The organism is Bradyrhizobium sp. SZCCHNS3052 (genome assembly GCF_032484495.1).
Classification (GTDB): Bacteria; Pseudomonadota; Alphaproteobacteria; order Rhizobiales; family Xanthobacteraceae; genus Bradyrhizobium.
The window spans coordinates 341,148-398,818 of record NZ_JAUETB010000004.1 but is presented as its reverse complement, the minus strand read 5'-3'; the positions used below and the strand labels follow the sequence as shown (position 1 = coordinate 398,818).

At 63.4% G+C, this 57,671-nt stretch carries 44 protein-coding genes and 2 pseudogenes (2 of these 46 cut by a window edge); 15 read left to right on the top strand and 31 right to left on the bottom strand.

Features of this window, described 5'->3' with window-relative positions; genetic code table 11:
* Both QX073_RS16740 and QX073_RS16735 read right to left on the bottom strand, forming a co-directional pair.
* Nucleotides 1-57 carry the 5' portion of a tyrosine-type recombinase/integrase gene (locus QX073_RS16740; RefSeq protein ID WP_315825593.1) on the bottom strand. The gene continues 1,302 nt to the left of window position 1, outside the view, so only the first 57 of its 1,359 coding nucleotides appear in the window; its start codon is at nucleotides 55-57; the stop codon falls past the left edge of the window.
* A 632-nt stretch (nucleotides 58-689) separates the two neighbouring features.
* Nucleotides 690-1,889, bottom strand: coding sequence for an IS256 family transposase (locus QX073_RS16735; protein WP_316173597.1), 1,200 nt, complete (start codon nucleotides 1,887-1,889; stop codon nucleotides 690-692).
* Between the two features lie 814 nt (nucleotides 1,890-2,703).
* Here QX073_RS16735 and QX073_RS16730 point away from each other — a divergent pair.
* From QX073_RS16730 to QX073_RS16715, 3 genes are read left to right on the top strand one after another with little or no spacing between them, the layout of a single operon-like run.
* Nucleotides 2,704-4,251 (top strand): ShlB/FhaC/HecB family hemolysin secretion/activation protein, encoded by a 1,548-nt coding sequence (locus tag QX073_RS16730; protein WP_315715086.1) that lies wholly within the window; start codon nucleotides 2,704-2,706, stop codon nucleotides 4,249-4,251.
* Nucleotides 4,251-9,542: a filamentous hemagglutinin N-terminal domain-containing protein gene (locus tag QX073_RS16720; RefSeq protein ID WP_410052371.1), complete on the top strand. Its 5,292-nt coding sequence runs from the start codon at nucleotides 4,251-4,253 to the stop codon at nucleotides 9,540-9,542. Before QX073_RS16730 ends, QX073_RS16720 begins: the two co-directional genes overlap by 1 nt.
* Nucleotides 9,542-11,101 (top strand): diguanylate cyclase, encoded by a 1,560-nt coding sequence (locus QX073_RS16715; RefSeq protein WP_315825597.1) that lies wholly within the window; start codon nucleotides 9,542-9,544, stop codon nucleotides 11,099-11,101. The genes QX073_RS16720 and QX073_RS16715 overlap by 1 nt, the downstream gene beginning before the upstream one ends.
* 780 nt (nucleotides 11,102-11,881) lie before the next feature.
* Here the strand turns inward: QX073_RS16715 and QX073_RS16710 are convergent.
* The 21 genes and pseudogenes from QX073_RS16710 to QX073_RS16610 all read right to left on the bottom strand — a co-directional run bounded on the left by QX073_RS16710 (nucleotide 11,882) and on the right by QX073_RS16610 (nucleotide 37,571).
* Nucleotides 11,882-12,283: a hypothetical protein gene (locus tag QX073_RS16710; RefSeq protein ID WP_316202466.1), complete on the bottom strand. Its 402-nt coding sequence runs from the start codon at nucleotides 12,281-12,283 to the stop codon at nucleotides 11,882-11,884.
* Nucleotides 12,276-12,374 (bottom strand): annotated as a pseudogene (locus tag QX073_RS16705) (conjugal transfer protein TraD); the annotation flags it as partial. The gene QX073_RS16710 and the pseudogene QX073_RS16705, both read right to left, overlap by 8 nt.
* Nucleotides 12,375-12,441: 67 nt before the next feature.
* Nucleotides 12,442-12,633 (bottom strand): annotated as a pseudogene (locus tag QX073_RS16700) (conjugal transfer protein TraA); the annotation flags it as partial.
* 302 nt (nucleotides 12,634-12,935) lie between these two features.
* Nucleotides 12,936-13,715 (bottom strand): GntR family transcriptional regulator, encoded by a 780-nt coding sequence (locus tag QX073_RS16695; protein WP_315715082.1) that lies wholly within the window; start codon nucleotides 13,713-13,715, stop codon nucleotides 12,936-12,938.
* Nucleotides 13,716-13,727: 12 nt separating this feature from the next.
* A complete protein-coding gene (locus QX073_RS16690; RefSeq protein WP_316166460.1) occupies nucleotides 13,728-15,005 on the bottom strand; it encodes an MFS transporter in 1,278 nt (425 codons plus the stop codon).
* Nucleotides 15,006-15,288: 283 nt separating this feature from the next.
* Nucleotides 15,289-16,647, bottom strand: a complete 1,359-nt coding sequence (locus QX073_RS16685) for a sigma-54 dependent transcriptional regulator (protein WP_315715081.1) — start codon at nucleotides 16,645-16,647, stop codon at nucleotides 15,289-15,291.
* 18 nt (nucleotides 16,648-16,665) lie between these two features.
* On the bottom strand, nucleotides 16,666-18,507 hold the full coding sequence (locus QX073_RS16680) for an ATP-binding protein (RefSeq protein ID WP_315825599.1): 1,842 nt from the start codon (nucleotides 18,505-18,507) through the stop codon (nucleotides 16,666-16,668).
* A 173-nt stretch (nucleotides 18,508-18,680) separates the two neighbouring features.
* A complete protein-coding gene (locus QX073_RS16675) occupies nucleotides 18,681-19,394 on the bottom strand; it encodes a GntR family transcriptional regulator (protein WP_315825600.1) in 714 nt (237 codons plus the stop codon).
* Nucleotides 19,395-19,653: 259 nt separating this feature from the next.
* The gene (locus QX073_RS16670) at nucleotides 19,654-22,560 is read right to left on the bottom strand and encodes a helix-turn-helix transcriptional regulator (protein WP_315825601.1); all 2,907 of its coding nucleotides are present in this window, start codon (nucleotides 22,558-22,560) and stop codon (nucleotides 19,654-19,656) included.
* Between the two features lie 702 nt (nucleotides 22,561-23,262).
* Nucleotides 23,263-28,902, bottom strand: coding sequence for a LysM peptidoglycan-binding domain-containing protein (locus tag QX073_RS16665; RefSeq protein WP_316226047.1), 5,640 nt, complete (start codon nucleotides 28,900-28,902; stop codon nucleotides 23,263-23,265).
* Nucleotides 28,903-29,174: 272 nt separating this feature from the next.
* Nucleotides 29,175-30,224 carry an EscU/YscU/HrcU family type III secretion system export apparatus switch protein gene (locus QX073_RS16660; RefSeq protein WP_316202441.1) on the bottom strand — a complete coding sequence of 350 codons (1,050 nt, stop codon included), beginning with the start codon at nucleotides 30,222-30,224 and terminating at the stop codon, nucleotides 29,175-29,177.
* Complete coding sequence (gene sctT, locus QX073_RS16655; protein WP_315751851.1) at nucleotides 30,221-31,039, bottom strand: type III secretion system export apparatus subunit SctT; 819 nt, start codon at nucleotides 31,037-31,039, stop codon at nucleotides 30,221-30,223. Before sctT ends, QX073_RS16660 begins: the two co-directional genes overlap by 4 nt.
* 51 nt (nucleotides 31,040-31,090) lie before the next feature.
* Nucleotides 31,091-31,360, bottom strand: coding sequence for a type III secretion system export apparatus subunit SctS (gene sctS / locus QX073_RS16650; protein ID WP_315715074.1), 270 nt, complete (start codon nucleotides 31,358-31,360; stop codon nucleotides 31,091-31,093).
* A 24-nt stretch (nucleotides 31,361-31,384) separates the two neighbouring features.
* Nucleotides 31,385-32,032 (bottom strand): type III secretion system export apparatus subunit SctR, encoded by a 648-nt coding sequence (gene sctR, locus QX073_RS16645; protein ID WP_315715073.1) that lies wholly within the window; start codon nucleotides 32,030-32,032, stop codon nucleotides 31,385-31,387.
* A gap of 9 nt (nucleotides 32,033-32,041) precedes the next feature.
* A complete protein-coding gene (sctQ, locus tag QX073_RS16640) occupies nucleotides 32,042-33,109 on the bottom strand; it encodes a type III secretion system cytoplasmic ring protein SctQ (RefSeq protein ID WP_316226046.1) in 1,068 nt (355 codons plus the stop codon).
* The gene (locus QX073_RS16635; protein WP_315825606.1) at nucleotides 33,106-33,558 is read right to left on the bottom strand and encodes a hypothetical protein; all 453 of its coding nucleotides are present in this window, start codon (nucleotides 33,556-33,558) and stop codon (nucleotides 33,106-33,108) included. Before QX073_RS16635 ends, sctQ begins: the two co-directional genes overlap by 4 nt.
* A gap of 32 nt (nucleotides 33,559-33,590) precedes the next feature.
* Entirely contained in the window at nucleotides 33,591-34,934 is a 1,344-nt protein-coding gene (locus tag QX073_RS16630; RefSeq protein WP_410052373.1) for a FliI/YscN family ATPase, read from the bottom strand.
* A complete protein-coding gene (gene sctL / locus QX073_RS16625) occupies nucleotides 34,934-35,551 on the bottom strand; it encodes a type III secretion system stator protein SctL (RefSeq protein WP_315825608.1) in 618 nt (205 codons plus the stop codon). Before sctL ends, QX073_RS16630 begins: the two co-directional genes overlap by 1 nt.
* The gene (locus QX073_RS16620; protein WP_315825609.1) at nucleotides 35,548-36,210 is read right to left on the bottom strand and encodes a SctK family type III secretion system sorting platform protein; all 663 of its coding nucleotides are present in this window, start codon (nucleotides 36,208-36,210) and stop codon (nucleotides 35,548-35,550) included. The genes sctL and QX073_RS16620 overlap by 4 nt, the downstream gene beginning before the upstream one ends.
* A 63-nt stretch (nucleotides 36,211-36,273) precedes the next feature.
* Nucleotides 36,274-37,131 carry a type III secretion system inner membrane ring lipoprotein SctJ gene (gene sctJ / locus QX073_RS16615; protein ID WP_316226044.1) on the bottom strand — a complete coding sequence of 286 codons (858 nt, stop codon included), beginning with the start codon at nucleotides 37,129-37,131 and terminating at the stop codon, nucleotides 36,274-36,276.
* Nucleotides 37,132-37,133: 2 nt separating this feature from the next.
* Nucleotides 37,134-37,571: a hypothetical protein gene (locus tag QX073_RS16610; protein WP_315751845.1), complete on the bottom strand. Its 438-nt coding sequence runs from the start codon at nucleotides 37,569-37,571 to the stop codon at nucleotides 37,134-37,136.
* 342 nt (nucleotides 37,572-37,913) lie between these two features.
* Here QX073_RS16610 and QX073_RS16605 point away from each other — a divergent pair, with 342 nt between their 5' ends.
* From QX073_RS16605 to QX073_RS16565, 9 genes are all read left to right on the top strand, one after another.
* On the top strand, nucleotides 37,914-38,510 hold the full coding sequence (locus tag QX073_RS16605) for a nodulation protein NolW (protein WP_315751844.1): 597 nt from the start codon (nucleotides 37,914-37,916) through the stop codon (nucleotides 38,508-38,510).
* Nucleotides 38,511-38,571: 61 nt separating this feature from the next.
* Complete coding sequence (locus QX073_RS16600; protein ID WP_315751843.1) at nucleotides 38,572-38,784, top strand: hypothetical protein; 213 nt, start codon at nucleotides 38,572-38,574, stop codon at nucleotides 38,782-38,784.
* Between the two features lie 263 nt (nucleotides 38,785-39,047).
* Complete coding sequence (locus QX073_RS16595; RefSeq protein ID WP_315825612.1) at nucleotides 39,048-39,563, top strand: hypothetical protein; 516 nt, start codon at nucleotides 39,048-39,050, stop codon at nucleotides 39,561-39,563.
* 514 nt (nucleotides 39,564-40,077) lie between these two features.
* Complete coding sequence (locus QX073_RS16590) at nucleotides 40,078-41,067, top strand: FHA domain-containing protein (protein WP_316226043.1); 990 nt, start codon at nucleotides 40,078-40,080, stop codon at nucleotides 41,065-41,067.
* 54 nt (nucleotides 41,068-41,121) lie between these two features.
* Nucleotides 41,122-43,137, top strand: a complete 2,016-nt coding sequence (locus QX073_RS16585) for a flagellar biosynthesis protein FlhA (RefSeq protein WP_316226042.1) — start codon at nucleotides 41,122-41,124, stop codon at nucleotides 43,135-43,137.
* A 148-nt stretch (nucleotides 43,138-43,285) separates the two neighbouring features.
* Nucleotides 43,286-43,906 (top strand): tetratricopeptide repeat protein, encoded by a 621-nt coding sequence (locus tag QX073_RS16580; protein ID WP_316226041.1) that lies wholly within the window; start codon nucleotides 43,286-43,288, stop codon nucleotides 43,904-43,906.
* Nucleotides 43,907-43,908: 2 nt separating this feature from the next.
* Nucleotides 43,909-45,255, top strand: coding sequence for a type II and III secretion system protein family protein (locus tag QX073_RS16575; protein ID WP_315784314.1), 1,347 nt, complete (start codon nucleotides 43,909-43,911; stop codon nucleotides 45,253-45,255).
* A complete protein-coding gene (locus tag QX073_RS16570; RefSeq protein WP_315751837.1) occupies nucleotides 45,252-45,899 on the top strand; it encodes a hypothetical protein in 648 nt (215 codons plus the stop codon). The genes QX073_RS16575 and QX073_RS16570 overlap by 4 nt, the downstream gene beginning before the upstream one ends.
* 427 nt (nucleotides 45,900-46,326) lie before the next feature.
* Complete coding sequence (locus tag QX073_RS16565; protein ID WP_315825616.1) at nucleotides 46,327-46,794, top strand: hypothetical protein; 468 nt, start codon at nucleotides 46,327-46,329, stop codon at nucleotides 46,792-46,794.
* A gap of 52 nt (nucleotides 46,795-46,846) precedes the next feature.
* On the opposite strand, the gene QX073_RS16560 is transcribed toward QX073_RS16565, so the two are convergent.
* The 4 genes from QX073_RS16560 to QX073_RS16545 form a co-directional block, all read right to left on the bottom strand.
* Nucleotides 46,847-48,043 (bottom strand): acyl-CoA dehydrogenase family protein, encoded by a 1,197-nt coding sequence (locus QX073_RS16560; RefSeq protein WP_316226040.1) that lies wholly within the window; start codon nucleotides 48,041-48,043, stop codon nucleotides 46,847-46,849.
* Between the two features lie 105 nt (nucleotides 48,044-48,148).
* Nucleotides 48,149-49,162 carry a formamidase gene (locus QX073_RS16555; protein WP_316166319.1) on the bottom strand — a complete coding sequence of 338 codons (1,014 nt, stop codon included), beginning with the start codon at nucleotides 49,160-49,162 and terminating at the stop codon, nucleotides 48,149-48,151.
* A gap of 133 nt (nucleotides 49,163-49,295) precedes the next feature.
* On the bottom strand, nucleotides 49,296-49,859 hold the full coding sequence (locus QX073_RS16550; protein ID WP_316166320.1) for a TetR/AcrR family transcriptional regulator: 564 nt from the start codon (nucleotides 49,857-49,859) through the stop codon (nucleotides 49,296-49,298).
* Nucleotides 49,860-49,872: 13 nt separating this feature from the next.
* Entirely contained in the window at nucleotides 49,873-50,334 is a 462-nt protein-coding gene (locus QX073_RS16545; protein WP_316226039.1) for a nuclear transport factor 2 family protein, read from the bottom strand.
* 279 nt (nucleotides 50,335-50,613) lie between these two features.
* On the opposite strand from QX073_RS16545, the gene QX073_RS16540 reads away from it, so the two are divergent.
* Together QX073_RS16540 and QX073_RS16535 are read left to right on the top strand one after the other, a co-directional pair.
* Nucleotides 50,614-52,203: an ATP-binding protein gene (locus QX073_RS16540; RefSeq protein ID WP_315751832.1), complete on the top strand. Its 1,590-nt coding sequence runs from the start codon at nucleotides 50,614-50,616 to the stop codon at nucleotides 52,201-52,203.
* Nucleotides 52,204-52,293: 90 nt separating this feature from the next.
* Entirely contained in the window at nucleotides 52,294-52,854 is a 561-nt protein-coding gene (locus QX073_RS16535; protein WP_315751831.1) for a hypothetical protein, read from the top strand.
* A gap of 27 nt (nucleotides 52,855-52,881) precedes the next feature.
* On the opposite strand, the gene QX073_RS16530 is transcribed toward QX073_RS16535, so the two are convergent.
* Both QX073_RS16530 and QX073_RS16525 read right to left on the bottom strand, forming a co-directional pair.
* Nucleotides 52,882-54,243, bottom strand: coding sequence for a UDP-N-acetylglucosamine-peptide N-acetylglucosaminyltransferase (locus tag QX073_RS16530; protein ID WP_316226038.1), 1,362 nt, complete (start codon nucleotides 54,241-54,243; stop codon nucleotides 52,882-52,884).
* 152 nt (nucleotides 54,244-54,395) lie between these two features.
* Nucleotides 54,396-54,665 carry a hypothetical protein gene (locus QX073_RS16525; RefSeq protein WP_315715049.1) on the bottom strand — a complete coding sequence of 90 codons (270 nt, stop codon included), beginning with the start codon at nucleotides 54,663-54,665 and terminating at the stop codon, nucleotides 54,396-54,398.
* Nucleotides 54,666-54,996: 331 nt separating this feature from the next.
* Here QX073_RS16525 and QX073_RS16520 point away from each other — a divergent pair, with 331 nt between their 5' ends.
* Complete coding sequence (locus QX073_RS16520) at nucleotides 54,997-55,818, top strand: porin family protein (protein ID WP_316226037.1); 822 nt, start codon at nucleotides 54,997-54,999, stop codon at nucleotides 55,816-55,818.
* A gap of 81 nt (nucleotides 55,819-55,899) precedes the next feature.
* On the opposite strand, the gene QX073_RS16515 is transcribed toward QX073_RS16520, so the two are convergent.
* Nucleotides 55,900-57,024, bottom strand: a complete 1,125-nt coding sequence (locus tag QX073_RS16515; protein WP_315715047.1) for an ABC transporter permease — start codon at nucleotides 57,022-57,024, stop codon at nucleotides 55,900-55,902.
* A gap of 3 nt (nucleotides 57,025-57,027) precedes the next feature.
* Nucleotides 57,028-57,671: the 3' portion of a ribosome-associated ATPase/putative transporter RbbA gene (rbbA, locus tag QX073_RS16510; RefSeq protein ID WP_316226116.1), read on the bottom strand. The gene runs 2,104 nt beyond the window's last position; the window shows 644 of its 2,748 coding nt (coding positions 2,105-2,748); the start codon falls outside the window, past its right edge; it ends in the stop codon at nucleotides 57,028-57,030.

Genomic DNA, 57,671 nt, shown 5'->3' with positions numbered 1-57,671 from the left:
GTAGTCTTTGCCCTGGGCTTCAGCGCTGTCGACAACGCGTTTGGTGAGCTTGGTCACAGGATTTCTCCGGTCCGAAGCCCTTCTCCCGCGTAAGCACCACGTAAGCAGTTGGAAGAAAATCGGGGCGTATCCCAGGATACGGGTCGCCAGGCCGAATTCCAGATTTGCGGAGCGATTTCAGTGCGATATCGAAACATCGGATGCCCTGGCGTTTTTTGGCGTAGGGCAAGTTAAAAAGCTCCGAAGGCAAAGGTCACACGTTCGAATCGTGTCGGGTGCGCCAGTCCTGGCTTGGTCCCGTGACGCGGTTGGACAGCCTGCTGGCTTTTGCCTCGCCTGCGCATCGGTCCGCAGCGCATTCTCTCCCGGCCCTGCTCAATATCCCCGGCGAGCATTCTGATCGTCGCGTGCCACCGTCGCAGCAGCCCTAGCTAGCTGGTCCAATCGGGTTGCTGGTATGAGGACGACCTCGCCGAAGCGGTGCGTTCCTATTTTCCGGTTACGCACAACGTTGCCGATGGCGCGGGTGGCGCTCCGCTTGCCGGGCTTTTGCAAGAGCGCGCCCGCTTGGCCGGAAAGAAGGTCGGGGTGATTTTGTCGGGCGGCAATATCGATGCGTCGGGATCGTGTCCCATTGCGTGGTGTAGCTAGCGGTGGGGCAGCGCGTTCGCCGGGGAGAGCTGGGCAGGTCAGCTGGCGATCGCCGGAAGGCTGACGGTGGGATCATCGCTCAACGGCGCGATTGTTTCCAGTGTCATGTAGCGGGCGTGCTGGACGGCCCATTCATCGTTTTGCTCAAGCAGGATCGCGCTGATGAGGCGGACGATGGCGTCTTCATTGGGGAAGATGCCGACAACCTCGGTCCGGCGCTTCATCTCGCCGTTGAGGCGCTCGATCGGATTGGTCGAGTGCAGCTTGGTCCGGTGCTGCGGTGGGAACGTCATATAGGCCAGCACATCGGTCTCGACCTCGTCGAGGAAGCCAGCAAGCTTAGGCAGTTTGGGGCGGAGTTGATCGGCGACCTTCCGCCACTGCGCTTGTGCAGCCTCGGCATCGTCCTGGGCAAAGGCGGTGGCGATGAAGGCGGAGACCACGCGCCGGCCGCTCTTGCCGGCATGCGCCAGCGCGTTGCGCATGAAGTGCACGCAGCACCGCTGCCAGCTGGCGTTGAGCACCTTGGCGACGGTGGCCTTGATACCTTCATGGGCGTCGGACACGACCAGCTTGACACCGCGCAGGCCGCGGCGGGCGAGCTTGCGCAGGAAAGCGGTCCAGAACGTCTCGGCTTCAAAGGGACCGATGTCCATCCCGAGCACCTCGCGTCGGCCATCGCTATTGACGCCGACCGCAACAATCACCGCGACCGACACGATGCGCCCGTTCTGACGCACCTTCACGTAGGTGGCGTCGATCCACAGATACGGCCAGTCGCCTTCGATCGGACGGGCGAGGAACGCCTTCACCTTGTCGTCGATCTCCGCGCAGAGCCGGCTCACTTGGCTCTTCGAAATACCGGTCATGCCCATGGCCTGCACCAGATCGTCCACCGAACGGGTCGAGACGCCCTGCACATAGGCTTCCTGAACCACGGCGGTGAGCGCCTTCTCGGCCATCCGGCGCGGCTCCAGGAAGCCGGGGAAGTAGGAGCCCTTGCGCAGCTTGGGGATGCGAAGCTCGACCGTGCCGGCACGAGTCTCCCAGGTCCGGTCGCGATAGCCGTTGCGCTGGGCCAGGCGCTCGGGGGTCTTCTCGCCGTAGGCCGCCCCGGTCTGGCCTTCGACTTCCATCTTCATCAGCCGCTGAGCAGCAAAGCCGATCATCTCGCGCAACAGATCGGCATCAGGGGTCTTCTCCACGAGCGTGCGCAGGTTCATCATTTCGTCGGTCATCGGTGGTTCCTCGGTTGCGTTGGCGTGTCGCAACCCGATCCTACCGGAGAACTGCCGGTGACCACCGCAAAGCCGCCCGCCCGCTACGGCGCTATCGGAGGCGCGCGTCCGAGCGGCTTTGCTCTACCGAGCTACACCACCACCGGGGACACGACCACGCGCCCCAGCCCATCGCTCAATCGCCGGGTGGTCAAATATGGCATAATGGTCAATCAAACTGCACTTTAGTGAGGCTTACATCTGCGGATTGTTCGCGGCGCCTAACGCCGGTCTCGGCCAGGGCGCCGGCGTCCTGCGAGACGCTCAGCACCCTGCCGTAGACAAGGCCGTAATGGGTGAAGTTGAAGGTGTCGATCTTTATCTCGGCCGCCTCGCCGAAATTGACGAAGCCGAAGTCCCAATGAGATCATGGCTGCGGAATAGCCGTGCGTCTCATGGAGCGTGTACCTGTCGGCGAGGAGGACGGCTTGGCGCTGGCTGGCTCACGATCGCTCCGTGGAATTACTGGCTGACCCCGCAGAGAGCTCCACTTCAACGTCCCATTAAGCATGAAGCGCTTAGGTCGTTGGGCTGAAAGAAGTGCGCGCGCCTCGGACAACACCGTTGGCTCGCGGAGTGACATGAGTCGAAGCGGCATATGGCGAAGCCTGTCAGCTCCCTTCTATGTGCCGCAGCCAGTATCGGGGCGCTGATGTACTCCTCGTCCGCGCTATCCCAGATCGCAGCTCCCAGTCAGGTGACTCCGCCGAGCCTGCGACCTCAATTCCCGGCGGGCGAGCAGCCGTTGCGACTACCGGGGCCGCTGGAAACGGCCGTGCCGCCCGGCAACGCAGCCATGGCCGTCGTGGTCGGCGAGGCGCAGCTCGATGGCGCGTTTCCCGAGCTTCGCACGCTCACCGACCCCCTGATCGCTCGCGTCAAGGGCCAACGTGTCAGCGTTGCCCAGATCTATGCGCTCGCGACCAACCTCGAAGGCCTCTATTCGCGCGCCGGCTATCCGCTGGTGCGGGTCAGCGTGCCGCCGCAACAGCTGGTCGACGGCGGGACACTTCGCCTTGTTGTCATCGACGGCTTCATCGAAGCGATCGACGTCAATACGCTTCCTGAGCGCGTGCGAAACGTGGTCGCCGGCCGGACCAACTTGCTGCTGGGGCGGCCGCATCTCACGACCGAACAAATCGAGCGTGCGCTGCTGATCGCGGGCGACGTTCCCGGCTTGAGGCTGCGCAGCACCCTGGTGCGCGGCACGCGCGAAGGCGGGGTACGGCTCGTGCTCGAGGGCGAGCATCGGCTGATCTCGGGCTCGGCCGGAGCCGACGATCGCCTGTCGCGTTCGCTCGGCACTTGGCAGCTGCGCGGCACGCTGGCGCTCAACAGCGCGCTCGGCGCTGGCGAGCAGATCTACGGCACGGCCGGACTCAGCACGGATTTGCGTGCGGCCTCGGCAGGCGACGCGCCGTTCTCGCTCTACGGCGGCGGGGCCGTCGTGCCGATCGGAGCGGACGGCATCACGGTCAATCCGGAATACACGCATTCGCGGACGGTCACGAAGCAGACGCCCGGCGCCCCCGCTTCGCTCGGCAGCTTCGACCGGTTCGCGCTACGCCTGCGCGGGCCGATCGGGCTGTCGCGAAAGGCGTCGCTCTACGCCAACCTCGCCGTCGAGGATGTCGAGCAGCAGATCTCGGCGCCGGATTTCGGGGTGGCGCTCAGCCACGATCATTACCGCGTGCTTCGCGGCGGCATCGACTACGCCACGACGTTGCCGTCGCAGGCAGGGCTGCAGCTCGGAGCGCAGCTCTCGAAGGGGCTCGGCGGACGCAATGCCGAGGACGCGATCACCTCGCGCGTGCCGTTGTCGCGGATCGGCGCGACGCCCGACTTCGTCAAGCTTGCGGCCACCGCGCGCCTGTCGCAACCTTTGCCCGCCGGCTTCCGCTTCGATGTCATCGGCACCAGCCAGATCACCGGCGGCAAGGCCATGCTGCGCTCCGAGCAGCTGTCGCTCGACGGAAGCGACGCGCTGTCTGCCTTCGCGTCCGGCACGTTGAATGCCGATGAGGGCTTCACCTTGCGCGGAGAGCTGGCCTACCCGTTCGTGTTCAATGCGTTCGGCACGGGGGCCGCCGCATCGCCCTATCTGTTTGCAGCCGGCGGCCGGGGCTGGATCGCGAGTCCCTCGGCCGTCGAACAAGCCGCCCTCAACGCGGGAGCCGTGGGGACCGGCGTCCGCAGCAGCGTCAGCATTCCCGGCAGCTCCGCCGATGCGAGCCTTGCAGTCGAGATCGCGCGCGGCTTCACCGACGTCAGCGGCGTGCGGCAGGGCTGGCGGGCCAATGTCCTGGGCACGGTGAGCTTCTGATGCGCGCGTTCGACCACGCACGAAACGCGCGAGCGGCGAGCGGATGGCGCAGACGCGCTGCCCTCTTGCTCGGCTGCACCTCTCTGCTCGCCATATCATCGCGCGCGCTGGCGCAAGCCGGTCTGCCGCAGGGCGGCAGCGTCGTGTCAGGTCAGGCCACGATCGGCGCGCCGGCGGGCAATACCCTCACGATCAACCAGACATCCTCCAGGGCGATCGTCGACTGGAACAGCTTCTCTGTCAGTGCCGGAAACAGCGTCAACTTCGTCCAGCCGAACTCGAGCGCAGCCATCCTCAACCGGGTCACGGGGACGACGACCTCGACCATTGCCGGCCAGGTCAGCGCAAACGGGCAGGTGTTCCTGGTCAATCCCAACGGCATCGCGATCACGCCAACTGGGTCGGTGCAGGTTGGCGGCGGCTTCGTGGCCTCGACGCTCGACATCGGCAATGCCGATTTCAACGCCGGCCGCCTGATCTTCACCGGCAAGGGCGCTTCGGCCGCCGTCAGCAATGCCGGCGCGATTTCCGGCGCGAGCGGTGCATTTGTCGGGCTGATCGGCGGGACCGTGTCCAACAGCGGCACGATCACCGTGCCGCTCGGCCGCGTCGGGCTCGGCGCCGGAGAGGCGATCACGCTCAATCCGACAGGCGACGGCTTCCTGCAGGTCGCGCTTCCCACCAAGTCCACCACCGCCGATGGCAAGGCGATCATCGACATCGCCGGCAGGATCAAGGCGGCGGGCGGCGCGATCGAGATCAAGGCGGCGGCGGCCCAGCAGGCCGTGCGCGACGTGGTCAACGTGTCCGGCGTGCTCAGCGCCCGCTCGCTGTCGGGCCGCTCCGGCCGCATCGTGCTCGGCGGCGGAAGCGGCGCGGTGACCATATCAGGACGGCTTGCGGCCAATGGCGGCCGCAGCAATGCCGGCGGCACCATCGTGGTGACCGGGAAGAAGGTTGCGCTGACCGCGACAGCGAAGGTGAGCGCCGACGGCAAGAGCGGCGGCAAGGTGCTGATCGGCGGCGATATGCGCGGCGGCCGGGATCCGTCCGCGAAGCTGGTCGCCGATGACGTGCCGACGGCCGAGACCACTTCGGTCGCGCAGGGCGCGACCATCTCGGCGAAAGGCAGTGCCGGCGATGGCGGCAAGGTCGTGCTGTGGTCGGAGCAGACGACCGACTTCCGCGGCAGCGTCGTTGCGACCGGCGCTGATGGCGGCAATGGCGGCGGCGCCGAGGTCTCGAGCCACGGCCTGCTGGACTTCCGCGGCAGTGTCGACCTGACCGCCACGGGCGGCAAGACCGGCACGCTGCTGCTCGACCCCTATGACGTGACCATCTCGACCGCGGCCGATAGCAACATGTCGAGCAGCGGCAACACCTACTCGCCGACCGGCAACAGCTCGGTGCTGTCGGTCGCCACGCTGCAAGGCGCGCTGGCGACGGCAAATGTCACCGTCGACACCGGAAGCGGCGGGTCACAGAGCGGCGACATCACCGTGGCGAACGCAGTGACCTGGGCCAGCGGCCACTCGCTGACGTTGAACGCCGCGCGTGACGTCAACGTCAATGCGGGCATCAGCACCAGCGGCGGCGGGACATTCTCGGTGTCGGCCGGCCGCGACGTGAATGTCAGCAGCAGCATCACGGCCACCGGCGGAGCCCTCAACGTCAATCTGGCTGCGTCCGGAAGCTCGGGCTCGCTCGTTATCAACGGCGCAACCATCGACACGAATGGCGGCGCGCTGACCGGGTCCGCAGTTCAGGCGGGGAGCAACGCGGCTGTCTGGCTGGCCAATAGCACCCTCAACGTCGGCGCTCTGACGCTCACGGGCACCTCGGCCTCCGGCAACGGGGTCGTATTCGCCGGATCGAACGCCATCACCAACACCAGCGGCGGCACGTTGAGCATCAGCGGAAGCAGCCCCACGTTGCCGGCATTCGTGCTGCAGGCCGGTGCGAGTCTGGATACCGCCGGCGCAGTCAGCATCACCGGAACGTCGAACAGCAGTGTCGGCGTCTATCTGCTGGGCAACAACACCATCACCGATCATTCCGGCGGTCTGACCCTGAGCGGGACGACGTCATCCAACGTCGGATTCTGGATCAACAGTGGCAACAACACCTTCACCAACTCTGGTGGCGGCACGCTCGCGCTGAACGGCACGGTCACGACCTCATCCGGATCCCAGGGCATCGCATTTAACTCAGGCGTGGGCCTGACCACGTCGGGCACGGTCACGCTCACCGGCACATCGATCACCTCCAACGGTGTCGAATTCCAAGGCTCGAACCTCGTCACCGACACTGCCGGAAACCTTACCGTCAGCGGAGCCAGTACCACCGGCATCGGCGTCTTCTTTACCGCCACACCAACAACGCTGACCAATTCCGGGACGGGAGCTCTTTCGATCTCAGGCAGTTCGGTTGCGGGCGCGGGAGGGGGATTTGGCGCGGCCATCAATTCCGACCTGACGACGTCGGGCAACATCTCGATCTCCGGCACCGACACCGGCACCTCCTACGGCCTGTACCTGAACGGCTCCGCGATCACCAGCAACTCGGGCAATCTCACGCTGAGCGGCTCCTCGACGGGTTCGAATGGCGTCTGGGATCAGGGCAACGGCACCTTGGCGCTGACCAACGCGGGGGCCGGCACATTCCAGCTGATCGGCAGCACACCCAGCGCCAGTCGTGGCATCCGCTTCAATACCGGCAGCAATCTGACCACCCTGGGCTCCGTCTCACTGAACGGGTCGTCGGGAAGCGGTGAAGGCCTGTCGTTCAAAGGCAGCAACATCGTCACGATTCTGAACGGCACGCCGAGCTTTGCAGGCAGCTCGACCTCCGGCAGCGGCGTCTTCTTCCAGGGCGCCACGACCATCGATAACCAGGGGACCGGCACGGCGACGTTCTCGGGCACGTCAAACAGCGGCTTTGGCGTGAACTTCACCGGGACGAACACTGTGTCCGGCAACGTATCGTTCGCGGGCATCTCGACGGCGAGCGACGGCGTCAGCTTTGGATCAGCCTCGAGCCTCGCCGTAACGGGCGGGAACGTCGCCGTCAGCGGCATCTCCACCGCCACGAGCGGGTCGGGCTCGACGGTCGGCACTTACTTCTCCGGTACGACGGTCAGTAACTCGGGCAGCGGATCGCTGACCATCACTGGAACCTCCAACGACACGGGGCCGACGAACAGCGGGAGCGCCGGCGTGCTCTTTGCCGGCACCGACGCCATCAGCAATTCCGGCGCTGGCACGCTGGCCATTTCGGGATTCAATCCGTCCGGCTACGGACTCCAGTTCCGGAATTTCTCTGCTGTAACTACATCTGGCACCATGTCGCTGGCTGGAACGTCGAGCACGGGTTATGGCGTGTTGGCATCGCTCGCCAGCTTCACCGCAACGGGAAGTGTGACGCTGACCGGCACCTCGAACAGCAATGTCGGCATGGTCGCCAACGGAGGCAACACGCTGACCGCGACGAGCGGCGCTTTGATCCTGCAAGGCACTTCGGTGTCCGCTGATGGCCTGCAACTGCGCGGGACGCTCGCCACCAGCGGCTCGGGGCTTGTGTCGATCAGCGGAACGAGTAGCGGCGGAAGCGGCATCGCGGTCAACGCCAATGTGACCTCCTCCGGCACCACGTCGATCTCAGGCAGCTCGACCAGCGGCAACGGCATCTATTTGCGGGGCAGCACCACGATCGACAATCTGAGCGGAACCGCCGTGACGTTCGCCGGCACGAGCACCAGCGGGGCCGGAGTGACGATCGATCAAGGCAGCACGCTCACGACCTCAGGCGACCTGCAGCTGAGGGGGACGAGCAGCACCGGATCCGGCCTCGTCGCCAGCGGTAGCAACGCCATTACGGCCAACTCGGGCGCGGTCACCCTTGCAGGCAGCACCTCGTCCGCCTCGGCTGTCGGAATCGACACGTCTGCAGCCGGGGTTGCGATCACCAACAACGGCACCGGCACCCTCATCCTCGACGGTCGCGGCGGCGACCGGCTCGGCGCCACGATCACCTCAGGCGCGGCGCCGGTGGTGATCAGTGACACTGGTGCGGTGAGCCAGATCGGCGGCGCCATCGCTGCTACGGCGCTGCGGCTGTCGGGCGGAACGAGCTACGTGCTTGGCGCCGACAACACTGTCGGCACGCTTGCCGCCAGCGGCATCGGCGCGCTCACCTTCAACAACGCACAGAGTTTGACCATCGGTGCGGTACAGGGGATCAGCGGAATCAGCGCCAGCGCCAACGCGACGATCCTCTCGGCCGGCGACCTGACGATCGCAAGCGGCAGCGCGGTGGTCGCCGCAAGCCCGGTCCTATCGGCAGCTCGTGCCTTCATCAACAATGCCGGCAGCGGCGCGGTGAGCGCGACATCCGGCCGCTGGCTGATCTATTCGGCCGCACCCGGCGCCGACAGTTTCGGCGGATTGGACAGCGGCAATCCTGCGATCTGGAACGCGACCTACCAGTCGGGGCCGACGGGGAGCGTGAGTGCGCCGGGCAATCGTTACCTGTTTGCGGCTGCCGCGCCCGGAACGGCCGGCAATGGCTCATCGTCCGCGAACACGGATCTCATTCCGGCCCCATCGACGCCCGCTCTGATTCCCCCCTCGCCGTCCTCCACGCCCGATTCCGGCGTCTTGAACGGCTTTGGAGCCGCAGCTGAGTCAGTGAACAATGGAAGGACCAGCGGCGGTGCTGGGCGTGGCCATGGCGGCTTGGGCGGTGCGGCCTCTGCCTCGAGCGCTTCCCAGGGTTCGGCAGGCCAAGGCCCTGCAGCCGGCCCGGCAAAGTCCGCAGCCGAGCATGCCGCTGCGGCTCCGCCGGCCGCCGCACCCGTGCCGCCGCCGAGCCAACCCGCCCAAGCTGCCCCCGAGCCACCGATCTTATCCGCGCCGCCCACCACGATCGCGCCTGCGCCAGCCCGAAGCATGGTCGATCTTGCGCTGTCGCGCCTCAATCGCGAAGCGCTCGCGACCACCATTGCCGAGGAAATTTCGCGTGTGGCCCGCTCCGCCGCGAGGTCATTGAGGGCCGCCGAATTCACCATTGCGGCCGCAAGCTCGGTCCTGACCGTCGGCTTCATCGCTTGGCTGCTGCGCGGCGGGACGCTGCTCGCCGCGTTCCTGGCCTCGGTCCCGCTGTGGCGCGGCTTCGATCCTTTGATGGTGGTGCTGCGGCCGCGGAGGACGGAAAGGACCCGCGCCACGTCCGAGGTTGATGCGATGTTCGAGGGCGGCCAGGGAGCCAGTCGATCGCTCGCGGACGTCACGTGATGAAGCGATGGCTGTCCCCCAAACTCCAGCTCAGCCTCGGTCTGGTATCCTTGACCGTCAGCCTAATTCTCGTCGCCGCCTCGCTTGGCTTGCTGCCAAACGAGGAGAGAGCCGAGCTGGAGCAGCGCGGCGTCACCGCAACCGCGATGGCGGTGCAACTCGCCGTCCTCGCCAGCCGCAATGACACGGCCGCGATCAAGGACACGATCGACGTCGTGGTCAGCCGCAGCCCAGCCATCCTCTCCATTGCCATCCGCGACGCGCATGGCAATATCCTCGCCGGATCCGATCGCCACCTGACCCACTGGCGCGAGCTGCCTGACGGCAAGTCGACCGCGACGCATATCCAGGTGCCGCTGTTCAATGATGACACGCCTGCCGGTCGGATCGAGATCGCCTTCAGGCCGCTCACCAGCGGAGCGAACCCGCTCGATCTGGGGCCGGCCCTGTTCGCGTTCGTGGGATTCATGGCGGTTACGGGCTTTGCCGGCTTCTACCTGGTGCTTGGCCGCGCCCTGCGCGAGCTCGATCCGAGTCGCACGATTCCGAAGCGGATCGAGGCGGCGTTCGATACCCTCGCTGAGGGCGTGCTGATCATTGACGACGACGAGCGCGTGCTGCTCGCAAACCGGGCCTTCAAACACAACGTTCTGACCGGTGGCGAACTTGAGCTCGGCTCTCCGGCCAGCGGATTGCCGTGGCTTTCGTCGGTGGCGGCTCCGGTTGCGCCAAGCGATCTGCCGTGGCGTGTCGCCCTGGAGCATGAGCATCCGGTGCTCGGCGCGGAGCTGAGCATTCGCGATGCCGGCGGCGGCATGCACCGGCTCGTCGTCAACGCGACGCGCATCCTCGACGGCAGCGGGACGGCACGCGGCGCCATCGTCACGTTCACCGACGTGACGGCCTTGCATGAAACCAATATGCGGCTGAGCGCCTCGGTCGAGGAGCTGCGCAAGGCACAGCGGCATATCTCCGATCAGAATCTCGAGTTGCAATATCTTGCCTCGCGCGACCCACTGACCGGCTGTCTCAACCGTCGCACCTTTTTCGAACAGGCGGAAGCACTGCTGACCGAAGCAATCCGCACTCGGCGTCCGTTTGTCTTCATGATGGTCGACGCCGACCACTTCAAGCGGATCAACGATCGGTTCGGCCATGCCTTCGGCGACAAGGTGCTGGTCGGGCTCTCCGACCAGTTGCAGACATTCTGCGGCGCGCCGCATCTGGTCGGCCGTTACGGCGGTGAAGAGTTTTGCGTCGCGCTGATCGGCCTGAGCAAGACCTCGGCCGAACACGTGGCCGAGCAGGTGAGACGGTCGGTGTCGAACGTCGGGACTTGGCTGCCGGGCAGCGAACGCGTGACCGTCAGCATCGGGCTCGCGCCTCTCGACGATCCGCGCGACAAGCTCCTCGATCTGGTCAACCGCGCAGACAAGGCGCTTTACGCAGCCAAGACGGCGGGCCGAAATCGCGTGGTCGTGGAACGCACTAAGGATGCGGCGCCCACGTCGACCGTTGCGAGAGCGGCTTCCCGGGCCGGTTGGCGCTGTGATCCCTAACGAACGCCGCAGGCGGTCGGCCTTAGATGCCCTACCGTATCGGGGCGGACGCCGTCGCAGCGCTCGGCCAGCGGGCTCGCCGGACGACGGAATGCCAGCAATGGCTGATACGCAAGCCCTCGCGATCGCCGGTTTGTAGGTCGTGGGCCATGCTGCGCTCATCGGTACCCTTGATGGTGGTGACGCTCGGCGAAACGCCGACGCAGCGGGTCGGCATGGTCGACACCTCAACGACCCGATTTGCGAAATCAAGGTCGTCTTGGATGTTGCACGACGAGCAGTGACCGATGATCGTTCAGATCAAAGCGCTGGTTCTCAAAGAGCCGGGCCCGTCATGGATTAGGACGTTCCGGGATAACGTTCCCGTCCCGATACTACTTTCACATCCCGAGCGCACCAAGCAGGCGCGGCGGGGTCGCCGAAGAATATGCGAGCATGAGCGAGAACTACAGCGCAAGCTTCGTCGTAAGGCGGACTGAGGTTGCCTCGACTGAAGGACCCTTGCGCCGGAGAGCTCCGTGCAAGCCTACGCCGCGCTTGCCACAACGACTCTCGGTCGAAGGAGTCGACGTAGTTAGTTCGGGTGGAGTTCTTGTAAGATGGCGTTACAGGGTCGTTGGTCAACATTGAACGGCACCAAGTTACGGTGGCCAGGACAGATTCTAGAAACACCGTCCCAACGGCGTTGGGGCGGCCCTGGAGCGCCTGGACCATCCCGAGATCGGCGGACGGCTCCTGAGCATCGTCTGCGCGAGGCGGCGCGCAGACGACTTGCCGATCTCAGCTCAGCCCGATCATCCGTGCGAAGCGGGTTGCTGTCCTCACCTCCGGCTGCTGTTCAATCTCCGGCTGTTCCGACCGGTTCAGCTCCGCCAGGGAGATCAGGACGATCTGGGCGACATATTCGATCACCATCGAGAACAGCTCACCGTCCGGGCTGTGATAGTCGATCCGCGTTGCCTGGCCATCCTGCACGGTCTTGACGACCGTCCAGCCCAGCGGATTGCTGGTATGTCGGATCAGTTCGCCGATGGTGTGAATCTGAAAACGTGATGGGTCCTGCCGCAGGATCTCGCGCGCCTTTGCGTTCATCGTCAGGATGCGCGCGCTCTCGACCCTGTTCTGACCATCCATGACCGGCACGGCCGCGATGATCCCGAGCGGCGATCGGTCCGCGATCATCGCCGGTCAAGTCCACGACACGAGCCTTGACGACGAGGCCGCCGAGTTCAATGAGATGCCGCGTGCGCTTGCGGCGCACGACCTGCCGCATATCATGCCGCACCCTTGCTGCCTGTTGACGATTGCGCGCCGCCCGGTTGCGCCCGAGAGCCGCCAGCGAAGCGGTCGGCGCGGCGGCCCGAATCGATGCGCAGTTCGGTCTCGAGCTGGAGCGCGCGGCTGGCGCGGTTGACCCGGCTGCCAGCCGCTTCGCGGGCAAGCTCAGCGTTCTTGTAGGCGGCTTCGGCATCGAGCGAGCCATAAGGCCGCACCTCCTCGAATACCCGGCGGATCTTTTGTAGTTCATCAATACCGGCTTAGCTCCACTTCCTCATAGCGCTCCAGGGCCTGGATGCCCGGGATGCTGAGGTAGCCCTCAAAGCGCGGCCGCTGCTCGTCGACCGTGAACGGTTCGAGCGCAACTATCAGGAGCGGCTCCTTGCGGTCGGCCGCACACGTCCGCAAACGTCGAGTAAGGTCGGCACGAGACTGCAGCTAAAGACCAGTTTGCCAGTCCACACGAACGCAAACGACCCACCAGCTCGATCGATGGCAACGATCGACCGTCGAACTTCGCGGGCGCCGTGAGTGCGAGACCACCAGGTGGGATGGTTCAGCCTGCAGCGGCGGCAATGGCCCAGCGCGATCTGGCCTCCCGTATCAATTCTGGCAAATTTGCGATCGTTCGGTGCATGTGGGCTTCCAGGCGCGCGCACGCGCGCGCGGCGTTCTGGCTGCGGACGCCGTCCGCGATATCAAGACAGTCACGGAGCTCGGAGTCCGGATCGGCGTCTTGGGAGATGACGAGGCATCGAATATACCGGCTGCGGTCGTTGAAGTTTTTTATCATTCGCAGCATCTCCTCGTTCCTCGATATCTGCGCGATCTGCTCGAACACACCCTCGATGGCGGCAGCATAATGCTTGGCGCGATTCCTTGCCGAATTCGCGGGCGGAAGCGCCGCCACTCTCATCGCGCTTCGGCCAAAGCGTACGGCCGACGACGACTCCAAAGCCTTCCTGAGATTATACGCGAGTACCAGCCGAGCAAACTCATAGAGGTCCTGCAGCTCCGCTGCGTCCGGGACCCTCGAGAAGAAGCCTCGCTTCGGAACGATATCAATCAGCCCCTCGCCATGAAGACGCTCGAGAGCTTGTCTCACCGGTGTCGCGCTCGCCCTGACGTAGTCAGCAAGCTCGTCGATGCGCAGGTGCTCGCCTGGCAAAATGATCTTCGACTCCGACGTCAACTCGTAATGTGTGACCAATTCCTTGATTCGGGCGTAGGCAACATCGACTCGATTGAATTCGCTGTCCATATCGATACCTGCTGCGCGAGGATTGCTGATCCGGCGGGCTTGAGCCGAAGGCTGCGCGGCGCGTCGCGCGCTCATGCGACGCGCCGCTCATCTCGCTTTCTGCTCACGATCGATCGCCGAGTGCCGCCGGGTGTCGCGCATGGCGAGATAGACGACAAGAGAGGTCGCAATGCAGCCGGTGAGGTAGAAATAGAACCAGCTTTCGTGACCGATCGACTTGAACCAAAGCGCGATCGACTCTGCCGTGCCGCCGAAGATCGAAACGGTCAACGCATATGGCAGTGCTACGCCCGTTGCTCGAATTGCAGTTGGGAAAAGCTCGGCTTTGACCACCGCATTGATCGAGGTATAGCCGGATACGATCAGCCACGCCGCCGCGATCAGGAGGAATGCGGTGAACGGATCGTGGACTCCCTGCAGCGTGTTCAGAAGCGGAATCGTGAACAGGGTTCCGCCCAGTCCGAACCCGATCAACAGCCATTTGCGTCCGATGCGATCGGAAAGGGCGCCATAGAGCGGCTGCAGCGCCATCGCGAAGATAAGGCTACAGGCGGTGACCATGGTCGTTTGATCATCGGTCAGCTTGACGGAGAGCTTCAGGTATTTCTGCATGTAGGTGGTATAGGTGTAGAAGGCCGCAGTCCCGCCCATGGTTAGTCCAACAACGAGCAGGACTTCACGTCGGAAGTGACCCAGCGCACGCAGCGAACTCCCCTGTCTTGCCGACTTCGCGCGGGTGAATACATCCGTTTCGTGCAGATTGCGGCGCATGACGGCGGCCACGACGGCCAGCAGCGCGCCGATCACGAACGGAATACGCCAGCCCCATCCCCGAAGCTGCTCCTCCGTCAGAAGCACCTTCTGCAAGACCAGGAGAACGACGATCGCGCAGAGCTGGCCGCCAATCAAAGTCACATACTGGAAGCTGGAATAGAATCCGCGGTTCTTTTCGTCCGCGACCTCGCTCAGGTAAGTTGCGCTGGCGCCATATTCACCGCCAAGGCTGATTCCCTGCACGATTCGCGCGAAACCGAGCAGGACCGGCGCCGCAAAGCCGATCGACGCATAGGTGGGCGTCACGGCGATGATCAGAGAGCCGAAGCACATCATCAAGACCGACAAGGTCAGGGCATTGCGGCGGCCATGATGATCGGCAAAATGGCCGAATAGCCAGCCTCCGAGCGGGCGGACAAGAAAGCCGGCGGCAAACAGCAGCGCGGCGTTCAACTGCTGCACGACCTCGTCGCCCTCAGGAAAGAACGATTTGGCGAAATACAACGCAAACGCAGCATAGGCGTAGAAGTCATACCATTCCACCAGATTTCCGATCGAGCCCACGAAGATCGCGCGCAAGCGGCTACCCATCCTAAGGCCGTCACGGCGTGCTTCATCGGCGGCCGCAACGAAGGTGGGGTTGATAGCTCGCTCAAAATTCATGGCGTCCTCCGAGTGCACGTTTTCTTAGGCTCTAAGGCCAATCGTGCTCATGCCTGAGCAACCCGCGTGCCAGCCGGCCGCGGCCGCCGACCGCGCCGGCAAACAAAGCCATTTCAGATGGTTGCATTGCGCCCCGCGTGAAACGGGCTCGCGGCGCTCAGCGGAATTCCGCCGATCCGCGTCGGCGTGTGAGCGGGAATCCGCCTCGTGCCTAGCAGGAGGTTCGGCTGGGTCGCAGCAAGCCGTACCTTGCCATTTTTTCGTTGAGCGTCCGCCGTGGCACGCCGAGACTTTCCATAACCGCCACAACCGACCAGTTGTGCTCCAGCAAAGACGCCTCGATCAGCATGCGCTCATAAGCTGCGACACGCTCGGAGAGCGAGCGTCTTGCGCCCGCTCCCTCGGCCCGCCGCAGAATTTCCGCGACGCGGCGACCCGTTGCGGCCAGGCCGAGCGCGTAGCGTTCAGCCACGTTCTTCAATTCCCGAACGTTGCCTGGCCAGTCATGGGTCAGCAGCGCATCGAAATCCTCGGCTCCGAGTGGGGTCAAGTCACGGCCGCTGCGCCGGGCGGCTTCCGCGGCGAAATGCTGGAATAGCAGCAGCACGTCGTTGCCCCGTTCGCGCAGCGGCGGCAGACGGATCTCCGCCGCGGCCAGGCGGAAGTAGAGATCGGCACGAAAGCGGCCGCTGCGGCTGTCGGCCGCGAGATCGGCCTTCGCGGCGGCGATCACACGGACGTCGATCGGGATCAGCCGGTTCGATCCCACCCGCTCGACCACGCGCTCCTGGAGAACGCGCAGGATCTTGACCTGAAACGCGTGTGGCATGCTTTCAATTTCATCGAGCAGGAGGGTTCCGCCGCTGGCATGTTCGAACTTCCCGATGCGAGCCCCGCGTGCGCCGGTGAACGCTCCCGCCTCGTGACCCAGCAACTCGCTCTCGAACAGCTCGGCGGGGACGGCCGCGCAATTCACCGCAACGAAAGGAGCTCGTGCCCGCGGACCAAGGTCGTGCAGTGCGCGAGCGACGACCTCCTTTCCCGTGCCGCTCTCGCCGAAGAGGATCACATCCCTGTCGTGCTCGGCGAGCTCGCCAACGGACTTTCGCAGCGTGGCCATCGCGGGCGATGTCCCGAGGAGACGTCGCTCCAGCTCACCTTCGGCGCCGAGCCGGCTCGTGAGTTGCCTGAGTTGACGCTTCAATCCTGACTGTTCTGCCGCCCGCGCCAGCACGGCAGACATATGATCCGGGTTGGCAGGCTTCTGCAAAAAGTCGTAGACGCCCTCGCGCATGGCCGCAACCGCGAGTGCAACGTCGCCGTGCGCAGTCAGCAGTATGACCGGAATGTCGGGATCGATGCGCTGCACGTCGCGCATCAGTTCGATGCCGGATCGATGCGGCATCCGGAAGTCGGTCAGTACCACGTCGGGCAGCTCGGCCTGAAGCATCGACAGCGCCTCGTCCGCATTTCGGGCGGTGCGCACGTCGAAGCCGCCCAGCTCCAGCCATTGTCTGATCGAGCTGCGAACGATCTCCTCGTCGTCGACGACAAGAATCGATTTGCTCATCCACATACCCCGATAGGTCTAGGTCGGCGCGGGCGGCGCCGGCAGGGTCACCCGAAACCGGCTTCCGATTTGCAGTTCACTCTCAACCGAAATCGTGCCTCCGAGCTCCCTCACGATTCCATAGCTGATTGAAAGACCGAGGCCGAGCCCTTCACCGATTTCCTTGGTGGTGAAGAACGGATCGAACAGCGACTTCATGTGATCCGCCGAGATTCCGCTGCCGGTGTCTGCGACCTCGATCGTAACCGTGCTCTCCGCACGCCGGATGCAAACGCTGAGAACTCGGCGCGGGCGGTCGCGCATCGACTGGACCGCGTTGGAGAGCAGGTTGACGAAGACCTGCTCGAGACGGATCGGGTTCGCTTCGACGTGAGCCGGCTCCGCGGGCAAGTCCAGGACAACCTCGATACCTTCATTTCTGATCCGGTACTGCAGAAGCCGCATCGCATTGCCAAGTGTCACACCGACATCGACTCTGCTGGTTGCCCCGGTCTCCTTGCGCGCGAACATGCGCAAGTGACCGATCAATGCCATCATTCGCTCGGCTATGGATGACATCAAGTCGAGGTTCAAGGCCGTTCGTTCGATCTCGTTGCGTTGCAACAAGACTCGGCTGCTTGCGATGTAAGTGGTGAGTGCCGCGAGTGGCTGGTTGATTTCATGCGCCACCCCCGCCAGCGCCTGTCCAAGACTGGCAAGCTTCGCACTCTGCACCAGGCTCTCGTGGGTTTGTCGCAGCTCCTGTTCGGTGCGCGTCCGTTCCAGGACTTCACTCGTCAGCTGACGATTGGCTTCGCGCAGCTCCATCGTGCGCTCCGCAACACTTCGTTCCAGCAGCTCGTTCGCTTCGCCCTTGGCTTTCATCGATTGCCGCCATTGATAGGCTACAAGTCCAAGCAGCTGTATTGTGAGAACGGCAAAACCGGCTGTGGCGGCGACCGTCATTGCATGCCGTCGCGCGTCTCCGATATCCGAGAAGATCAGGAGCTGCCACCCATGCGCCGGCAGATGCCGCGCACGCAGCGCATATTCGTGAACGTCATTGTCGTCGCCCAGTCCGACCGATACGTTGCCTGATGCCGCCGAGGAATGCAGGATCGGGGCATTCTCGATCGTGTCGCCGAACTGCCGGGACTTGTTGAGACGCGCGACCGCGCTCGAGGGCAGCGTTCGCAGCGGGTGATATTTCCACCGCGCGCGGCTGGCCAGGATCACCACACCTCCTTCATCTTCCATGGCCACCAGATCACCGGCCCTGACCCAATCGGCTTCCAGCGGCGTCAAATCGATCTTCACGACGGCGACCCCGATCGTAAGCTCGCCTTCCGTGATCCGTTGCGACAAGAAGTAACCAGGCAGGCCGGTCGTCACCCCGACGGCATAGAGCTGCCCTTCCCCGTCACGGATTGCGCTCTGGAAATAGGGGCGAAAGTCGTACGCATGCCCGACGAAGCTCTTTGCTCCATCATAATTGCTTGCTGCCAGCGCCACCCCTGCCGTGTCCAGCACGTAGAGCTCGGCCGATCCCGCGGCCTGATTTAGCGACTTGAGATAGCGGTTGGCTGCTTCGACGACTGCCTCGTCGCCCGGTGTCCGGAACAGCCGGCGCACCGGGTCGGCGAGTGAAAGAACCGTGGGCAGATATCGGAAGCGGGCAACGGTTGCATCGAACGTGCTGCCGATCAACGTGAGCCGATCATCGGAATCGCGGCTCATCTGCGCGAGCCCAGCGCTCAGGGCCAATCGGTAGGACAGCAGCGCGACTCCCACGATTGCCAGGATGGCAATGGCCGCGATAACCGGCCAAGCCCTTGAGAGCTCACGCGGCAGTTCCAGTCGGCTCGAAAACCACGCCGACATTGATACACTCCCGCTCACGCCAGGGCTCGAATGATGGACCTGACCTACGCTTCGGTCACCTCGCGAATTCTCCCCGCGCATGCCGGATCCAGAGCTTCACCCGCAACCGGAGTCTTGGACCCTCTTACAGGTCGAAGGTCGATGTGCCCCAGGCATTACGGTCAAAATGAGATCTATATGGCCGCGGCCATCGTCCAGCGTGACCTGGCCTCCCTGATGAGCTCAGGCAGATCGACGATCATCCGGCACATGTGCGTTTCCAATTTGGCACACGCACCTTTCGGATCTTGATCGCGGAGCAATTCAATCAACTCGAGACATTCGCGTACCTGGGCGCCTTGATCCGGGCTTTGCAGGATCGAGAGGCATCGGACATACCGGCTGCGATCATTGAAGTTCCGCATCATTCTTAGCATCTGCTCGTTTCGCGACAGCTGCGTGATCTGCTCGAAAACGCTTTCGATGGTCATCGCATGATGTTTGACGCACTTCGTTGCCGAGTGGCCCACTGCAACGGCTTCCACTTTCATCAAACCCCGGCCGAGACGCGCGACCGAGGACGGATCGAGTGGCCTCGTGATATTGTGCTCAAGAACCAGCCGGGCAAATTCATACAGGTCCTGCAGCTCGGACGCGTTCGGAACCTTGGAAAAGAAGCCTCGCTTCGCGATGCTGTCGATCAGTCCCTCGCCTTGCAGGCGCTCCAGCGCTTGGCGCACAGGCGTTGCGCTCGCATTGACGCGATCCGCCAGATCGTCAATGTGCAGATGCTCTCCCGGAAGCACCCGGACCTTGCTGTCAGGGACCAGATCATAGTGGATGACGAGGTCCTTGAGCTTAGTGTAAGCGGTGTCTACCTTGCTGATATCCCCGTCTGTATCACGCATGCCACGTCCCCTTGAACCACCCTAGGCGGACGCAACTTGCCGGCCGCGGACGTAGCACCGGAGAGGCGTATGCCTTGTTCCCGGATTGCTCCGACCGCGCCGACGAGCACGCATGAACGGGTTCGGCGACGCCCGACGTCGAACCCTTGCCCTGCTACTCGTTGTCCGCCCATGACTGTCATTTTTTTACACACTGTAAGCTTACGCACTCATTGCAGCCGTCACCATCATAAAAACTATGCAATCGATGTGTACTGGTTCACTGGAGCATGCTGAGACGGTGTCTCATCGCGTAAGCGGTTGCAGCGGCGCGTGAGCTCACGCCGATCTTCATATATATGTTCGCAATGTGTCTGTTGACGGTCGGCACACTAAGGCGTAGTTCCGCGGCAATGGCCTTGGAGCGGCTGCCGGCAGCGAGCTTGCTGAGGATCTCCATTTCTCGCGGCGAAAGATCATCAGGGCCTCGCGCGTATAAGTTGCGCGGCCCGACCTCGACTCCCTCTATCCGTGCTCGATCGACACGCTCCTGCCAGCTTCGCATGCCGAGTGCTACGAACTGCTCGCGTCCCCGCTGCAGCAGCGCATGCGAGGACGGCTTGTCGCCTGAGGTTCCCGTCACGATCGCCTCGTCAAGATCGACGAGCGCTCGGAGGCAGACCTGGCCTGCCCGCTCAAGGTCGCCGCGGGCCTTTGCGAAGTGTGTGCATGCCGCAACCGTGTGACCCTGAAGGGCGGCCAGACGTCCGAGGATGAATTCACGGCATTCACCGGCTGCACCGATCGTGCTTCCGTGTTTTGGAGCGCGGACCAACGCTTCGAACCGGCGCGCGCGCTTGACGTCCTCACGCTGCCAGGCGGCGCAGACCCCGAGCCCAAGTGCATCATCCGACAGTTGTCTGTCGCAATTTGTGTTCTCCAAGGATCGGAGCAGCGCCTCGATGCGAACGTCATATTCGTTTTCGCCAGGCAAGAACGCTTCAGTCAGAGCGGCGAAGCCGAGCACGATCTGTCCAAGGCGCACCGGATGATCCTTGACGATCTGCAGCGCACGCGAAGCGATTCTGCCGATTGCCGTCCAGTCGCCACCATACAAATAGGCCCGCCATGCGACCGCGGAAAGCTCCAGGGCGAGATGCAACCGGTGCCACGGTCCCAGTCGGACAGCCAGCGCACGCGCGTCGCGCAGCGCCGCGTCGGAGCTTGTCAAATGGCCCAGGCTCGCCTCGGCAATCGCGAGAGAGGTTAAGGCCTCGATCTGGCCAGGAAGCGACCCGAAACACTTGGCATCCCGCAACAGGTCGTGCGCAGTTTCGACCCCCATGGCGAGTTGTCCATGGCGATAGATCCAATCATGGGTGACGACCTCTCGAGCCCGGATGATGGCCGCCGGACTCTGCCATTCGGCGGCCCAACGTTGCACCTGCTCTGTCTGTTCGATTGATCGAGGAGCATACAGGTCGAGCGCCGAGGCACGGTCCTCTTCGTCTCCAAGCTGATGAACGAGATCGAGCGCACGCGGATCCGGCGCGTGGTAGATCGTCTCAAACGTCCCGTCATTCCATCGGCATCGCCAGTGCTGTCGGAGCACCTCCAATCGGGCCCAGTGCAAATCTCGGCGAGCACCGCAGGCCTCCAGTCCGCGCTCCACCAGAGGCTGCCACATCTCGGTGGGAGCGCCGGCGTCGCGCAGCCTGCGGGCAATCGTCACCAAGAAACTCATGATCCATGATGGCTGCCGCTCCCAGCATCGGCCGAACAGAAGGCGCGACGTCGCGTCGGCGGCTTCGACGTCGAGTGATGCGGCCTGGGCAAGCGCGAGATCACGAAGCATCTCGTCCGAGACAGCATCGCCTGCGAGATCGCAAGCGATCCGAAGGAATGCAGCTTCGTGCTCGCTGATATAGTTCGCTCGCGCGCGCTCGGCTGCCTTCAGTGCGAAGACCCGGCCGATCTCGGCACCCGCGATGCGCTGTGAAGCGTGATACTGATGTGCAATCTCTCCGGGATCGGCATCGAGCTCGGCGAGACGCGTCGCCGCGCGCCGATGCAAGATCGCTCGCCGGTCGGGGTTCAGTTCGTCGTACATGGCACGCCGCAGCAACGCATGCGCAAAGACGTAGCCATCACCTCGCACGACGAGGACCCCGGCCCTCATCGCCTCGTCGATATGGTCGAGAATCGTCTCTTCGGAATCCGATATCAGAAGCTGCAATCGGCCGAGATCGAAGCCTTCCGGAAATATCGCAGCGATCCGTAGCATCCCCAGGGTCGGCCCCGAGAGCCGCGCGAACCGTCGCGACAGCAGCGGACGCAATCCGGCCGGGATGCCGACACCGTTGGTCACGAGATCGGCGGGCCATTGGCCCTGGCGCCCCGGAAATCTTCCCTCCTCGACGAGGTGGTTGAAGAGCTCGCGCACATAGAACGGATTGCCGCCAGTCTCACGATGAATTGCCGTCGCAAGCGATGCGGGAAGCCGCTCGCCAGCCAACGACTCAAGCATGCGCATCGTGTCCGCAGGCTCGAGCGGCCGAACCGCGATCCGGTGAAGTTCGCTCTCACGCGCCATCGCACTGAGTTCCAGCGGCTCGCCACCGGTCTCGTCGGGACGGAGGGTCATGACGGTTAGCAAGGGGAGAGATCGCGTCGAGCGTAAGCAATGCAGCAACATCGACCAGGATTCGCGATCGGCCCAGTGCAAGTCCTCCAGCACGAGCAACAGTGGAGATTCGACTGCAACCGCATGAAGCAGATGAACGGCGGATTCGAACAGCCGAAACCGCTCGTCCGGTCCGGAGAGTCCTTTGAGAGCAGGAAGATCCGCAGCGGCCGCGAACGCCGGCACCAGGCGAGACAGCGGCCGAATCATATCATTGCGAGCATGGTTGAGGAGTGTCGGCTGCTCGCGAGCCCATTGGGAGAACGTGTCGGCGAACAATCCATAGGGCAGAGGTTCGGCCATCTCGTAGGCGGCCCCCCTCGCGACACAGAAACCGCGCTGCTTCGCAGTTAGGGCCAGTGCCTCGACCAGACGGCTCTTGCCGATACCAGCCTCTCCTATCAGGACCGCGCCGACAGCGCGTCCATTCGTGCTCGGGAGAAGCTCGCGAAGCCGGTTCGACTCCTGGTCCCTTCCTATAAGCGGAACACCGCTATCCTTCATGCGCTAACCAATGGCCAACCTACACGATACTCTTTCATGGCTGCGGCACGACGCACTGCCGCCCGTGCGATTCAACCGTCTCCGACAACTTAAGATTGCTTTGAGAAAATATCAGCTCGGCACGATAATACCAAGCGTCAAATCAATGTTGCGCTGCGCATATGGGACTCATCTCGCGAAGACTGTCGCGCAATCGCGACCGGCGAGACCCGAAGGACTCAGATCGATCACGATCTCCATGGCCAGTTCAGCCAATGATTGCTTGCCCTAAAAGACACACAACCATCATGAGGTGCAACTACAAAACTCAACCGAAGCATGAAACATCATTGAGTCGTTTTCTTGACGAAATTCCCCTGGCCCAACGAGCTGGCGATCGAGGAATCGCGGCGACGCCGTTCTCGACTACTCGGCGTCGGAGGCGACGCACACATGGGCCAAGCATCTGCTGCAACGCCGGAGAGAACCATGCGTTCGCATACAGGCTCAGGAGATAGCGATGGCCTCAGGAGATCGCGGGTCCTTCATATCGTCCAACAACGCACCTTCAGCGTTCGGCGGCTTGGTGCCGAACCCCGACGCGCGAATCATTTCGGAGCGTCGGATTGCGCGCATCGGAGCCGCGGCAAACCAGTGACGAGTGCTGCTTGGCACATGACATCCGGCACGCAGATCTACTGAACCGAATGTCAGAACCGTTCCTTAGGGCCGGAACGATTCGATGTACTTGATCAAACCCTTGGCGCCGAAAGAAAGTCCGGAGGTCCACGCGTCGCGGGGACGGGCCCTCGCCCATTTCTTTGCTGCACCACTCTTCGCAACGGACCCGACCGCTGAACGCGTTGCAGCAAGGCCGACCCCGACAGCGACACCGACATCGGGACCAATGAGCGCCCAGTTCCCCGCGTGAGCGTGTACATCAGCCGCTACCAGATTGCCCGGAACGAGCCCAATCGCGCCGACAAATTGAAGGCCTTTTCCGGATTTGGTTGATGTTTCCCAACTTGACTTGGTGGGAATATTTACAGTTGGAGGAGCCAAGTCCTTCTTGTTTGCAGAGATGGCCTTATTGTAGCTCATCAATTCTTTCGTCGTGCGCCCCGTTCTCCGCGCCACCTGCACCCATGTCAGCCTGCCCTTCGACGGATCTTGGACGTCACGATTATCGTAGACGCGGTCGACCGAGAGCTTGTCACCGACCCAAGCCCCGGCCCGCGGAAGCTCGTAAGTCTGGGGGATCCAAGTCCGGTTCTCGGACACGATCTTTCTGACTGTTGTGCCATGCTCCTTTGCGAGATCCCTCAGAGATTGTCCCGGCTGGAGATCGACGGCTTGCTTTTGCCCGGGAACGTGCAGATTCTGGCCGCTCATCGACAACAGACGTCGGAGAGGCACACCGGTTTTTTTGGCGATCTGTTCCCATGTCACGGCTGTTGGGTTGCTGGCCGACGAGGCTTGGCCCGGAACGTCAATCCGCAAAGGTGCACGACTGTCCTTGTTTGCCGTGATCAGCTTCTTGATCCCGACACCATGCCTGCGAGCGAAACTCTCCAGTGACTCGCCTGGTTGCAAGCGATCGGTCGTTGCCCCGCGAAGCACGCGGCCACCGCTCGCTGCATCATAAACCCGTCGTGGTGGGATGGACAAACCACGGTGCCCGTTCGCCTCCAACAGCCGCTTCAGGCTGAGTCCCTGATCGGTTGCAAATTCCCCGTAGGTCACGCCATTCGTGACCTGACGAAGCCGCTGAGGAACCAGGATCTCGGCGGGCGCTACATTCTTGGCGTTGGCCTTGGCGATCGATCGCAGCGAGGTGCTGTGGCTGTCGAGAAACTCCTGCGGGCTTTGACCGGCTTGCACGCGTGCGTCATCGACTGCCGGAACGGATGCGCCTGCGGAATCCTTCCGAGCGGGGATCGACCATCCATGCCGATCCAGGTTCAGCGCCACGAGCGTCTTGACATCGACCCCCTCGCGCTTCGCAATCTCGGCCCATGTCGCACCAGAACTGTTGAGAGCGGTAACTGTCGGATTGATGTCTTGAACGCTAGGATTGCTTCGCGTGAGGTCGCGCGGTATGAGGCCAAGCCTTTGGGCAATGCTGACCATCGTATCGCCTGGCAGAACGTCGACTTTCGTCCCGCGCGAGCGCATCAGCGCTTGGGAGCTCACACCATTGCGCAAGGCGAAAGCTGCCTGCCCAAGACCGAGCAAACCGTCCGATATGGCGGCGGCCCTGTCTGTATGCCATCCACTCGCAGCCTTCATGAAATTGATCGAGGCGTTGGTCCCGAAACTCGAGGCGACGACGGCGCGAGCCGCCGCTTCACGAGACGACCCGAGCCACGTCCTAACCCGCGCATGCGCCAGGGGACTGTTGAAAAACGCGCGACCTACTGGATTAAGATCAGCGATGGCCTCGCCCAATGCCGGCGCACCATGCGTGGCCAACACCAGTTCGCCGGCAACGGCTGCCGATGCTGCGGCGGGCGGAGCGGCAGCGACCCATTCTCTCAATCGATTCGCGATGCGCTTGGCGCCGCCTCCCGCCTGAGGTGTCGTCGAGGCGGCCAGAGCCCAATCGGCCGCGTGATCTTGGCTGATTGGCGTATCCTGCAACCCCAAAGCGGTCTGCCGGAACGATGCGAGTGCCGCTGGATCGCCTCCGAAAACCGCCTTGTGGAAGTCGGTCTCCCCCATCCGGTCGCGAATGGCCTCCGCGATCTTTGCCTCCGTCGCATAGGGCGATGTGCCGCGGCGCGGCACGACCTGCGAGGCGAGAAACTCGGTCACACCTTCGTTCAAGTTCGAATGCGGCCGGCTTGAATCAACGACCAAGGTGCTTGCGAGCTTCTTGAACGATTCCGAGGTCAGTGCATGCACGGCCTCGTGTGCGACCACGTCCGGGCTCAATCTGTCGGTCCGCACATAGACGCGATGCCCCTGATCCGATGCGATGCTGAAAGCATCGACGGCCGCCGGATCGTGCTGGCCGCCGGCTTTTTGATATGCACGGGCGAAATCGGCAGGATCCATGGCCTGCAGCCGGATGCCATTCGGCGCTGAGCCGCTCGTCCGACCTTGATAGGCGTCAAACACCTTCCTTCCCGCGTCGAGCGCAGCGGGCTGTCCGGCAAGGCCCGCTTCGGTCGCGGTGCGGGATCTGCTCTGCTGATAGTGATGAGAAGCCACACCGGAAACTGTATTGAGTCCGATGGACAGATAGTCTTGCGTGGTCGGCGCCTTGCCTGACAGGAGGCCGGGACCCGCAGTCAGCATGGTGTTCGCGCCCAGCTGGGAGGCTGTCTGATAAAGCGGGTTCGACACGAGGCCATTCGGCCGTGCCGCGCTTGAGGTCCGCACGGCGACCTTGCCGTCGACGAACTTCGTCAGACCGCCAGTCACGCCGGCCATCGCGACATTCTTGAAGTACCCCGAGAACGCGTCCTTCATCTGCGCGTTGGCTTCGTCCTGCGTGAGCCGTCCCTCGGAGAGCTGATACTGGGACTCGACGTAGGTCCCCGCGACGTTGCCGAGGCCCATGACCCCCTGATTGGCGACCATGACCGTTGATCCGGTTGCCAGCTTCGAGACGACCGAGCTTGCAGCCTGGTCGAGGCCGCGCGTAACGAAGGCCTCCGTCGCTCCGCCCGTCAACGCCCCGCCTGCTGCGCCCAGGGACTGCACGCCCGATACGGTCGCATCGACGCCCGCCTGCTTCACTTCATCCCAGCTGCCGCCACCTTGGAAGAAGTTGTTGGTCAGCGCCGCATCGAGGGAGACGTGAGAGCTGCTGTGAATGTCGCCGCCACCGAACACAGTCGCTGCATTCTGGGCCGTGTCGATGGCTTCTGCCGTTCCCGTTCCTACCAAGGTGCCCGCTGCGAGGGCGGCCAAGACAGGCGCGCCGGCTCCGGCCGTGGCCATGGTGACAGCGGTCGCAGCCGCGGCGATCGCGACGTCGCGCACGACTTCCTGTGCACTCGACCAATTGGCGTCGGTCTTGCGCTCGTTCTCGAACATCCGGTCATTCTGGGTGGCCAGATTACCCATGATGTTCAGATACTCGCCGTTGACCTCCTGGGCAGTCATCCCTCTCTGATTTTTCTGCAGGGCCGTGAGCGCCTCTTTCTTGTCCTGCAGATCCGACTCGAGCTCAGACCGGTTGGCACCGAACAGCCCCCCGACCCAATCGCCGCCCTTCTGCAGAAGGCTGCGGTTGCCGAGCGCTTTGTCTTCCCTGCCGATGGCATCCTGCAGCTCATGCAGCCCTTGACCGATATCCACTCGCGCGTTCGCGTCCTTGAGGCTCGCAAGCTGCTCAGCGACCGCGCCATCGCTCAAGGCACCCGGATGCTGCGCAAAGAATGTATTGTACGCATGCGAGAGCGCGCTCTGGTCAGCGGCCGTTTGCGGATCAAGTAGATTTTGCGGCAACGTCAGCCGAAACTGGGAATCCAGCAGCTGATATTGAGCCAGCTTCTGTTGAAGTTGTGCATATTGAAGCGATTGCTGAGCCGTCGTCAGGGCGCTGCCCGCTTTGGTGAAACCCACAGCCTGTACATTGCCAGCTTGTACCAAATCAGTGTTGGCGGACTGCCGCGCGGTTGCGACCGCCGCCTCGCTCTGTGTGACACGATAATCCTGAACCAGCCTGTTGGTCGTTGCAGCCAGCTCTTTCGTGATCAGGCCGGCCGATGCCGCATCAGTTCTTGCCTGCGCTATCTGCTGCAACACCGGCGAGTTTGAGGGCAAGGGAACATGGCTATAGGTCTGCTCCAGATTAGCCAATGTCGTATTGCGCCGGTCGGCGTAGGCAAGCCCGGTTGCCGACTTGAAGCCCGCCGTCGCAATGTCGGACATTGTCGAGAGCTCGCGCAACTGATGCTGCGCTTGGTTCAGCTTGAGCTCCGTGGCGGCCGTCGGATTCTTGATATAGGCGGCCTGCGCATCCGAGACGGCCTGGTGGCCCTTGATCAGGGCGAGGTCGGTCCCGACTTTGTTCTGATAGGCGCTTGCCTGATCGTAGTCGATCTTCGCCGTGGTAGCGGTCTGCCGGGCTTGCGGGGACAATTTGGCAAGATCGGAGTCCTGCGCTGCCTCAAGATCGGTCTGCGCTGCCGCCGCAAATGCCACTCGGTGCTGAGCCGCGGCCCAGCCTGCATTCTGGTAATCAGCGTTCCCGTTCGCGAGCTTGAGATCGAGCGATGCCTGCTGCGGATCGCTGCCGCGCGTTGCACGTACGGTGTACCCCAATGGATGCAGAGCGTCGTTCACCCGATCCTGGGCATCCTTCGCAACCGTCCCGTATTTCTCGGAATTCGAAGCATAATACTGGAGCTGGGCCTTGCCCTGCGCGACCATGCCGACATCGGCGTTGAGCTTGCTCCGCGCGACGGTGAAGTCGTCATAGGCGCGCAGCTGCGATGGCGTCAAATCCGCCTGGGTCGGATTTTCGTTCTGGTCGATCGTGACCCCGGCTTTCTTCAGCGCTGTGGAAGCGCTCTCGAGCTCTTTCTTGTCCGCCGCGGCCTGCTGCCCGTAGACGACGCTTTTCCCTGCCGCAAGGTCGGCGCCCGCGGCATCAAGCTTGCGCTGGTCCGTCGCCAGCTTGTGTTGCTGCGCATCCTGCTGCTGATTCAGCAACGACAGACGGTGCAATGTTCCGGCGCTGATCCCCCGGTCCATCTCGGTGTCCAGACGGCCGAGCTGCGATTTGGTCTGCTCGAGAGCAGCCGTATCGGCGGTGACCTTGGCCTTTCCCTCGGAAACCTGGGCCGAGGCCGCGTCGACGAGCGGGGCACCTTTCCGCGCGACTGGATCTTTCACGGTGACCGGCGGCGGTGCCGGCTTGTAGTTCGCTGCGGCGGCGTCGATGCGTTGTGCAGCACTCAGATTGCTCTTGGCCGAACTCAACACCGCCTGGTCGGCGGTGACTTGCTGCTGAGCGGCCGCAACCTGCTTCTTCAGATCGTTGATATGGGTTTGATGGGCAGCCGCCGCGGCGCCGGCGCCGCGACCGTACCCGATCGGAGCCTTCGTGCCCTGCGCATCAGTCAGCTCGCTCTGCAGTTTATGCAGCTTTCCAGCATCACCATCGAGTGTCGTCTGCGCCTTTGTCTGAACCGCTTTTGCCTGCGAAACGGCGTCTGGGACCGGCGCCGCCGACGCCGGGGCGGGAACTCCCGGACATGTTGCCGCCGCTTTCGGCGGAGCAGGCGGGCCAAGCAACACAGGCGTCGGCTGCAGAACCGGACCTATGAAAGGCCGAAGGGGCTGAAAGAGCGGCGAAGGTGCGGTCGATGATGATCCAACGCTGCGCGCCGAATTGCGATCGAGCATGCCCGACGATGATGCCGCGGACTTCGGCCGCGGAGGTGGCGGGGGTGGGGGTGGGGGCGGAGGAGGAGGCGGACTGGCGACAACCGAGCCACCTGCGTCATCTATCCGCATTCGTGCGTCTCCCCGTTAGCGGCGGCGGCTCTGCTCTGGCAGACGCAGTTCGTCAGCCATGCAGCCCGCTCGGCGATCATGTCCGAGCGACAGTTTAGGGCATCAGCCGGCGGCCGATCCGAAATATATTGTGAAAATACTGTCGGGCAGCACGGCTACACTCAGGATATGCCGCTCGCGCGCAAGGCCGACACCACCGGCTGGAAAAACTCCTCGGTGATGTAATGGTCCTGAGCGATGCGGCGATCGAGTTCCTCTGCGAGGTCTGGATTGCGGAAACGAGGAATGCCAAGCTCAGCCGCAGCTTCGGTGAGATTGTGCGCACGGACGGAACGTCCTTTGCACACGAGCCTTGGGACCTGTGTCTCACCCGGAACATAGCGCAACCCGACCATCACATCGTCGCCCTCAATGACCAGTGTTGCGCTTTCGATTCCTCCCCGCCCTCCCCCGTGCGCCAGCGATTGACGCTGACGGCGTTGTGCGGAGCGCACCTCCGGCAGGCCCTCCTGGTCTCTCCGCTCGCGCTTCGCCTCGCTTCGTGTCATCCGCATCTCGCGCATGAACAGTCCGCGCTGCAAGAGAACGTCGATAAGGCCGCCCACCATCAGCACGACGATTGCCGCGACGACGAGCGGTGCCATCACCGCCCCGATCACCGGCGCGAGGCACGAAAGGCCGCATCCTGGCGTGTGAACCAAGGAGTTGAGCGACATCTCGAGGACGAAAACCGAGATCGTGACGAGCAGGGTCGTCTTGACCAGACTCTTCACCAGCTCGATCAGGCTCTTGAGCGCGAAAATTCGCTTCAAACCCTTTGCGGGATGCAAGCGCTCTGCGCGGGGCTTGATAGGGTCAAGGCTGAAGACGATCCCCTTGGTGACGGCGACGTTGACGACGAGGGACATTAGGACGACGATGGCCGCCCCCCTTGCAAGGTATGGCACGGCGGCTTCGTACATCATCGTTCCGATCGTGCCCGCAGCTTCCCGAAACGGTTGCCCGCCCGCATCGCCCACGAGCATCATGGCTCCCCGTAGCCGCGCGAAAAGCTCCGGCAAGATCAGCCAGAGATAGAGCAGCATGGACGACAGGCATGCACCGGCGACCATATCGGTGCTGCGAAAGACCTGTCCCTTTTCGCGCGCCTTACGTAACTTCCGCTCGCTCGGAGGCAGCGTCCGCTCCTCAGTGCCGCCATCCTCGCTCATCGCAGGAACTGCCCTAGCTGGTCCAGGATTCCGGTCAACTCTCCAAGCTGAGTACCGAAGTGATCGAGCAGAAAGGCCGCATAGAGCGGCAGAACCAGGAAATAGACCAAGTTGCGCGCCGCCATCGAAAGATCGAACACATTCAACTGCGGTGCGAAACGGGCAATCACCATCAGCGCGAACATCGCAACGAACATGGCCGCCAGCACTGGGAATGCCAGGATCAATGCCAACTGCAGCACGCGGACGAGCATTTCCAGCGCCAATAGGCCGCTCTCCGCGCGTAGCAACGGCGCGAGCTCAATGACCGGCCAGAGCCTGTAGCTGCCATAAAGGGCTTCGACGACGCTATGAAAGCCGTCGGCTGCGACGAACAGAACCACCGCAGCGAGCATAAAAAGCGTGCCAGACGCGGTGGACTCGGTCATGGCGTTGGGATCCTGAAGCTGGGCATCGGGGGCCTGACGTTCGTAGTCGAGCAGGTCGCCCGCGACCTCGGCGGCCCAGAACGGGATCCCAAGCAGCAGACCAAGGAGCCCTCCGATGATCGCTTCCTTGAACCCGACCGCGACCAATCGCAATGTTTGCGTGCCGATCGGAGGAAGCACCTCAACAAGTCCGGTCATGACCGGTAGCGAGATCGCGACCACGAAGGCACCACGAATCAAGCCGGTCAGCCCGAGGCGAACAAACACCGGAAAGGTCATGACGAAGGCGCTGGGACGCGCGATGGCGAGCGCCAACGAAAGAAGATGACGGAAGACGAGATTGGCCCCCGCCTCGATGCTGTCCAACGGCATGAGGTCAAGCCCCATCGCCACTCCGCGTCGCCCATGTCCCTCCGAGCACGATGAAGGGAAGGCCCGTCAACGCGTCAGTGCAGGAAAATCCGCAAGGATCTGATCGGCATATTGGATCAGCGGTGCCGCCAACACTGCGCCGAACACCGCCAGCGTGGCCACGACGGCAATCAGTTTGATCGTCTGCGGCAGCACCTGATCCTGAATCTGGGTTGCGGCCTGAAGAATTGAGACGAAGAGGCCAACAACCATCGCCACACCCAGGGGAGGCATGGCAAATATGAGAACGACCGTCAGACCCCTGACCAGATGATCGACGATTGTCGCTTGGCCCATTGCTTCCCCTCCCCATCTCGCAGGCTATCCGTAACTCAACACCAGGCCATGCATCAGCTTCGACCAGCCCTCGACCATCACGAACAAGAACAACTTGAATGGGACGGAGATCGTCGATGGCGGCACCATCGACATGCCAAGGGACATCAAAACCGCGGACACCACGAGATCAATCGCGATGAAGGGCAGATAGAGCAGGAAGCCGATCTCGAAGGCGCGCTTGAGCTCCGAGCTCATGAAGGAGGGGACGAGGATAACGAGATCTTCGCTCGATAGCTTGGCCCTGCTGCTATCGGGCCATAAGCTGCCGGTGGCGGTGACGAAAAACTCCCGCTCCGCGACCGTCGTGAACCGGCTCAGATGTTCGCGAATTGGCTGGCCTGCCCGCTCAGCAGCATCTTTCCAGTCGGTAAAGGTTTGAAACTCGCTGGGACGATCATTGACGCGCTCATACACGGTCTCCACTAGCGGCGCGCTGACATAGGCCGTCAGAACCAGCGCAATGGCATAGAGCACGAGGTTTGGAGGCGTCTGCTGCACTCCCAGCGCGTTCCGGATCAGGAACAGGACCACGGCGATCTTGACGAACGATGTCATCGTCACGACGACAAAGATGATAAGGCCAAGTCCGGCGATGACCGCGAGAACAGCGAACAAATTGAACTGGGTCACGGCTTCAGCTCATTCGTGATTGAACAATCTGTTGATCCGCACGCCGAGTGCCTCGCCGATCCTGACGATCTCGCCCTGCCCGATCCGCCGATTCCCCGCGTGAATCTCAATTGCATGTCGCGGATCCCGACCGAGATTGAAGACATAGCCGGGCGCGATCATGCGCAACTCGCCGAGAGGTATCTCGAGCTGGCCGATCTCAAATAGGAGCTTGATCTGGAGGTCGTCCAGGCTCACATCGTCTGCGCCTGTATCGACGCTTTCATGTGCCGTCATGTCCACAGCCGTCCAATGATGATGAAGATCGCCTCTGATCTGGTGCAACGTGTCCACCACTGTCGCGTCGCTTCCCTCGAAGCGGCATGAGGTGAGACGACGCTCGCCGAAGACGGCGGCGACGCGTCCATCCGGCATCGCGTGTTCGATGATCACGATGTCTCCCGGCCGTAAGCTCGCAAGCAAGCGGGCGCTAACGCGCGTAACACCAAGCCGGAAGGCCGCGCAGATCGGAACTCCGGCGGCGGCAGCCGGACCCAATGCTTGAACTTGATTTGCCAAACGGGATTCGTATGGCTCTGGTAAAGACAGGTAAGCACTGAACGATCGTTCGCCAAACCTGCCGCGACACAGGATTCCAATCGAGTCCGGAACGCTGCCATCGAAGGAAGCATGCGTGAGGATGACGGGGAGGCCGAGCGTCTCCTCGATTGCATCAAGTATGGCGGCGCAGGCGAACTCGATCAGAAGCAGCAGATCGGGCTCGGCGAGCGTAGTTCGAGGCGGACCATCAATCGCCTGCAGCGTTGCATCGATCACCTCGACAGGCAGACTTACGGCGCATGGATCACCGCCGATCGTAAAATGCAGACGACACGCCGGCCGGCTCCAAACGCCCGAGGAGGCGCCCGAGAAGGAAATCCGCAGCGGCAGACCCGCCAACTCGCAGGTGAGTTCAGCCAGTCGCCGACACCAACGACGGGCACGTAGAACATCAGCGATGGATAGCACGTCCGGATGAAATTCGGTGATCTCACCGTCAGGCGCTCCGCGCCTGCGAGCGGGGAATGGCGCGTTCATGCTTGCCGCCCCGCCGCCCTGCCGTCCGAATTAGCCATCTCCTCTAGCAACGTCTCACGGCCCTCGCGACGGCGACGTGATTGCTGCGATAACTCATCCCACTTGCGACGCCTCCGATGAGCCTTCACGAATTCGAGGCGTAGACCCTGAACTTCGTTACGCGCATGGTCGAGCGTACGGATGCTCGCAAGGCGCTGCTCGGCAAGCGCCATTGCCAGCGACTCGAGGCGCCTGAGTTGCGCGTCAAGTTGGGTGATCTCCCGCGCGGAAATTGGACGCCCTACCATCTGCTGGTAGATCTGACGTTCGCGTGCGCCACGCGCCGCTGCTTGCAACGCGAGCGCATGATTGATCTGCGTCAGTTCTGCAGCCGCTTCGACCTGTGCCTCCACGCCGCGCTGAAGCGCGGAATTCGCCCGCCGCTCCCTCTCTCCGAGAACGATCCGCATCCTGCGTATGCGCGTGAGCAGTGGATCGTACCTCATGACGCGAGCTGCTCGAGTTGATGGATCGTGCGATCCCACGGAACGACCTCGCCGAGGCCCTGCCGCAGAAAGGACTTGATAGCATCCTGCTTGGCGATCGCCTCATCGGCGATCGGATCGGATCCGGCCTTGTACTCCCCAACCTGCAGCAGGAACTCAAGCTCTGCATAGCGAGCTATGAGTTCACGCACCCTCCTGGCTGCAGAGCGATGACGGCTCGTCACGACCTGATCCATGACGCGGCTGAGGCTGGACACGACGTCAATCGCAGGGAAATGCGCCGACTGTGCGAGCTTAGGTGACAACGCGATGTGCCCGTCCAGAATGCTGCGCGTCTCCTCCGCGATCGGATCCGCGGTACCATCCCCCTCAACCAGCACGGTGTAAAATGCAGTGATTGAGCCGGCGACTCCGGGACCGGACCGCTCGAGCAACTCGGGCAATGCCGCAAACACCGACGGCGGAAAGCCCCGGCGCGTCGGCGGCTCGCCCGCGGCCAGTCCGATCTCACGCAATGCCCTCGCAAAGCGAGTGACACTGTCCTGCACCAGGAGCACGCGTGCGTTGCAATCCCGGAAGTACTCCGCGATCGTCACGGCGACATAGGCAGCCGTGACGCGCTCCGTCGGCGGCCGGTCGGCGGTTGCGACAATCACGACTGATCGCGCCCGAGCCGCTCCGGCCAGGCAGCGCTCGACCATTTCTCGAACTTCGCGCCCACGCTCGCCAATCAGTGCGACAACGCAGACGTCGACGTCCGCGTTCTGGACGATCTGGGCGACAAGCGACGATTTGCCCGCGCCGGGTTCGCCATAGATGCCGATCCGCTGCCCCTCGCCGCAGCTGAGCAGACCATCGATCGCCCGGATACCAAGTGACAAAGGGCCGTCAACGAGCCGCCGTGCCAAGGGCGCCGGCGCAGCTCCGCGGACTCGTCGAATCTGGTCGAACTCGGGCCATCCTCGTTCCTGAACGTCGAGAGGGCGCCCGAGCCCGTCGACGACGCGGCCGAGCAGCGCTGGCCCAACCATGATGCCGAGGGCCTGCCTTGTCGAGACGACTTCCGTTCTTGTTGAGAGACCCGCCACGTCTCCGAGAGGCGTCAGCAACGCGACTCCGCCTTCGATGCCCACGATCTCGGCCCGCAGATCAGGCGAGGCATGGGCAGAACGGAGCAAACAGATATCGCCAACACGCGCATCGGGAACGATCGCCCTGATGAGGGTCCCCGACACCTGAATCACGCGCCCGCGGATCGGGCGCAGTTGCGAACGGCCTGCAGCTTCACGCAACTGCGGCAGGATTCGCGCGAGTCGGTGCGTGGCAGAGCCTGCCGGCATCATGGCTCCACGCCCTCGAAACCGGCACGCAGCGCCAAGGCGAGCTGCTCCAGTTGGGCGTCAACGGAAACATCGATCTGCCCGAACTCGCTCCAAAGCATACAGCGCCCCGGCGCAAACTGCGGGTCCGACACGATGGTGAGCTGGTCGGCACCATCCTCCAGCAGCGTCGCCACTCGTACACGGATGGACTCCATCTCCTGCGGCGCAGTCATCAGCACGAGGGCCGTACCGGAACGCATCTCTTCGAGTGCTCTGGTGATGGCGCGCGCGGCGAGATCGTCCGGCTCAAAACTTCCGAGGATCTCCCTGATGATCTCGACGACGAGCGTGATAAGTTCGTCTTGCAGATCGGCGACGAAATCATCAACCGTGACCTTCGTTTCCGCAATCAGGCGGGCCGCCTCCTCAACTCCCGCGAGACGACCATCCTCGAAGCCTCTCATGCGCTGCTCTTCGAACGCGAGCCGGGCCTGCGCGGCGATCTGCTCGCATTGCCGCCGGGCGTCGGCAAGAGAGGCAGCCGCGGAAAACCAGGTCTCCGCCTCTTCGGCTCGAACCACGGGTCCGAGCGGATGGAACGTGCCGACAGGCTTGTCACTCTCGGGGGCTTTCACGGCACCATCCCATCGGCTAGAACGCGATCAACAATCTCCGGACCAAGCTGTTGGTGTCGCCGCGAGACCGAGGAGCCCAGCGGCGAGTTAATCGGAAATCGAAGAAGGATGCGGCTGCGCAAGGTGGCGGGGAGTCGCCAGATTGCGGCATTGAGACATTGCATCCCATCACCTCGGATGAGGTCCGCAAGCGCAGATGGATTCGGGGGGCGATCGGGTTTGGGCGACAGATCGATATTGGCGAGCGCGACCTTGTGGAGTCGGGAATCGAATTCTCCGAGATGCTCCCGGAGCGTAGTCTTGAGGACCGTGGAACGAATTGCGTGGGCATGCCAAACACCGCCGGCCAGCTCACCGACGCGGCATAGCTGCTCACAGTCGAGAAGCGCAATGCGACTGCGCGTGTCAGCGACGTCGGCTGCCGTGCAGCAATCAAGCTCATAATGCACAACGATCCGCTCTGAGATATCTCGGTGGAGTCGGTCGCAGGCGAGAATCCGTGCGGCAAGCCCGGGCGAAACGCCCGGTACGCACGCGAGAAATCGTTCAACGTGGATGTAGCGTGCCGGTAATCGACAAAACGTGTCCATATCGATCACCGGCCAATGCCCCACCGGCGCGCCGGGTTCGCAGCCACCGCCGACCTTCGGAGCACGCAAGCCAAGGGATGCTCCAGGTTGCACAAGCCTACTCATTTGCCGGCCAAGCCCACTTCAATCGCACTAGGATACGACACGCAGCCGATCACGCGCCGGCCTTCGCGCCTCCCGACGCGGCGCGTTGCGTTGCGCATATCCCACGCGTGCCCGGCGCCAGAGCTGGAAGATTCCGATCGATCCCAGCAGCCCCACCCCTACAGCGGCTGACACCTGCAGGATGAGCGGACCGTCACGCAGGGCAGATCCGTCGTGAGATAGAACGGATGCCGTCGTCTCGATCGACGTGGAGGGGCTGACTTCGACGGGATCCGAACTGCCACGCACGAAAACCACGGCCACCCTGTCGTACGTCAGTCCTTCGACACTGTTGGCAATGAGGGTCTTGATCTGCGGTAGGAGCACGGCGATTTCGGCGCGCGCGTCGTGCTTGATGAACACCGATGCCGCCGACGACGGAACCTGATCGTGACGCAACGGGTCTATCTTAGGCAGCACCACGTGGACTCGGGCAGAGATGACTCCGTCGATCTCCATGATCGTCCTTGCCAACTCTTGATTGAGCGCGTGAATCAACCTGACTCGCTCCTCTGTGGGTGACGACACCAGACCATTGCTTGAGAATATGCTGCCCATGTCTTCGAACTTCGCATGCGGCAACCCGGACGCATTCAGCAGCGTCACAGCGTCGGCAAATCGCTCCTGCTCGACCCTGACAGTATTGCTACCGTCCTTTGCCTGGAGTCGGTCGGCGGCGATGCCGTGGTGCAGCAGAAGGGCCACCATCAGATTAGCCTCCTTCTCGCTCAAGCGGCTATAGAGCTCACCCTTGCAACCGCTCAGCATGAACGCCAAGCCCAGCACCAGCGTCAAATTCAATCCGCGCCCTCGAGCGGCCAGCCATTGTTTGCCGCAACCGGCCATTCTCATTGTCCCTTCAAGAACGTGTTGAAGATCCGGGTCGACTCGGTCGAGATTTTCGACATCAGCGTCGCCTCAATGGCAAACGAGAATGCGTGCTCCAGCATTTGCAGGGCCTGACGGCCCGCGTCTGGCTTGTCCGCTCCCAGGGCCGTTCCGCCAATGTTGGAAGACGCTGGACCGGATGCTGCCGGCTCCGGCATGAGATTGAGCTCGGGCGCGACATTGCGCTGGACCCGCTCGTACGAACTCTCCATCCACTCCATCACCTTGCCGCCGAGTTGGTCGACGGCGTGCTCAGGCTCCATAGGCAGTTTAGTGACCGATCTATGCAGAGCGTCCTGAAACGACTGCTGGGCGGCCGCTCCGGGCTCAACGGCTCCGAAACTGACACCAACTGTTCCGGAAGCTGTGACGCCACCCAACGGCGCAATCGTCGTCATGTCACCGCTCCATGCCGTCTCAGGACCCCTCGTGCTCTCGCCATTGCTCACTCCAAACAAATAATGACTCACAAGGACAGCCGGACCATGGCTTACACAACGGATCAGACAGAGCTTTGCACGGCGCCCAGCGGGGCAGAGCATAATATTTTCCTAATATATTCTCCAACGCACCCGCGACCGCTGTGATTGAATGAGATGAGCTGATAGCAACAAGTACATGTGAGTCTGCTCGTGGGTACGCGCGATCAACTACACGATTGCCACGATTGTTCCGCGACAAGGCCGCACGAAGGCCACGTTTTCCCATGCGACCCTTTGGCATCTCGGGTTCTGGTCCCATTGCGCAGCGGGGCTGCGATCGCGACCGTCTGCCTGACGCTCTCGGCGGCTGCAATCCACACCACGTCCGCAGACGCGGGTGAACCTGCTTGGCCGACCGAGTCCTACAGGTACACCATCGTCGACCAAGACCTTGGCAACGTTCTTCAGGAATTCGGACGAAATACCGGCCTGCGGTTAGAGGTGAGCCCGGAAGTACGGGGACGTGTGCGCGGGCCTCTGCCTGAACTCAAGGCAAGAGAATTCATCGAGCATCTATCCCGGAACTACGGACTCGACTGGTATTTCGACGGCTTCCGGATTTATGTCACTAGCAACAAGGAAGCTTCGAGCAGGCTCGTTCAACTCGGTGCCGTGCCGCTCCAGCGTCTCGAAGCCGCACTTCGCGATCTCGCGCTCTCCGACGCGCGATTCTCACTCAGATCCATCAAGCAGGCCGACATGGCCCTGGTCTCGGGTCCCCCGCAATACATCCAAGCGGTGGAGCGTACGCTCGCAGCACTGAAGCCTCGAGCTGACCAGCCATCGTCCGTCACCGTCTATCGCGGGGAGCACGTCCAAGTGGTCAAGCTCAACGCCCCAGGCGACGTGCCATGACGCAGATCAACGGGTTCGCAAGTCCTGCCAGATCGACCGGACGGATCAAAGGAGGGTCAGAATGGCCGTAGAAGCATCGAGCATGACGACCGCGATGGCAAGCGCCTCGAGCAGCAGCGAGGCAGTCTCGGCTGAGGATCAAGCAAAGTTCGAGGAGGCGTTTCTCAGCGCAATGCCGCAGGCGGCCGCGTTCATGCTCATGACTGTTGCTCAGGACGGCATTCAGGAGATGGCATCCGTTGGCGACGAGAATAGTGCAACCCCGGATCCGTGACGGAGCATGCCGACTGACGCCTCGTTAGACCCTTTGCTCAGAACAAGACAGATAAGACATCGGATCGCAAACAAGGAGAGAGTTGCATGTCTAGGGTCAGCTCCCACGCGTCATCCTCACGTGAAGCTCACACCGGTCACATGATGGGTCCGCACGGACACGCGTCGTCCTGGCCCGGCTTTGCAGGATTTCAGCCCACGCCCGGCGGGTCGTCAGCTCATCCGGCTCATCGCTGTGATGCGGGGGATTGGTGGCAGTCGTCGATGCCGCCCGCTTCGCAGCAGCAAGATCCGCGGACGTTTTCCATAGCATCGGACGTTCTTGGATTGGTCGCGGACGCAAAGACACCTGCAGACAAGGCGGCTCTGATCTCGGCGGCCATCAGCATCCTGAGGGGCGGACCGAGCCAGTGCGACGCGCGGAACAACGGCCGCGTTGCCAAGATCCTTGGTGACCTGACCCATCAGATCACGAATTCCACTGGGCCCAGCGATCCCGCCAAAGGTCAGCTGCTCGACGGGATCGCGAAGATCCTGAAGCAACTCGTGTCCGGCCCATCCCATCAACCCGGCGCGAACAGCTCGATACTCAAGACGCTGAATCAGCTCGTCAGCCAAGTCTCAGAGGCAAAGGGACTTGACCAAGCGACGAAGAACAACATCCTCGACAAGCTTTCCTCGATCATTCTGCAACTCGCGGATTCAAGCTCGGGATCGCCATGCGACCGCTCCGCGGGACACCTCTCGGCCGACAACCATATCACCGACAGAGCTGAGTAAAGCAACGAGGCCACATTCTCGCAACGCGACGAGGGCGATGAGACCAGGACGTTGAAGGAAGCTGCGAGAGGTGCACCTCGCAAGGTGCGCCTCGGGACGGGATCCAAGCCGCCGCTTCAGCCGAGAGGTGATCAGCGTGGACAACGCTAACGATCACTTCCCGGCTGGAGGGCATTCCCCGACAGCCCAATCCTCAACGCAACACGAACATAGAGAGATAAAGCGATGTCCCATTCAACAGGCTCCGTTTCTTCGACGACGTCATCGAACTCGAGCATCGATAGCGCGATCGCGAAGATGAAGAGTGCCTTCGACGAAGCGATCAAGACGAATGCCGAGATCACGACCAAGAAGACGCACTGGGGATCGATCGAGACGGTCGCGCAGCAGCGCCCGAACGTCGGCTGATCCAGCGATCGCCCTCGGACAGCTACCAACCGCTTACGGCACGGGGCGTTCGTACCGAGCGCTCCGCTGCCAACATGGCTGCTAGGCCCTGATGGAGAGGCAGAGAATGCCGGCATCACCGTCCCCATTCGAACTCACAATCCGATCGGGCCTTCATGCCGGGGTCCGGCAAGAACTCGACGCCGGGACCTATCTGGTGGGTCACTCGATGGACGCCGATGTCGTTCTCATGGATGACTGTCTGGCTCCTTTGCACGCGCGGTTCGCGCTAGAGGCGGACTGTTGCGAAATCGAAGGCACCGCAGATAGTGTTCTGCTGAACGGCACCCTGCTCGGTGCCGGAGAAGCACGGATCAGTCGTTATCCGGCCGATGTCGTTCTGAATGGAATTCAGCTCCGCTTCACCCGCAAGCGCAGAACGACCCGCTATACCTTCTTGAGGTATGGACTCGGCACCGCCGCGATCCTGGTCTGTCTAGCCCTGCTTCTGCAGGGATTTCCCGCTGGTGCGGACAAGGTGCCCGGCGATGGCGGCTATGCCACAGCTGAGCGGCTGAGATCCCCCCGCTGCGACTCCGACTGTTCGACGAAATATCCGAGCAGGCACGCGCCCAATTCGCCCGCCCCCACCCTTACCCCCGCACGACTGCCCGGCCAGGACAGAACGGGACGGGCCGGCGCGGAGCCCGGCGCGCCGGTGGCGGATTTGAACAGCGCGGCGGACGCGCTGCGCCAGCGATTGCTGACTGCGGGCCTCACGACCGTCGAGATTGTCAGCGACTCAAACGCCATCACGGCGAGAGGAAACATCGAACCCGCGGCGTTAGGCAGGTGGCGCGACATTGAGCGATGGTTCGACGGCACGTTCGGCATTGCCATCGTGTTGACGAGCCAGGTCGAGGCGAAATCTGTAAAGCGTAGCGCCCCTTTGACCGTTCAGGCGATTTGGGCCGGAAATGGGCCGTATGTCATTGATGGACGCGGTCAGAAGCTGTTCGCAGGCGCCGTTATCAGCGAAGGGTGGATCGTCGATCGAATTGAACAAGATCGGGTCGTATTGCGTCGCGGCGCAGACCTGCTCGCCGTGAGCTTGTAAGACCATGCCGCTCTGCGTTTCGATCAATGTGACGAAGGTTTCGATCCCGCTTGGATGGAACCGCAGATTATGACGGCCATTGTCGAGAGCTTGACCCGCTGGTCGAACGACAAGCGCGAGCTTCTCGTCGTCATCCTGATCGTCAGCACGATCATGGCGATGATCCTGCCGATTCCGACGGCGCTCGTCGACGTCATGGTGTCCGTCAACATCGGCGCGTCGATTCTGCTGCTGATGGTGGCGTTCTACTTGAACGCCGCGGTCGAATTCTCCGCACTTCCGGCAATCATTCTCATATCCACGGTGTTCCGGCTCTCGATTTCCATCACCATTACGCGCCTAGTGCTCAGCCAGGCCGATGCCGGGTCCATCGTTCAGACCTTTGGCGAGTTCGTCGTTTCCAGCAATGTCGTGGTTGGGCTCGTGGTGTTCCTGATCATCACGATCGTCCAGTTCGTCGTCATCACCAAAGGATCTGAACGGGTCGCCGAAGTTGCTGCCCGATTCACGCTCGATGCGCTGCCGGGCAAGCAGATGAGCATCGATGCCGACCTTCGCAACGGCGACATCAACCAGGCCGAGGCCCGGCGCCGCCGACGCCGGCTGGAGCGCGAGAGCCAGCTCTACGGAGCGATGGACGGCGCCATGAAGTTCGTCAAAGGTGATGCGATCGCCGGTCTCATTATCATCGCCGTCAACCTCGTTGGCGGCATCGTTGTCGGCACCGTGCAGCACAGACTGCGTATCAGCGAAGCGATCCAGCTCTACTCGTTGTTGACGATCGGCGACGGCTTGGTCTCCCAAGTCCCGGCGCTGTTCGTGTCGATGGCGGCGGGAACGGTCGTGACCCGGGTTGCGACAGAAGCGCCGAGCAATCTTGGTTCCGAGATCATGGAGCAGATCACGTCGCAGCCGCAATCCCTGCAGCTGGCCGGTCTCATGATGCTCGGGCTGGCGTTCGTACCGGGTTTTCCGGCGCCGATTTTCCTTTTTATGGCCACCGTGTTCGGCGGCTCCGGCGTTGCGATGCTCTTGGCTCGACGGCGAGCCCAACGAACCTCCGGCACGGCGCAACCGTCCGACCCGTCAGAGCCCACGAGAAGTTCGCGGATCGCTATCCCGGCGGCCAAGTCTGCACCGATCATGATCCTCGCGGAAGCCGCCTTGTGCGATGAACTGCGGAGAGCCGGCATTCACGATCGGATCAGGCGGACGCGACAGGACGTGGCAGACTGGCTCGGATGCGCCTGTCCAGGGGCGGCAGTCGACCAAAGCAGCGCCCTGGCGCCCGGTCATTTCAGGATCGAGCTGCATGGCGTGCCTCTTCTGCTCTCGTCCGGTGAACTGGATCAGCCGGCAACCCGAACGGCGGGGGGACCGGCCATCTCCGCAGTCGATGCCGAGCTGCGGCGCGTTCTTGTCCGCTATGCGCCGGAGTTCCTCGGCATACAGGAGACCAAGCGCCTGCTCAACCAGTTAGAGGCTGACTACGCCGACTTGGTGCGCGAGGCCTTGCGTGTGGTCCCTACACAGCGCATCACCGATGTCCTTCGCCGGCTGCTCGACGAGCGGGTCTCCATCCGCAATCTGCGGCTGATTCTTGAGACGCTGGCCGAGTGGGGAATGCGGGAGCAGAGCAGCGTCATGCTGGTCGAGCACGTGCGGCTGGCGCTGCGCCGGCAGATCTGCTTCGAAAGCTCAGGCTTTGATCGGACCTTGCGCTGCTTCGTGCTTGATCGACGGACAGAGGAAGCGATCCGAACGGCCGTGCACGCCCTCGATGAAAACGCTCAGACGTCTCTCGATCCTGCCGTCAGCACGCGCCTGCTTGATGCGTTGACCCGGCAGCTTGCCGACGTCGATCATCTTGCCGCATCGCCGAGTATTGTACTGGCCTCCGCCGACCTGCGCCGGGTGGTCTGGACGCTGCTTGCGCCGTCCGGTCTCGATGTGGTCGTGCTCTCCTATCAGGAAATCTCAAAGGACTTTCGGGTCGAGCCGATCGCCGTCCTTGGATTGGATGAATCACGCGAGCAGGCTGAACCTTCCCCGATCCCGGCGATGCAATGAACCAGTCAACCCGCGACGACACCTGCGAGGTTTCGAGACCTGAACTATAAGACAGTGCAATATCCGTAGGAAGTACATGCGTAGCTCTGAAGGCCGGGAAACCGCGTTCAACAACCATCTGACACCGACTGCCGGTGTTTGCAGGCGAATGGCGCTGGCTGGCAGCATCGCCGGTCTGCTCTGCGCCTGTTCGTCGCTGAGCCCAGACATTGGCGGGCCGGTGCCGACGCCCACGAGCGCACGCGCCTCGGTCGAGGGTCGCAATCTCCCGGCCTCCACGGCAACCGCAGCAGCTCCCGCCAACCAAGTCGCCGGGATGGAAGACAAGGACGATCGAATCAGAAAAGCGCGAAGCGAGCTCGCCAGACATCAAGCCGAGCCCGCCCTGGCAATCTTCACCAGCGTGCTCACCTCGGACCCCGAGAACATTCCGGCGCTCAACGGCCTCGGAGTGGCTCTCGACATGCTCGGCCGCCATGACGAAGCTCAGACAGCCTATCGTCAGGTGCTCGCAATCGCTCCCGCCGACATGATCGCAAGCAACAATCTGGGCCTGTCGCTTACCTTGACGGGCCGGTACGCCGACGCGATGACGGTTCTGCGGCCGATCGCGCTCGGTGAGAGCGCCTCGCCTCGTGCACGCCAGAACCTCGTGATCGCTATGGCGCTGAGCGGAGATCGCGATGGCGCCGCCAAGCTTGCGCGGGTCGACCTTCGGGAAGAGGACGTGAGGCTCAATCTCGAGATGCTCTCGGCGATGCGGCGCTGACGATGGGACCGTTTCGAATTTCGCCATCCGCCTGGCTGACCTCGATCGTGGTGATCCTTACGATGCTGGTTCATTGCGCGCCGGCATCATCCAACGCGCGGCAACAGGTGCGAATCTACGCGTCTCAGGGCGAGATGCTGACCTTGCCCCGTCCGGCTTCCAAGGTCTTCGTCGCCGAGCCGGCTGTTGCGGACGTCCAGGTCGCGGCCGCCAACCGCGTCTTCGTTTTCGGCAAAAAGCCCGGCCGTACGACGCTCTTCGCGCTCGACGATTCCGGCGCGACCGTCGCGACGTTCCGGATTGCGATTGCCTATGACGAGAGTGATCTACGGCAGCTGCTGCGAGCTCAATTCGCAGACCTCGACGTCAGGCTGTCGCGGACGCCGCGCGGCGCGGTGCTGAGCGGGCTGGTGCCCAACGCCGACATCGCCGAGAAGGTCCGCTCCACCTGCGCGCAGTTCCTCGGCGAGGACGAGGTGCTGCTCAATCAGTTGAAGATCGGCGGTAGCACGCAGGTGAACCTGCGGGTCCGTATTGCCGAAGTCTCGCGCAACGCGGTGAAGCAACTCGGCGTCAACTGGGAGGCCGCAGGCTCGGCCGGTGGCTTCAGCTTTGGGCTCTCGTCGGCGGCCTCAGGGAGGATCAATACGCCGGCAAACGGCAGCTACAGTGTGACTGCCATCGTGGATGCGCTCGCTCAGGAGGGACTGGTTTCAATCCTGGCAGAACCGACGCTCACCGCTGTTTCGGGTCAGAAGGCGAACTTCCTGGCAGGCGGCGAATTTCCGATCCCCGTCGCCCAAGGGCTGGACCGCATCTCGATCGACTTTCGTCGCTACGGCGTGGGACTGGAGTTCACACCGACGGTACTCTCCGATCGTCTGGTCAACCTGCAGGTCAAGCCCGAGGTCAGCGAGCTCTCGAACGAAGGCGCCCTGATCATGAACGGCGCCCGCGTCCCGAGCCTGATTACCCGGCGGGCGGAGACCACAGTCGAGCTCGGCAGCGGGGAGAGCTTCGTAATCGCCGGACTGCTGCAGAACAAGTTCAACACCGGCCTGGACATGTTGCCGGGGCTGGGCGACCTGCCGGTACTGGGCGCTCTGTTCAGGTCGACACAGTTCCGGAAGAACGAATCCGAACTGATCATCATCGTCACGCCGACAATCGTTCGCCCGATCAGCGAATCGGCACGCATACCGGTCCCGACCGACTTCGTCGGGCCGCCTTCCGAGCTTGAGCGCATCATATTCGGCCGTCTTGGAACGACTCGCCCCGGGGCAGGCCCGATCGAGGTGCCGGTGCCGGGCCGGAGATTGCGTGGCGATGCCGGCTTCCTGATCGAATGACGGTCCTCCAAGGAGCGATAAACATGGCACCGATCAGAAGCGGCCTCGCCATTGCCCTCGCGGTGCTGGCTGCAGGCTGCGCTGTGGACCGGACGGCACCGCCACCGCAGCTCGCAGGTGAGACCGTTCATTACGTCTACGATGTACCTGCAGGACGCTGTTCTGCGGCGAGCTCCGGCGTCGAACACTTCGTGGCCGCGACGGCGAATGGCCGCCCTGAAAGCGTCCGTGCCTGGATCGAAGGACCGCCGGGGCCATGCACGGCGGCGATCGAGCATTCCATCATCCGAGCCGGCGTGGATCGCTCCCACGTCAGGCACGACGTTGCCTCGGCAATGCACCACGCGACGCGTGTTCACATCGATCGCCTGCTCATCAGCTCCGTTCGCTGCCATCTGTCGGATGGCTTCAATCGCGGCATCTTCGCCGACAATGCTGCCGATCCGGCCCTCGGCTGCAGCACGGCTGCGGCCTTTGGCGGCATGGTTGCGGATCCGGAGGATCTTCAAGCCGGAAAAGGACGCAGCCGCGCCGAAGGGGAACCGGCCACCCGCGCGGTCGCGAATTTGCGCGGGGAGCAGCCAACCCGTGCCGAACCAACCGGCGAGGACCGCCCGCAGACCACGGCTCATCCCGCGCAATGATTGTTCAAGCCGAAGAGCTCAGCCGTCGCCATTCCGACCTGGAGAGACCTCAGCGTCGCACGTTGCTCAAGGATAAAGCGGAAGCGATGGTGCCGTTGATCCGCAGATTTCTTGATCGCAAGCCCTCGGAGAGCTCAAATATTTTCCTGCGAAAGAGGTCGGGAGCGAAGTATCCAGAGGAGGTACGCCTCCGACTTCCACTTGAAGACGCGGTCGGGTTCGAGACAGCGGATCTCGACGTCGCAGCGTCACGGCGCTGGCTCAGCTACCAAGTTGTACGTGTTGGACTACGCGGCTAAGTCACTCTCTCCCTCGGTCTCTTCGAGTTCACTGCACGAAGACGTCGCTCCCCCCCAAAGGACTCTTTTTCGAGCCTGTCCGCGGCGACATAGATGACATCGGCTTTTGCAGCGGCCTGGATCGGGCTTTGACGCAGCGACCGCCGCGCCACGACATCGTCCCTTACAATCGCATGTGTTCGGACCGCTTCTTCTCTTTTCGGCCGGACGAGAGCGGCAGCGCACTGGGCAGCGTCGAGGTGAAGGAGGCACTGGTCTACGATCAGTACATGCGCGGCGACATCGACTTCACGGGCTTCAGGGTGACCATCTCGCTACGAGAGCAGGCCTACCAAGCCTATCTGAGTCACGTCGGCATGCGGCAACCTGAGCTGCGCGATCGCGAGTCCTGGGATGGCCGCCTTCTCTTCCGCATCCCCTCGCGTCCTTTCGCGTTTCCCATGCCGCGCGGAAACTCCGATCCGTGGACGTTCGGAAAACGGGTGGTCGCCCCATTGCAGGCGATCGCTCGGTTCGCCTTCGACGAGATCGAAATCCAACTGCTGCGTGACGACCGAGGCCGCCGCGTGACCATGGGCGAGGCTGCGTGCGACTGAGATCCCGGCTGGCAGGCGCCCTTGCGTCTGCGGGCCTGACGCGCAGCGCGCCTCAGCCACGCACCACGCCGGCCCGCGCCTTCAGGAACTCGCGCGCGACGATCAGCTTCTGCACTTCGGTCGCGCCTTCATAGATGCGCAGCGCGCGGATCTCGCGGTAGAGGCTCTCCACGATCTCGCCCTTGCGGACGCCGCGGCCGCCGAACATCTGCAGGGCACGGTCGATGACGCGCTGGGCGGTCTCGGTGGCCGTGAGCTTGGCCATCGCGGCCTCGCGCGTGGTCGGCAGCTTCTGCACGTCGCGGCGCCAGGCCGCGCGGTAGGTCAGGAGCGCGGCGGCATCGGTCTCGGTCGCCATCTCGCCGAACGCCGCCTGCGTCATCTGCAAGTCCGACAACGTGGCGCCGAACATCTTGCGGCTCTGCGCATGCGCCTGCGCCTCGTCGAGCGCGCGACGGCCGAAGCCGAGGGCGGCGGCCGCCACCGAGGCGCGGAAGATGTCGAGCGTCTGCATCGCCAGCTTGAAGCCGCCGCCGGGCGCGCCGAGCCGGCGGTTGGCCGGGATGCGGCAATTCTGCAGGCGGAGCGTCGCCAGGGGATGCGGTGCGATCACCTCGATGCGCTCGGCCACGGAGAACCCCGGATCGTCGGGAAACACGACGAAGGCGGAGATGCCGCGCGCGCCGGGCGCCTCGCCGGTGCGGGCGAACAGCGTGTAGACGTCGGCGATGCCGCCGTTGGAAATCCAGGTCTTCTCGCCATCGAGCACGTAAGTATCGCCGTCCAGCCGCGCCGCGCAGGCCATCGCGGCGACATCGGAGCCCGCCTCCTTCTCCGACAGCGCGAAGGCCGCGAGCCATTCGCCGGCGCGCACCTTGGGCAGCACACTGGCGCGCAGCTCCGGCGAGCCGCCGAGCGCGATGGCGCCGGAGCCCAGTCCCTGCATGGCGAAGGCGAAATCGGCGAGGCCGTCGGCATAAGCGAGCGTTTCGCGCGACAGGCAGATCGCGCGCGAGTCGATCGCGCCGGCATCCGCATCGGGCGCCACGACGGCGCTGTCGAGCAAGCCTGCGGCACCAAGCGCGCGCACGATCTTGCGGCAGGCGGTGTCAACGTCGTCGTGATCGACGTCGTCGAGGACGCCGGAGCCGACGAAGCGATCGAGCGCCTCGCACAGCCGATGATGCCGCGGCTCGAAGAACGGCCAGTCGAGCCAGTCGCGCGGGATGACCTTGGCCGATGCACTCATGATGGATCTGTCCGCCATATTATTTTAAGTATAAAATAATTGGCGATCGATCGGCTTGTCAAGGTTCCGGCAGCGTCATCCGCGACCCGCCGCGTCCGGTGCGCTTCACTCCGCCGCCTTGCCGAGCTTGCCGAACACGCGCGTCGGCGCCGGGAAGCCGCAGGAGGTGCCGTCGGTGATCTTGACATGATCCTCCCACGGCAACCGATAAGTGCCGGCGACCATGTCGTGCATGAAGGTGTAAGGGCAGTCCATCGCGCCACCTTTCACCGCGACATAGCCGCGGTGCCAGAGCTGGTAGATGTTGTTCTCGACGCCCCAGTTGATGCGGGCCTCGCGCACGAGATCGGGGCGCACCTCGGCGGTGATGATCTCGTCGGCGCGCCCCGTCGTGCCGTGCGCGATGATGCTGCCGTCGAAATTGACGATCATGCCCTCGCCCATCGAATCGAACGAGCCGTCGGAGCCGCACATGCAGACATTGGCCGTCACCATCAGGTTCTGGAACGCATTGGCCTGATTGGTGAAGCGCCAGCTGTCGCGGATCGGCGCGGTGTAGCCGGCGGTGCGAATCATGATTTCGGCGCCCTTGTAGGCGCATTCCCGCGCCATCTCCGGGAACATGCCGTCATGGCAGATGATGAGCGCGATCTTGGCGCCGCGCGGTCCCTCGATCACGGGTATGCCGAGATCGCCGGGCTCCCACGGCTCGACCGGAATCCACGGATGCAGCTTGCGGTAATACAGCTTGATGTCGCCGTGGTCGTCGATGATCAGACCCGAATTGTAGGGGTTGCCGTCGGGGTTGTGCTCCATGATCGAGAAGCAGCCCCAGATCTTGTTGTCGATGCAGGCCTGCCTGAACGCGGCGACCTCCGGCCCGTCGAGCCGGCACATGATCTCGGGATTGGTGTCCATCGACAGCCCGTGTAGCGAGTATTCCGGGAACACCACGAGATCCATGGTGCCGAGATTCCGCCGGGCCTTGCCGACCATCCAGACGATCTTCTCGGTCTGCCGCGCGAGGTCGTCCTTGCTCACAACGACCGGCAGCTGCAGCTGCACCAGGCCGATGACCACGCCGTTGTCGGATTTATTGAGACCGCCTAACCCGTTCATGCCGGACCTCCCTGGATGTCGCCACTGCTCGAGACGTTGCCCAAGACAACCACGATTTCACGAGAGCCGCGCGCCGATATTTCAGCCCGCCATTTGCCGCTTGCTGAGGCAGCGGTCGCCGGCGCTTCGGGAGTCAGACGACGGATGATCGTTGCAGGCGCGCTTGGAACCGCGTCAGCGCGCGGCCGAAAACGGCCGCCTCACCGGTTGCGCGCGCCAGCACCAGTGCACCCTGGATGCCGAGCACCACCTCCTCGGCGCCGTCGGCGGCCTGTGCCGCCGGCCAGCCGTCGCGGATCAGCGCATCGCGCAAGGCCTCGATCCAGCGTGTGAAGTAGCTGGCGATGGCGGCGGCGAAGCGATCCCGCGTCTCGTCGAGCGCGAACGCCCCGACGAGGCAGACGCGTCGGCCGGAACGGAAGTAGTCGTCGACGCCACTCCACATCCGCGCGATCGACTGCTCCGGCGGATCATCGCGCAGCGGCGCATAGATCTCGCGCTCGAACCAGGCGTCGACATGCGCCAGCACCGCCCGCCCCATCTCGTCCTTCCCGCCTGGAAAGAAGTGATAGAGGCTGCCTTTGCCCAATCCCGTCATCTCGGTGATCCGGCTGAGCGAGGTGCCCTCGAAGCCGAACTCGCGGAACACCTCGGCAATCAGCGGGATGACGTCGGCGCGCTCGTTGAGCGTCCGCATGGCTCTCCCTGCGTCAAAGTCCCAAGTCGGTCAGTCCGGGATGATCGTCCGGCCGGCGCCCGAGAGGCCAGTGGAATTTGCGATCGACCGCCTTGATCGGCAGGTCATTGATGCAGGCGTAACGGCGCTGCATCAGCCCCTGCGCGTCGAACTCCCAATTCTCGTTGCCGTAGGAGCGAAACCAGTTGCCGCTGTCGTCGTGCCACTCATAGGCGAAGCGCACCGCGATCCGGTTGTCGCCGTGGGCCCAGATTTCCTTGATCAGGCGGTAGTCGAGCTCCTTGGCCCATTTGCGGGAGAGGAAGGCGACGATCTCGGCGCGGCCGGTGATGAACTCGGCCCGATTCCGCCACCGGCTGTCGGGCGTGTAGACCAGCGACACGCGCTCGGGGTCGCGGCTGTTCCAGCCATCCTCGGCCATGCGCACCTTCTGGGTGGCGGTCTGCAGCGTGAACGGCGGGGCGAGAGAGCTCACGGGACATCTCCTTGTGTACTATATCGTACGGACTATACCGATCGGTACACACCGTCAACCCTCAGATGTCGAGCGGAGCTCCAGGCACAGGCTCGGCCGTGCGCAATCCGCGTCGACGCGCGAGGGCCTACTATCCCTGCGGTGCCCCTCTACCAAATGTGCGCGTCGCGACAGTCAGGACCCTTGTGTGCTCAACGGAAATTCGATGATCTGCTAAGGGAACCGACCGCGCCGCGGGGGCGACACGGTCCGTCGGCCACACTTTTGGGGATATCGGACATGTCGATGCTCACGCCGCATGGCGAGTGCCTGCTGTGGACACCTGAGCTGATCTGGGTGAACACGGTGTCCGACATCCTCATCTCCTTCGCCTTCTTCACCATCGCGTTCGTGCTCGCCTTCATCGTCTATCGCCGCCGCGACTTTCAGTTCAGCTACATCTTCTGGGCCTTCGCGCTGTGGGTGTCCGTCTGCGGGCTGACACGGCTGATCGAGGTGCTCACGATCTGGGTTCCGGCCTACAGCCTGGAGGCGGCGACCAAGGGCTTCCTGGCCTTCCTGTCGGTCGGCATCGCCGCCGCGCTGTTGCTGCTGCTGCCGCGGGTGCTGACGATGCCGTCCCGCGCCGAGCTGCGGAACGCCTATGCGCAGCTCGAGGAGGAGACGCGGCAGCGGCGCAGTGCGGAAGCCATGGTCCGGCGGTTCCAGGAGATCGAGGCCACCGAAGCGCAGGTGCGGCAGGCGCAGAAGATGGAGGCGATCGGGCAGCTCACCGGCGGCGTCGCCCACGACTTCAACAACATCCTCACCGTGATCACCGGCACCATCGAGATCCTGGCCGAGGCGGTGAAGGACCGGCCGCAGCTGGTGCAGATCACCAGCCTGATCAACTCGGCGGCGGCGCGCGGCGCCGACCTGACGAAGCACCTGTTGGCGTTCGCCCGCCGCCAGCCGCTGCAGCCGCGCAGCGTCGACATCAACGGCATGGTGGTCGACACCGCGCGCCTGCTGCGCCGGACGCTCGGCGAGCAGATCGAGATCGAATCCATGCTGGCGCACGATTCGGCGCCGGCGATGATCGACCCCAGCCAGCTGTCGACCGCGATCCTGAACCTCGCGCTCAACGCGCGCGATGCCATGCCGGACGGCGGCAAGCTGACCCTGGAAACCAAGAACGTCCTGCTCGACGCCGCCTATGCGCGCATGAACCCGGAGGTGATCCCCGGCAACTACGTGATGATCGCGGTCAGCGACACCGGCGAGGGCATTCCCGCCAACCTGCTCGACAAGGTGTTCGAGCCGTTCTTCACCACCAAGGACGTCGGCAAGGGCGTCGGCCTCGGCCTCAGCATGGTCTACGGCTTCGTCAAGCAGTCCAACGGTCACATCAAGATCTACAGCGAGCCGGGGCACGGAACCTCGGTCAAGCTGTACCTGCCGCAGGCCAATGCCGATGCCGATGCGGCACTGTCGACCATCGGCGCCGAGGGCATGGAGCGCGGCGACGAGACGATCCTGATCGTCGAGGACGATTCGCTGGTGCGCGAATATGTCATCGCCCAGATCAAGCGGCTCGGTTACACGACGCTCGCGGCCAGCAAGGCCGACGAGGCGCTGGCGCTGATCGACAGCGCGACGCGGATCGATCTTTTGTTCACCGACATCATCATGCCTGGCGGAATGAACGGCCGCCAGCTCGCGATCGAGGCGCTGAAGCGGCGTCCCAGCCTCAAGGTGCTGTACACGTCGGGCTATACGGAGAACGCGATCGTTCACCACGGCCGCCTCGATGCCGGTGTGCTGCTGCTCACCAAGCCGTATCAGAGCGCCGATCTCGCACGCATGCTGCGGACCGCACTGAACTCTTGACCGTGCGATGCGCGACGCATGATCCGGCCTGCGGGCGCGCGCGTTTCCGGGCCGGTGATGCGCACCTTCTTGCGGAGCTGAGGGACTTGAATGGCTGAGATGTTTTCACGCGGGCTGGCCGCCGTGCAGGCCTATGCGTCGGCCGATGACCCGCAGTCCGACATCGCCGCCAAGGTCGCGCTGATCATCGTCTCCAACCAGCCGTTCTATCCGCTCTATCTCCATGCTATCGTGGGCGCGGCGGCGTGGCCGGCCTGGCTGACGCTGCTCACGACGCCATTGTTCGCCAGCGTGCCGATGCTCGCGCGGCGCAGTCCGTTCGCCGGCCGCGCCTTGATGGTCCTGACCGGCACGGCCAACACGGTGTTCTCCGTCAAGCTGTTCGGCGCGCAGAGCGGCGTCGAGCTGTTCCTGCTGCCTTGCGCCCTGCTCGGCGCGCTGCTGTTCCGGCCAGCGGAGCGCCTGATGTCGTTGCCTTTGCTGGGACTGCCATTCGTGTCCTATCTGCTGATCGATGCCCGCCTTGGCGCGCCGCTGATGAAGGTCGCCAACTCCAATTACGGGTCGCTCGTCGCAATCAACGCGACCAGCGTCGGCGCGCTGACGGCCCTGATCGGGATCCTCGCTGCCGGACGCATGGCGACGCAGTAAGGCGCAGCAGGCCCGCCTCGTCCCTGCTCAAGACTTCGACGCCCAGATCGGCCCTGGCGCGCCGCCGCTGCTGCGGCGGCGCCACATCTGGTCGTAGAGATCCTGCAGCGACCGGGCATAGGCGGCAGCGTCGAACAGCGGCGCGGCCGGCCGGTTGCGCCAGAGCCTGGCCTTGGCCGCCCGCAGCAGATCCGGCTCGGCGGCGAGCGTCAGCGCCACCGCCAGATAGTCGGCCTCGTCCGATGCAATGAGCTCGGGACATCCGACCGCATGTAACAGGCTGCCAGCCACCCGCGAGGCAAACGTATCCCCGGCGCAGCTCACGATCGGCACGCCGGCCCACAGCGCGTCGCTCGCCGTGGTGTGGGCGCCATAGGGCGCGGTGTCGAGCACGAGGTCGGCGAGCTGGAGTCGGCGCAGATGCTCGCCTTGCGTCGTTTCCGGCGCGAACACCAGGCGACCGGGCGCCACGCCGCGCCGAAGCGCCTCGCCGCGCAGATTGCCCTCGGCCCGATCGGACGCCAGCAGCCACAGCACGCTGTCCGGCGTCGCGTCGAGCAGGCGGCACCACAGGTCGAACACCGCGGGCGTGAACTTGTAGGCCTGGTTGAAGCAGCAGAACACGATGCCGGCGTCCGGCAGGCCGACCTCGGCACGGGTCGGCGCCGGGCCCAGCGCCGCCCGGCCGTGCGGCTGGTACGAATGCGGCATGTAGGCAAAACTCTCCGAATAATCGGCCGCAACGGCCAGCGGCGTCATGAACGGATCGGTGATGATGTAGTCGCAGATGTCGCCGCCCAGCGTCCCGGGATAGCCGAGGAAATTCACCTGGACCGGCGCCGGGTGCAGCATCAGGATTCCGGTCCGGGCGCCGCGCGTATAGCCCTTGAGGTCGACCAGAATATCGATCTGCGCGGCATGCACCGCGGCCGCAGCGGCGCTGTCGCTCAGCGCGGTCACATCATGGAAGCCGTCGAAGACGGCGTGCAGCCGGCCCCGCATGGCGCCGCGATCGTCGGCGCCGAACGAGAACGCATGCAGCTCGCAGCGATCGCGGTCATGCGCCTCGAGCGCTTCGATCAGCAGATGCGCCGTGGCGTGGTCGTGGAAGTCGTTTGAAAGGTATCCGACACGAAGCTTGTCGCGGAATGTCAGATCGAAGCCAAAATCCAGCCGCGCCCGCTCGGCGCTGCTGGCGACGATCCGGTCGCGGGTCCACAGCTCGGAGCAAAGGCGATGCTCGCCGGCGCTCATGCCGGGCACCGATAGCAGCAGGAATGGCGGAATTTGCCCCGATCGCGCCTGCGCCAGCGACAGCCGGGCATCGGTCGACGACCGGGCGAAATCGTCCCAGGCACACATGCCGCGGTCGCGCCCGAGCGATCTCATTCAGGTCCATCCATGGCGGAGCTGACATCAGACCCAGCAAGTCCTGCGCCAGACCCCGGCCTGCAGATGAAATGGAGACGCGCTGTGACAACTCCCTCACTGTCGCTCGGGCGCCGATCGCGCCGCGGGAATGACGCGCTGTGCCCGAAGAACTACGCGGCCGCCATCTGCCGGTGCGATGGCCGGTAGGAGCCCCCGTGATGGCCAATATTGTAGTTGATGTTCGCCGGCGGTTGCGACGGTGCCTGGCGAGCGACGAAATAATCCTCGAGCTCGGCGACCGCACGGCTTTCCCATTCGGCCGCCTGCGCCAGCAGCGAGTCACGCTGATGTGGGCGAAATGCCGCAGTCTGGCGGTACAAGGAGGCGATGGTCCGATAGCGCCGCACGTTCTCGAGAACCGCTTCCCCATTCATCATCATGATGCTCTCCCCTCTCCGTCCCCCAGGACGCGCCGAAGGTGCACGCGCCCGATTTGCGAAATCGTTAGCGGGCAAGACCGCGTGCCCGGATGGTTGGCGAATCCTTGACTAACGCGGTGCGGCCGATTGTCCGCTTCGTCGAAACGGCTCGGTATCAGTTGACCGCCTCGTCGGATTTACAATGACTTAAGGTTAAGACCACACGCGCGGAAAGTGACGCCGTCACAGATACTTACGCTCACGAGTGTTGTAGTTGGACTACAGCCTAATCGGCCGAATTGTGAGAAAAGCTTGTCTCAATGTTGCTGATTTTGATTGAGGATTGTGACCGATGAAAACCCTTGCCTCAGCCGTCTCTTTGCTCCTCGCCAGCTCGCTCGGCGCATTCGCCGCGGATCTGCCGGCCCGCTACACCAAGGCGCCTCCTCCGGCCGCGATCTACAATTGGACCGGCTTCTACTTCGGCGGCAGCGTCGGCTACGGCTGGGGCCGGTCGAACTTGAACACGACGCTGGACCAGACCAGCAGCTGGGCGGTCGAGGGCGCCGCCTTCCAGAATGAGTTCGTCAACATCAGCAACAACCGGCTCAATCCGGCCGGCGTGCTCGGCGGTCTCCAGGCCGGCTACAACTGGCAGAGCGGCGCCGGCGTCTTCGGCATCGAGGCCGACATCAACGGATCGGACCTCAACAAGCGGACGGTTTACACGGCGGCCAACCCGCCCACGACCCGCACCTTCAACGAGAGCATCCGGAACGACTGGTTCATGACCCTGCGCGGCCGCGCCGGTTACGCGGTCGATACGACGCTGTTCTACGTCACTGGCGGTCTCGCGGTCGGCAATGTCAAGGGCAGCTGGGATCTGACCTCGGCAAACGGCTACACCAAGACCGCCTCGGCCAACGAGACCCGGGTCGGCTGGACCGTCGGCGCGGGTGTCGAGCATGCGTTCGCACCGAACTGGACCGTCAAGGCAGAGTATCTCTACACCGACCTCGGCAGCATCAACTACACCTCGGCCTACGTCCCGGGCAGCACCTTCGCCCCGCCCGGCTCGAACTACGTCGAGCGCCTGTCCCAGGACTTCTCATTCCACACGGTCCGGGTCGGCGTGAACTACAAGTTTGGTGGCCCGGCGGCCGCGCGCTACTGATCGTCGTCATCCATAGCGACGCCATTCAAGGAAAAGCCTCGGCCCAGTGCCGAGGCTTTTTTGTTGGGGTCGATGGCGGGCTCAGGCCGCCGCGATCGCCGCCCGGAAGCGGCGCAAGGTCAACGCCAGGACCACCGCGCCGATCGCGGCCACCGCTGCGAATTGCGGCCAGACGACATCGATGCCGGCGCCTCGATAGAGGATCGACTGGGCGAACGACACGAAATGCGTCGACGGCGACGCCTTCATGATGGTGGCGAGCCACACCGGCTGGCTTTCCACCGGCGTCATCCCGCCCGACAACAGGTTCATCGGCACGGCGACGAGGATATAGAGCAGACCGAGCTGGGGCATCGACCGCGCGATGGTGCCGAGAAACAGCCCGACGGCGGTCGCGAAGAACAGATACAGCACGGTGCCCACCATGAACAGCGGGATCGAGCCCATGATGGGCACGCGCAGATACCACCGCACGACGGCGTAGAGCGCGATGGCGACAGCGACGGCGATCACCAGCGCATTGGCCCAGATCTTCGACATCGCGATCTCGAAGGGCGACAGCGGCATGACCAGCAGATGATCCATGGTGCCATGTTCGCGCTCACGCACCAGCGCCGCGCCGGCCAGGATGATCGCGAGCATCGTGACGCTGTTGATGATGCCCATCACGCCTTCGAACCAGGCCGTCGTGACGTTGGGATTGAACGCGATCCGCGTCACCAGGTTGACCGGGGCCGACGAGGATGTCTCGGAGCGGGCGACGAACCAGGCGACCTCCGTATTGATGATCTGCAGCGCATAGCCGGATCCGATTCCCGCCTGGATCATCGCGGTCGCATCGACGTTGACCTGCACCGACGGCTTCCGCCCGGCAAGGACGTCACGCTGGAAATTCGGCGGGATGTCGAGCACGAACGTGAAGCGGCCGCTGTTCATGAGCCGCTCCACCTCGCCTTGGCTGATGTAGACAGGTGGCTGGAAGTAAGGCAGCTGGAATACGCTGGCGATCCGGCGCGACAGCTCGGAGCTGTCCTCGTCGACGACGGCGATCGAGGCGCGATGCAGCTCCTGCGAACTGCTCTGCGCCTGGCTGATCACCGCCACCGTGAACGAATAGATCACGAGCCCGATCAGCACGACGTCGCCGAACAGGCTACGCAGCTCCTTGGTTCCGAGCCAGAACACGTTGGAGAGCGAGCGCATCATGGCTCACGCCTCCTGCTTCGGCAGCATCGCCAGGCTGAACCCGGTCAGGACGGGAATGAAGATCAAAAGGATCAGGATGTCGGCGCCGACATCGGCAAAGCCCAGCCCCTTGGTGAAGGTGCCGACCGCGATCGGGCGGTAGTACGTCATCGGGAAGACCATGCCGATCAGCTTGGCCACGCCGGACAGCGACGACACCGGGACCAGCATGCCCGAGAATTGCGTGGCCGGCAGCACGGTCAGGATCGCGGTTCCGAACAGGGCCGCGATCTGGGTGCGGCAGAAGGTCGAGATCAGCATGCCGAAGCCGGTCGTGGTGACGACGTAGACCAAGGTGCCGACCATCAGCGGCAGAAAGGCGCCCTTGAGCGGGACTCGGAACAGGACCATCGCCATCACGTACATCAGCGCGAAATTCACCAGCGCGACGGCGATGTAAGGCAGCTGCTTGCCAAGCAGGAATTCGAGCCGCGTCACCGGCGTGACATAGAGATTGGTGATCGACCCCAGCTCCTTCTCGCGCACGACCGCGAGCGCCATCAGGATGGCCGGAAACAGCGCGAGCAGCAGTGCGATCGTGCTTGGGGCCATCGCGTAGATGCTGTCGAAGGACTGGTTGTACTTGAACCTGATCTCGACATTGACCG

Excerpts from the sequence above, each read along its gene's own strand:
- QX073_RS16665 (WP_316226047.1), bottom strand. The coding sequence starts at position 28,902 with ATGCTCGATCGCAATTCGGCGCGCAGCGTTGGATCATCATCGACCGCA.
- QX073_RS16690 (WP_316166460.1), bottom strand. The coding sequence starts at position 15,005 with ATGGGTAGCCGCTTGCGCGCGATCTTCGTGGGCTCGATCGGAAATCTG.
- QX073_RS16590 (WP_316226043.1), top strand. The coding sequence starts at position 40,078 with ATGCCGGCATCACCGTCCCCATTCGAACTCACAATCCGATCGGGCCTT.
- sctJ (WP_316226044.1), bottom strand. The coding sequence starts at position 37,131 with ATGGCCGGTTGCGGCAAACAATGGCTGGCCGCTCGAGGGCGCGGATTG.
- QX073_RS16515 (WP_315715047.1), bottom strand. The coding sequence starts at position 57,024 with ATGATGCGCTCGCTCTCCAACGTGTTCTGGCTCGGAACCAAGGAGCTG.
- QX073_RS16535 (WP_315751831.1), top strand. The coding sequence starts at position 52,294 with ATGGCTGAGATGTTTTCACGCGGGCTGGCCGCCGTGCAGGCCTATGCG.
- QX073_RS16580 (WP_316226041.1), top strand. The coding sequence starts at position 43,286 with ATGGCGCTGGCTGGCAGCATCGCCGGTCTGCTCTGCGCCTGTTCGTCG.
- QX073_RS16520 (WP_316226037.1), top strand. The coding sequence starts at position 54,997 with ATGAAAACCCTTGCCTCAGCCGTCTCTTTGCTCCTCGCCAGCTCGCTC.
- QX073_RS16555 (WP_316166319.1), bottom strand. The coding sequence starts at position 49,162 with ATGAACGGGTTAGGCGGTCTCAATAAATCCGACAACGGCGTGGTCATC.
- QX073_RS16680 (WP_315825599.1), bottom strand. The coding sequence starts at position 18,507 with ATGTCGGCGTGGTTTTCGAGCCGACTGGAACTGCCGCGTGAGCTCTCA.
- sctS (WP_315715074.1), bottom strand. The coding sequence starts at position 31,360 with ATGGGCCAAGCGACAATCGTCGATCATCTGGTCAGGGGTCTGACGGTC.
- QX073_RS16715 (WP_315825597.1), top strand. The coding sequence starts at position 9,542 with ATGAAGCGATGGCTGTCCCCCAAACTCCAGCTCAGCCTCGGTCTGGTA.
- QX073_RS16560 (WP_316226040.1), bottom strand. The coding sequence starts at position 48,043 with ATGAGTGCATCGGCCAAGGTCATCCCGCGCGACTGGCTCGACTGGCCG.
- QX073_RS16670 (WP_315825601.1), bottom strand. The coding sequence starts at position 22,560 with ATGAAGGATAGCGGTGTTCCGCTTATAGGAAGGGACCAGGAGTCGAAC.
- QX073_RS16550 (WP_316166320.1), bottom strand. The coding sequence starts at position 49,859 with ATGCGGACGCTCAACGAGCGCGCCGACGTCATCCCGCTGATTGCCGAG.
- QX073_RS16525 (WP_315715049.1), bottom strand. The coding sequence starts at position 54,665 with ATGATGATGAATGGGGAAGCGGTTCTCGAGAACGTGCGGCGCTATCGG.
- QX073_RS16600 (WP_315751843.1), top strand. The coding sequence starts at position 38,572 with ATGGCCGTAGAAGCATCGAGCATGACGACCGCGATGGCAAGCGCCTCG.
- QX073_RS16695 (WP_315715082.1), bottom strand. The coding sequence starts at position 13,715 with ATGAGCGCGCGACGCGCCGCGCAGCCTTCGGCTCAAGCCCGCCGGATC.
- QX073_RS16660 (WP_316202441.1), bottom strand. The coding sequence starts at position 30,224 with ATGAGCGAGGATGGCGGCACTGAGGAGCGGACGCTGCCTCCGAGCGAG.
- QX073_RS16610 (WP_315751845.1), bottom strand. The coding sequence starts at position 37,571 with ATGACGACGATTGCGCCGTTGGGTGGCGTCACAGCTTCCGGAACAGTT.
- QX073_RS16685 (WP_315715081.1), bottom strand. The coding sequence starts at position 16,647 with ATGAGCAAATCGATTCTTGTCGTCGACGACGAGGAGATCGTTCGCAGC.
- sctQ (WP_316226046.1), bottom strand. The coding sequence starts at position 33,109 with ATGAACGCGCCATTCCCCGCTCGCAGGCGCGGAGCGCCTGACGGTGAG.
- QX073_RS16735 (WP_316173597.1), bottom strand. The coding sequence starts at position 1,889 with ATGACCGACGAAATGATGAACCTGCGCACGCTCGTGGAGAAGACCCCT.
- QX073_RS16595 (WP_315825612.1), top strand. The coding sequence starts at position 39,048 with ATGCCGCCCGCTTCGCAGCAGCAAGATCCGCGGACGTTTTCCATAGCA.
- QX073_RS16570 (WP_315751837.1), top strand. The coding sequence starts at position 45,252 with ATGACGGTCCTCCAAGGAGCGATAAACATGGCACCGATCAGAAGCGGC.
- QX073_RS16630 (WP_410052373.1), bottom strand. The coding sequence starts at position 34,934 with ATGCCGGCAGGCTCTGCCACGCACCGACTCGCGCGAATCCTGCCGCAG.
- QX073_RS16575 (WP_315784314.1), top strand. The coding sequence starts at position 43,909 with ATGGGACCGTTTCGAATTTCGCCATCCGCCTGGCTGACCTCGATCGTG.
- QX073_RS16675 (WP_315825600.1), bottom strand. The coding sequence starts at position 19,394 with ATGCGTGATACAGACGGGGATATCAGCAAGGTAGACACCGCTTACACT.
- QX073_RS16585 (WP_316226042.1), top strand. The coding sequence starts at position 41,122 with ATGGAACCGCAGATTATGACGGCCATTGTCGAGAGCTTGACCCGCTGG.
- QX073_RS16530 (WP_316226038.1), bottom strand. The coding sequence starts at position 54,243 with ATGAGATCGCTCGGGCGCGACCGCGGCATGTGTGCCTGGGACGATTTC.
- sctT (WP_315751851.1), bottom strand. The coding sequence starts at position 31,039 with ATGGGGCTTGACCTCATGCCGTTGGACAGCATCGAGGCGGGGGCCAAT.
- QX073_RS16710 (WP_316202466.1), bottom strand. The coding sequence starts at position 12,283 with ATGATCGCGGACCGATCGCCGCTCGGGATCATCGCGGCCGTGCCGGTC.
- QX073_RS16540 (WP_315751832.1), top strand. The coding sequence starts at position 50,614 with ATGTCGATGCTCACGCCGCATGGCGAGTGCCTGCTGTGGACACCTGAG.
- QX073_RS16635 (WP_315825606.1), bottom strand. The coding sequence starts at position 33,558 with ATGCGGATCGTTCTCGGAGAGAGGGAGCGGCGGGCGAATTCCGCGCTT.
- QX073_RS16720 (WP_410052371.1), top strand. The coding sequence starts at position 4,251 with ATGCGCGCGTTCGACCACGCACGAAACGCGCGAGCGGCGAGCGGATGG.